The sequence below is a fragment of the Nocardia tenerifensis NBRC 101015 genome, from assembly GCF_000308715.1.
Classification (GTDB): Bacteria; Actinomycetota; Actinomycetes; order Mycobacteriales; family Mycobacteriaceae; genus Nocardia; species Nocardia tenerifensis.
In genome coordinates this window covers 1-53447 of sequence record NZ_BAGH01000606.1, presented here as the reverse complement: position 1 = coordinate 53447, position 53447 = coordinate 1, and the positions used below count along the sequence as shown (strand labels likewise).

Genomic DNA, 53447 nt, shown 5'->3' with positions numbered 1-53447 from the left:
CATCTGTAGCCGTTGCTAGGCAACCTCGGTGCGGGGTGTGTCCCACCGTGCCTTCGATTGCCTGGCTTGCCACCCCGCGACTCGCGTGTGCGCCGACTCCGTGTGGACTACGCGATACCGGTGCAGACGATCTCGTTGCCGGGGCACCAACAGCACACTTGAAGGCCCTCAGGGGTATTCACGATTTGGCAATCCGTGCAGTCATTCCCTGACACCACGGAACTGGTTTGTTTGCTGGCCGCGCTCAGCGCACGAGAGAGCGAACGCTGAGTCGCCGAGAGCACGCTCAGAAGGAACGCCAGCTCCGGCCGTGACTCATCGGGCTGCTTGAACGTGATCGCCACCACCGGATGCGTGTGGTCCGCGCACGTCGTCGTCGCCACGTGCTGTATCGACTCGACCAATTCGACAGGAACGCGCGACCAACGTTCGCACGAAGTGGAGCTGGTGAAGTACAAGCCCGACGGCTCGTCGGCGACTTTCGCCAAACCGAGAATCTTCACCTCTTCAGCCTCCGGAAGCTCGTCGGCCGACAACTTGGAAACGAACTCGTCCGGACTATAAGAACGCATTTGCCTCTCCCTTCGCCGTGGTCCTCGTGGCGATTCCTGGTGTGCATGGACCACCGCAGCTCACACACCACGCCAGTCACCCCCGCCGTGCGGCCTTCTGCCGTCGCGACCACAGAGCCGACCACCCCGCCGGCCGACCTGTTACCCGTTCCACTGGCGTCCGGCGGCTACCACCTTCACCAGTCCCCCAGCCTCCGTTGCGTAACAGACCAATTTTCGCACCGTTGACGCGCACCGGGAAGGGCCAGCCGCTGGGCACACGCCCCCCTTTCCCGAATCACTACAACCACGACCATGCTTCAATCGAAGTACCGAATGGAAGCGATAGCGGGGGCAACGATGAGCAACACGAAGGCAGTGATCTACGAGGCCGTGGAGGCGAACCCGGACACCGACCGACTGGTGACGCGGTGGTCCGGCGGGCAGATCGTGTTCATCGCGGTCCCCGGTCCGGAGGTCGGGCTCCAGGTCGCGGTGGGTCTGGCGGAGGACGGGGTCGAGCTGATCGAGCTGTGTGGCGGATTCGGGCTGCCGTTGCACGCCGCCGCGCTTGCCGCGATCGGCGACCGGACGCCGGTGTGGGCCATCCTCTACGGCATCGAATCCCTCGCCCCGGCTTACGCTTTCAACCAGCGCTATGAGCAAGGCGCGACTCAGCGCGGTGCCTTTATCTACCTGTCACCGGAGGCCGATCCGGCGACCGATCGTGCAACCCGGCAGGACGGTACCTTGACCACGGTGTTCGCCGCGGCCCGAAACGCCACGGAGGCAGCGGACATCGCTGCCGCACTGGCCGATGAGCCGGCAGGCTTGCACTTGGTCGAGCTGTACGGCGGCGTCGGACCCGATTGGGCCGCAGCCGTTCTCGAAAAGGTAGGCGGCCGAGCAGCCGTGGGTCTGCCGAGCTACCCACCCTCGGCCTGAGTAGACGATGTGACTACGGTCAGGTCCTCGATGAGGGCGGGGAGGCGGGCCGCGGTCGCGTTGTTCGGGGTATTGCCGCTTCATCTCGTGGACCTTTCGGTACTGCCGTCGCTCGGCGATGGCAGAGATTGTGTGGAGAGGACGAAGTCCCGGACGGCGTCGGTGAAACGCAAGGTTTCCTCCAGATGCCCCATGTAGCCGCTGTTTTCGAGGATCACTAGTAGCGAACCGGGATGAGGTCGTGCAGTTCCCGCGCCAGTGCCGGGACGGTCACCTTCGGCAGGCCGGCGCGCTCGTCGATGAGGTCGGGGGAGCCGAGCGCATCGAGTCCGGGGATACAACTGGCGCGCAACTCATCTCGCTACGGAGCTCCGATCCGGATCGGCTTCCGAAGCTCCTGTGCGCGGCCGCGATCCACTAAACCTTCGCACGTTCATCTCGATAGGTCTCGAGCAGCCGCAACCACACCTCGCTGATGGTGGGGAACGAGGGCACCGCGTGCCAGAGGCGGTCCAGGGTGATCTCGCCGGTGATGGCGATGGTGGCCGAATGCAGGAGTTCGGCGACGCCTGCTCCGGCGAAGGTGGCCCCGACGATCACCCGGCGTTCGGGATCGATGAGGATGCGCGCCTGCCCGCGATAGTCCGGATCATGCTGGATCGCACCGGCGACCCGGCCGATCTCGTAGTCGACGACATCGACCTTGCGGCCCGCCCGTTCCGCGTCCGCGGTGGTGAGACCGACGGCGGCGATCTCTGGATCGGTGAACACGACCTGCGGGACGGCGTGTAGATCGGCGGTTCCGGTGTGCCGTCCCCAGGGAGATGTATCGAGTTGCCCGCCCGACGCCCGATCGGCGATGACAGCACCCGCGATCCGCGCTTGATACTTGCCCTGATGGGTGAGCAGTGCCCGATGGTTGACATCACCGACGGCGTAGAGCCATTCGCCCTCGACCGCGGTCACCGTGAAGGTGTCATCGGTGGTGAGCCACTCCCCCGCGTCCAAACCGACTGTCTCCAAGCCGATGTCGTCGGTGCGCGGCGCACGACCGGTCGCGAGCAGCAGCTCGTCGACAACGATCCGGGTGCCGTCGTCCAGGCTCAGATGCACACCGTCATCCGGGCCGCCCGCCCGTTCGGCGGTCGCGATGCCCGAGCCGAAGCGCAGTTCGACGCCCGCCACCTGGAGCCGATCGGCCACGAGGTCCGCGGCGAAGGGTTCGATACGGGTGAGCAACCGCGGCTCCCGGGCGATGAGGACCACCTCGGAGCCGAGAGCCCGCCAGGCCGTGGCCATTTCGACCGCGACCACACCGGCGCCCAGAATGGCGAGTCGCTGCGGCGCCTCCCTGGCGCTGGTGGCCTCGCGACTCGTCCACGGCCGCAGCGTGTCCAGGTCCGGCAGCGGTGGCAGCGCAGCCCGAGTGCCGGTGCAGACCGCGACCGCGTGCCGGGCGTGCAGGCGCACGATGCCGCCCTCCGGGGTTTCGACCGTGACCTGCCGGATACCGTCGAGTCGCCCGTGGCCGCGAATGAGTGCGATGCCTGCGGATTCGAGCCATTCGACCTGGCCCTGGTCGTTCCAGTCGGCGACCATGCGGTCGCGGTGTTTCAGGACCTCACGGGCATCGAGCGGTCCGGTCACCGCGCTCGCGACGCTCGGGAACCGCGCCGCCTCGCCGTACAGCAGAGCCGGACGCAGCAGCGCCTTGCTGGGTTCGCAAGCCCAGTAGGAACATTCGCCGCCGACCAGTTCGGATTCGACGATGACGGTGCGCAGTCCGGCGGCGCTGCTGCGGTCGGCGACGTTCTCGCCGACCGGCCCGGCCCCGAGGACGATGACGTCATAGGTCTGGATGTTCTCGTCAGACATGGTGTGCTTTCGGGGTTCTGGGGTCAGCGACCGGGTGCGCGCTGCGTAATTTCTTGCAGGAACCAGCCGTTGCCGTCCGGGTCGTGGAAGGCGGCGAAGGAGCCGTAGCTGCGGCGCTCGGGGTGCACGCCCGCGACGCGGCCGGTGGATCCGGCGTGATGGAAGACACCGCTCGCGTCCCGGAACGGTCCGTCGACGGCGACACCGCGTTCGGTGAGTTCGGCGGCGGCCTTCTCGATATCGGTGACGATGAGGTGCAGGCCGTCCAGCGAGCCGGGCGCGGCGGCGGTGACGCCGGTGCCGAAGATCAGCGAGCACGCGGAGCCGGGCGGGGTCACCTGGATCACGCGGTAGCTGTCGTCCACCGTGAAGTCGGCGTCGAGGCGGAATCCGAGTTGCTCGGCATAGAACGCCTTCGCGCGATCGACGTCCGCGACAGGCAGCACGACGACTTCCAGTTTCATATCCATGATCGGGTTCTCCTGTGGCGGTAGGGATTTCGGTTCAGTGCGCGGCCGCGGCGGCCTGTTCGATCACCTTGGCGACCACATCCGGATGCGAGACCGCGACCGAATGCGAGGCGTCGACCTCGGTGACCTGCGCGTGCGCCCGCTCGGCCATGAAGCGCTGCGCCGCGACCGGGATGTTCAAGTCCTTGGTGGTGACGATGTCCCAGCTCGGCTTCTCGTTCCAGGCCGCGACCGTGGCCTTCTCCTCGAGCGCGGACTGGGCGATCGGCCGCTGCGTCGCGGCGGCGAGGGCGGCGCGATCCGCGGGGACATCGGCCGCGAACTGAGCCGGGAACTTGTCCTGCTGGATGTAGAGGTCGGTGCCTGCGCTGCCGTCGGCATTGGTGAACGGCACCGGATTCAAGGTTCCCGGCAACGTGGAGCCCGGGAACTTGCCGGTCAGCTCGAGCGCGGTCTCGCCCGGCGCGGGCAGGAACGCCGCCACGTAAACGAGCCCCTTGACCTTGTCGTTTCCGGCCGCTGCGGCACTGATGACCGAGCCGCCGTAGGAATGCCCGACCAGGATGACGGGCCCGTCGATGTGGCTGATCACGCTGCGCAACGCGGCGGCGTCACTGCCCGGGCCACGCAGCGGGTTGGCCGCCGCCACCACGGGATACCGGTCCTTGCTCAGCTTCGCGATCACATCGTTCCAGCTGGATCCGTCGGCGAACGCGCCGTGTTCCAGCACGATGGTCGGTCGCGGCGCGTCCTCGTCGGGACCGGCGTGCGTGACGGTGTTCGAGGAGCAGGCGACAGCGAGGCTCAGGCCCGCAACACCGGCTACCAGCACGGCCGCAGCCCGAGTAGCGCGTCGCTTGTTGCGGCCCTTTCCGTTGTAGACCATGGAATTTCGTCCTTCAGCAGTGGATGCGGCTTGTACGAATCCACTGTCGTCGCCAGGGCCGGGTGGCACATCCGTCAGGTGACGCCGACGTCGACGTACGTCATCGCGCCGCCCGATGGCCTACGTCACGGCGACCGTCAGCTGACGGATGCGGGGGTCTCCAGCCCGGCGCGAGGGTGGGGTTCATGAACACCACTGCCGCTCTTCTCGATTCGAATACCGAGCGTTCGTCGCTGATCCGCCTGTACCTGAGCCGCGGCGTGCTGGCGATCGGGTGGGCGATCGCCTTCTCCGCCGCACACGACACCCTCGATGCCGTCGCGGTGACGCTGCTGGTCGTCTATCCGCTGATCGATGCCGTGTCGTCGCTGATCGACTTCCTCGCGGTACCCGAAGGCTCCGAACGCCGATTGACCGTAGTCAACGGCACTCTCAGCGCGGTCATCGCCATCGCGCTCGGGATCGCCGCAACCGCGGGCAGCACGGCCGCGGTGCTGGGAGTCTTCGGCGCCTGGGCCGTCCTGTCCGGCGCCGCCCAGCTGGCCGTCGGCATATACCGGCGGGGCCCGGTATGGGGCAAACAATGGCCGACCCTGATCTCCGGCGGACTGTCGTTCCTGGTCGGCGCTACCTACATCGCCCAGGCCACCGGTGACTCGCCTGCACTGAACGTGCTGGCCATCTATGCCACGGGCGGCGGAGTGTTCTTCCTCGCGCAGGCCGCACTACTGGTCTGGAAGCACCGGACCCGCTGAGAAAGGAGCCGGAAGATGCCCGAGAACGATCCTGAGAACATGCCGGACGGCGCACCCGTCGCTCGGAGAACACTGTTGGGCATGCTCGGCGTCGGCGCGGCGGGGCTGATCACAGCGCCGTACCTGCAAGCCGGCTGGGAAGGCTTGCTGGCCAAGGCTTCCCAGAACGATCCGACCGGCCTCACCGGACTGCTCCCCAATCCAGGCGGGTTCCGTTACTACAGCGTCGTCCGCTCGGTTCCACGCAAAGACGAGACCGAGTACGAGCTGAAAATCGACGGATTGGTGGACCGGCCGCGCACGTACACACTCGCGAACCTGCGCGCATTGCCTCAAGCCCGCGTCGTCCACGATGTGCACTGCACCGACGGCTGGCGCGTCGAAAAGGTGCCCTTCGACGGTGTGAAACTGTCCGACCTGCTGGACGACGCCGGGGTCGGCACCGGCGGAAAGGCGCTGAGATTCACCTGTTTCGACGGCGCGTACACCGAAAGCCTCACGCTCGAGCAGGCCCGGCGCTCCGATGTCCTGGTGGCCCTGCGAATGCAGGACGCGCCGATCACGCACGAACACGGCGGCCCGGTCAGGCTTTACGTCGCGCCGATGTACTTCTACAAGTCTGCCAAATGGCTATCTGGCATATCGATCACCAGCCGGGTCGTTCCCGGCTATTGGGAGGAGCGCGGGTACGACGTGGACGGCTGGCTCGATGACAGACACTGAACGGCGCGACGTGCGGCGGTTCACGAGAGCCGAGCGAATGATCCACCGCACCACCGCGACACTGATGCTGGTGTGCGCGACCACCGCGGCCTTCCTGTATATCGGCCCATTGGCACAACTCGTAGGCCAGAGGCACATCGTGGCGACCTTCCACGAGTGGTCGGGCGTCCTCCTGCTCGTGCCGGTCCCGCTGGGATTGTTCTCGCCCGCCTTCCGCGCCGACCTGCGCAGGCTGAACCGCTCCGCCCCGTACGACCGTCGTTGGCTGAGCGCGGTCCGTCGGGGCCTGACCGCACCGGCGGACCGTCCCGCAGGCAAATTCAACGCGGGGCAGAAACTCTACGCGGGCTGGATCGCCGGCGCCGTGCTCGTGATGGGGTCGACGGGCCTGCTGATGTGGTTCATCCATCTGCTCCCTGCTGTCTCCCGGACCAGCGCGATCTTCGTGCACGACGTCCTCGCGTTGGCCATCGCGGCAGTCCTGGCCGGTCACATTCGAAAGGCGTTCCAGGATCCGGAAGCACGACGCGGTATGCGGACCGGCTATGTCAACCGGGACTGGGCCGGTGAGCAGCATCCCCAATGGCTGACGAAAACGGCCCGGCCTCAATAGGTTTCGGACCACACGGCAAACGCCAGGCCCAGGTGATGAAGTCGGCGCGCGCCACCGTATGCGCGCTGGATATCGGCACTATACGAAAGGTAGTTGATATGTCTCGTACATGGATGATCACCGGTGCCTCGAGGGGCTTCGGCCTGCGCTTGGCCGAAGCGGTTCTGGAGAGCGGCGACCAGGTACTCGCCACGGCTCGACGGCCGGAGCAGCTGGCTGATCTGGTATCCCGCTACGGCACGCGAGTTCGCACGGCGGCGCTGGACGTCACCGACGCGGACGCGGCCCATGCCGCCGTGGACAGCGCGGTTGCCTCGTTCGGGCGACTGGATGTGGTGGTGAACAACGCCGGATACGCCAACAGCGCTCCCATCGAGGAGATGACCGAGGAGGACTTCCGCGAGCAGTTCGAGGCGAACTTCTTCGGAGTCGTCAACGTCACCCGGGCCGCACTGCCGGTGCTCCGCACGCAGCGGTCGGGCGTCTTCGTGCAGTTCTCGTCGCTCGGCGGCCGGGTCGGGGGCACCCCGGGAATGGGCGCGTATCAGAGCGCGAAGTTCGCCGTCGAAGGCTTCTCCGAGGTGCTGGCCAGCGAAGTCGCACCGTTCGGAGTGAAGGTGATCATCGTGGAGCCCGGCGCTTTCCAAACGGACTGGCAAGGCTCATCGATGGAGCTCCACGCGGTGGGGGCCGACTACGAGGACACCGTCGGCACCATGAACCGGTACCGGCAGGAGAACAACGGCACGCAGCCCGGCGACCCGGCCCGCGCCGCCGAGGTGATCATCGACGTTGTCGGCCACGAAGACCCGCCGCGTCGACTGCTGCTCGGTGCCCAGGCTGTGACGGCGGCCCTGAAGGCCGGCATCGACCGCGCGGACGAGACGCGCAAGTGGGCCGAGGCCAGCGCTGCCGCCGATTTTCCCCGGGGCAATAGCTGAGTTCGACGAGGACTTCGCGCTGAATACCGACTTCCCGGGAAGCTCCGAGAACGCCGTGCTGTGCATCGGTGAACCCGGGGACGCCAGGCTGACAGCTCGCCACCTCGAAACGCGAATCGACGATCGAAAGATCTGCCACAGCAACTCGATATCCAACGAGTAGGAGCGGAAATGGAACTGAATCTCGGTGGAAAGCGCGCACTGGTGACCGGCTCGAGCGCCGGCTTGGGTGCGGCGACCGCGAAACTGCTGGCCGCGGAGGGTGCGACCGTGATCGTGCACGGACGCGACGAGGCCCGGTCCGGCCGGGTCGCCGACGCCATCCGTGCGGCGGGTGGCGTGGCGACGGTGGTGCTCGGGGACCTCGACACCGACGCCGGTGCGGACAAGGTCGCGGAAGCCGCGCTCGCCGGCGGTCCGGTCGACATCCTGGTCAACAATGCCGGCTTCTACCGCCACTTGTCGTGGACCGACGCGACCGCCAAGGAATGGGTGTCCACCTACAACACCAACGTCGTCTCGGGCGTGCGCATGATTCAACGTCTCGTGCCGCAGATGCGCGAACGAAATTGGGGCCGAGTGATCACGATCGGCGGCGGACTCGCTACACAGCCGATGAACACCCACCCCCAATACAACGCGACACTGGCAGCCCGACACAATCTCGCGGTCTCACTCGCCCGAGAGCTGAAAGACACGCGAGTCACGTCCAATGTGGTATCGCCGGGCGCGATCCTGGTGGAGGCAACGAAGGAATTGGTGACCGGCATCGGTCCCGCCCGTGGTTGGGGGAACACGTGGGAAGAGATCGAACCCAACGCGGTGAATTCGCTCATCCCCAACGATCGCGGACGCTTCGGCAGGGCTGACGAGATCGCCGCAGCAGTCGCGTATCTATGCAGCGACTACGCCGAATACATCAGCGGCGCAACAATTCGCGTCGACGGTGGTCTTGTCAAGAGCGCCTTCTGAGCGCGACACCACGACAGCCTTCTCCACCGACTTCGCGCAGTTCTCATCGCTCTCGACCGGACCGACATCGCTGGCCACCGTGCGCGCGGTGTCGGTGTCCTAGGGCGTCGGCGGTGCGCACGGCGTCCAGGGTCATCGTGGCGTCGACGGTGAACGGTTCGTTGTGGATGGTCTCGCCGGGTGCGGTGGCGCGGGCGGCGATGGCCGTGAGCGTCTCTGGGTCGGCGTCGCCCAGGTCGAGGTCGGCCAGTGTCGTGGGTAGGCCGACCTCGGTGCAGAAATCGAGCACGGTGTCGATCTCGCTGGTGGGCGCTCCTTCCAGCACGAGTTGGGTGAGCACGCCGAAGGCGACCTTCTCCCCGTGCAGGAACGGGTGGGTGGCCGCGGCGGCGGTCAGACCGTTGTGCACGGCGTGCGCGGCGGCCAGCCCGGAGGATTCGAAACCCAGGCCCGACAGCAGCGTGTTGGCCTCCACGATACGTTCCAGCGCCGGGGTGACGGCCTGTTCGCGTACCGCGGCCAACGCCTGCGGCCCGTCGGAAAGCAGTGTGTCGTAACAGAGTTGGGCCAGCGCGGTCGCACTGCGGGTGGACGCGCCGCCGCGCATGTTACGCACCCGCGCCACGGTGCAGGTGCGCGCCTCGAACCAGGTGGCCAGGGCGTCGCCCATCCCCGCGGCCAGCAACCGCGCGGGCGCGCGCACGATGACCGAGGTGTCCACCAGCACCAGCGCCGGATTGCGCCGCACCAGCTGATAGGACTCGGATTCGCCTGCGTCGCTGTAAATCACCGACAGCGCGCTGCACGGCGCGTCACTCGACGCGGTGGTGGGACAGCTGATCATGGGCAGACCGAGATCGTCGGCGACCGCCCGCGCGGAATCGAGCACCTTGCCCCCGCCCGCCCCCAACACCGCACGGCCGCCGAATTCCTCTGCGGCAGAGCTGATCCGGGCGATCTCGGCCCGGCTGCACTCCCCGCTCGACACATGAACGCGATAGGCGATTTTCGCGTCCGTCAGCGACCGCTCCCACACCTCGGCCAGCAACCGGCGCGCGCTGGAGCCCGCCACGATCAGCACCGGCCCCTCGATCCCGAGCCGGACCAGCTCGGCCCCCAGCGCGGCGGTCGCGTCGCGGCCCTGCACATAATGCCCCGGCGAGGAGAACACACTCAGCATGACAATTCCTATCTTTCAACGGTAAAATTCGCGAAATATGCAGGCGGACAACGCGTCTGCCTGCGCCCGGATCTCCGGAATCGCGGTGGTCTCGAAGCGCGTCCCGCGTAACGGCGCGCCGAGGGTGAGCAGGCGGGCCTGGGCGCACCCGTCCCGGGATCGTAACCGGCCCAGCTCATCCGCGTCCGCCCCGATTCGCAGCGGCTCCCAGCGGGCCAGTCCGGTGCGCACCAGACGAGGCCAGAGCGCGTCGGCCGAGTCAGGCAGCCCGGTCAACCCGGTGCAGTCCACGACCCAGCCCGCCTGTATCCACTCGCGCGCGCCGCCCCGATTCGCCTCGGCCACAATGCCTTCCGGGCGTTCGGTCACCCTGCCGATCGCGCCGGAGCGGATCCGCAGCCTGTCCCGTGCGAGCAGTCGGTCGAGGCGGGCGGCGGATTCCGGCGGCAGGCGATGCCGGTGCACGTCCCAGAACCGGCCGAATCGGCGCAAGAACCGAGCCCGCTCCGGCATGGTCGAGCGATCCCACAGCAGCTGGGTGTGCGGACGCAATTCGTCCACTATCTCGCGCCAACATCCCGGCACAGCACGCACCTCGCTCCGCACGGAACTCACGAGCCCCGACAGGGATCGACTGCCGAGGATCCGCTCGACCGCCGGGCGGTGATCCGAGTGTCCGCACCGGAGACGGTGCCGTCGCGGCAGCAGGCCGTGCCGCGAACTCGCGACCATGGTGACCTCGGGAAAGCGCGCCTCGAGCCGGAAGGCCACGTCCACCATGGTCAGTCCGGTACCCACCAGCAGTACCGGCGCACTGCCGTCGATGCGGTCGAGGTCGCCGGTCCAGGGATCGGTGATCCAGCGCGCGGAGCGGGAGCGGGCCGCGGGCGGGTTTCCCGTCGCGAGCACGACGAGGTCGGCCGCGCGCACCGACCCGTCCGCGAGTTCCACGGTGTAACCGTCGGAGCTGCAGCGGATTTCGGTCACGGCGCCGCGCCGCAGCATGAGGCGAGCGTGCCCCGAGGCCCGGTTCCCGGCTTCGGCGAGGGTGTGGGCGAGATAGTCGCCGTAGCGGGCGCGAGGCAGAAAGTCCGCGCGGCGCAGCCGCGGTGCGCGGGCGCGGGCCCAGCGCAGCAGATGCTCCGGATCGTCGGCGAACGCGCTGACCCGCCCGATCGGCGTGTTCATCAACCAATCCACCTCGCCGTGGTGATACGCGACGCCGCGTCCGGGAGTCCCGGTGCGCTCGACGAGGTCGATATCGATCGCCCGCCCGGACGCCGTCGAGCGGGTGAGCAGCTGGATGCCGACCAAGGTTCCCGCCGCCCCGCCTCCGACAATCACCACGCGTGGTCTCACGATCGCCTACCGCGAATCACAGTCCGCGATAACCCATCGCGGATTCCAGCTGTCCCAATGTCCCTGAGGACAGCCGCGGCCGAGGGTTGGTCGCCGTCGAAACGATAAGGCTGGCAAGCATTTCGGCCTCCTGCTCCTGCCTGCTGGTGTAGCCGGCCCTGCCGAGAATCGCGGCCGCCGCGCCCGGGTCGGCCGGGTCCGCGAGTTCGAACATGCTGTGCCCCAGCAACATGTGCGCGAGCTCGTGCACGATGATGTGCTCGCGATGCAGGTGCACGGTCCGATCCTCGTAGAAGATGAAGTCGGCCCGGTCGGTGGCCACCCACAACCCACAGGGCGCGTCCTCATCGATCGCCCGAATCTCACCGGGCAGCGGATGCAGCACCAGCTTGCGACCGCGCCACTCAGCGATCAGACCGCACAGCTCCTCGGCCGAGAACGGTTGCGGCAGCGGCAGATCGGCCAGCGCGCGTCGACAGCGGCGGAGCAATCGGCGATTGCTTATGGCTCGCTGCCAACCGATGTTCACGATTCCCCCCTCGAGGACAGTTCGAGCCTGTGCGGCTAGATGTTCGGATGTCGATCCGGTTCACCGTCGCCCTGATCCAGGTTCTCGATCTCGCGCAGCCGCGTCATGAGATCGAGGATTGCCTGTCTGCTGCGATCGGACAGTCCGATCGATCGCATGGCGATCGCCCGAACTCCCTCCTCCCGCAACGCGATGGCGAAGTCCAGATCCGCGCTCGAGGCGTCGTCGTCGAGGAAGAACGCGGGCGGTTTACCGAAGAACGTCGCCAGGGCCTTCAACCGCTCCCCGGTCGGATTGGTGTGCTCACCGGTGCGAATCTTGTGCAGTGTCACCGACGAGATCGCCAGGCCCGTGGCCTCTTTGATCTCCTCCGCGATCACCTTCACACCCGGGACGCGCCGACCCGCCCGCGCGTAATGCTCCTCGATCAGGGCGTTCACTTTGCCCGCCAGGGTGTCGCCACCCGCCGACCGGTCCCCGCTCATCGCACCGCTCCTCCTCGACCACGTGTCGCCTCTATGTTTAGCAAACTGAACACCATGAGGGCAAGATGCGGCGTGTTGTTCAATTTACTTGACAGCATGGGTCGGCCCCGCCATAGTGGAACTCGTACCGACCGAACGGCCGAGATCTGGTGACCGGCATTGTTCGCCGCGAGCCATCTATCGCTCGGGTTCGGGAAGTTCGCTCGATCTTGTCCCTGTTCATGCACGAGTCGATCGATCTCCGTGGAGGTGGGCGTGTCCGCTTTTTCTTCGTCGGATCGGAGTGGAGAACGTACGTCACAGGGCGGGCATACCCGCTCCGAGGCGCTTTCCAACAAGACGGAGACACTCGATGAACCGACCAGAGGTCCCCATGCGCGAAATTCCGCTCGTACGGCATGGATCGCCGCCGCGGCGGCGGTCGCCGCCGTCGGCTGGGGTGCGAACCAGTTCGCCCCGCTCCTGCTGCTCTACCGCTCCGAACTGCACGTCTCCGCGGCGACCGTCCAGGCCACCTACGGCCTGTACGCGATCGGCCTGATTCCCGGCCTGCTCGTCGCGGGACCGATTTCCGATCGATTCGGTCGCAAGCGCGTGCTGCTGCCCTGCCTGATCATCTCCCTGCTCGGCTCAACGGTGCTCATGGCCGCCGAGGCCGGTCCCGCCTGGCTGTTCGTCGGACGACTGATCGCCGGGATGGCCAGCGGCACCGCGTTCAGCGCCGGTACCGCCTGGATCAAGGAACTCTCGCAGGACGAACCGGAAGCCGGGGCACGCCGGGCCACCATCGCCATGACCATCGGCTTCGCCGTGGGCCCGCTCGTGGCGGGACTGATCGCCCGCTGGGCGCCGGCGCCGATGCTGACCGCCTACGTCCCGCATCTGGTGATAACCGCCGTGGCGGTCGCCCTGGTCCTGCGCACCCCCACCGATCCGCCCAGCGATCCGACGGCGAAAATCGTTGCGCCCCTGCATCTGTCCGCGCGGAATCGCACGCGCTTCCTCGGAATCGTGCTGCCGCTGGCACCCTGGGTCTTCGGCTCGTCATCGATCGCGCTCGCCTACCTGCCCGAGCAGGTGCGCAGCGGACTCGGCGACAACGCGCTCACCTTCGGAGCGGTGACCACCGCCCTGACCATGGCCGCCGGTATCGCGATCCAGCCCGTCGCCAAGCGGGCCGCGACCACGTCCCGGCTGGCCGCCGTCGCCCTGAGCATCGTCGCGGCAGGCCTCGGGATCGCCGCCGCGGCAACGCATTGGGGCAACAATCCGGTGTTGATATTCCTCAGCACCTTCGTGCTCGGCGCCGGCTACGGCTGCTGTCTGGTGTACGGCCTCGGCGAGGTCAACCGCATCGCCGAACCGACGAATCTGGGCCGCCTCACCGCGGTCTTCCAGTCCGTGGCCTATACCGGCTTCGCCGCGCCGTATCTGCTGGCACTGTGCGAACGGTTCCTTTCCGTTCCGGCGCTGATGATCATCACCGCCGCACTGTGCCTCTGTTCTCTTGCGTGGATCGTCAACGCAAGCAACAAGTTCGACCGATAACCGAATAACAAATTTCACATATGCGGAGAATGATATGCGTGCATTATCCGATGCTATCGACCCGTCGGAGGACACCGGCAACTCGACAGTACTGAAACGAATCCAGGCCACCCACGACGACCTGGAACTGTGGTGGGACTCACCACTCACCGAATACGAGACCTGGGCGAGTGAGTATCTCGCGGAGAGCGCGAACCCGGAGGAGCGATCGCTGCGCGGCCAGATCATCGATGAATTCTTCGATCCCGCCGCGGACAGCTCCAAGAAATTCCTCCTCCGCGGCGTCACCACCAACCCGTCTCTGGTATCGAAATCCGTTCTCGACCATGCGGCCGAATGGCGCAGCCGCATCTCCCGGCTGATGGCGGACAACGACTGCACCGATACCGATCAGCTACTCCGGCTGGTGCAGCGCGAGGTCGTCGCCCGCACCGCGCGAATGCTGCTTCCGCTGTGGCGCAGCAGCGGCGGGCGCTACGGCTGGGTCAGCGCCCAGACCGACCCGCGCTACACCCTCGACGCCGACGCGATGGTCGAGCACGGGGTCTATCTGGCAGACATCTCCCCGAACGTCATGGTCAAGATTCCCGGCAGCATGGCCGGATACGAAGCCATGAGTCAGCTGGTGGCGCAGGGGATTTCGATCAACAACACCCTCTCCTACACCGTGCCGCAGTTCACCCGGCTCGCCGACATCGTGAACAATCAGAAGCGGCCCGCCGGACATCCGTGGCGCGCCGTGATCACCCATATGATCGGCCGGTACGGCGCCTCGGGCACCCTGGACGAGCAGGCGAAAAGACGTGGCCTGCAAATGGAACTCGACGATATCCGCTGGGCCGAGGTGGCAATCGTCAAACATATCCAGAACACGATCCAACCGCTGAGCCCCGACGTCAAGATGCTGCTGTCGAGCCTGCAGGTCGACATCAATCCGGACACCGGCCGCGCGCAGTGTCCGCATATCGCCGAGACCTGCGGCTGCAGCATCGTCTACACGCTCAAACCCGATGTCGTCAGAAGTCTCATCGACACCGACTATCAGAAGATCGACTTCCTCGGACACGGCATGGCCGATCCGATTCCGACCTCGGTCCACAACCGGCTGATGAAACTGCCGTACTTCCGCGCCGCGATCGATCCCGAGGGGCTCGACGAGAAGGAATTCCACAATCATCCCTCCTTCGTCAGCACCTACGAGGAGATTCTGCGCAACCACTCCCGGCTTCAGGACTTCGTCGCACACGCCGTCGAAACCGCCCGAAACGGCAAGACCCAGATCGCAGTGTGAGCGAGGAAAGAAAAGATGGTTGTGCAGATAGACAGCAATGCCCGAGTGTTGATCGTCGGCACCGGTGATCTCTCCTTCAAAGTGATGTGCCAGCTGGTCCAGAAGCATCCGAACGTACGGCTGGTGCTGGCCGGGCGAGATGAGGATCGGACGGTCCGCCTGGCCAATCTGGTTCGCTTCACCGCCGACAACCTCGGCCTCGCGACCGATATCGCGACGCGGACCTTCGATCTTCGCGATATCGACCAGACCGCCGAGGCGATCGCCGCGGTGCGGCCGGATATCGTGTTCATGGGCGCCTCGCTGCAGTCCTGGCGGCGCATCACCGAACTGCCCCCGAAGATCTTCGCCGAACTCGATACCGCGCAGTACGGCCCGTGGTTGCCGATGCATCTGAGTTTGAACTACCTGCTCATGCAGGCCATTCACATCGCCGGCTGGCCGACGGTAACGGTCAACGCCGCGTATCCGGATGCCGTCGGCCCCGTCCTGAAGACCCAGGATCTGGCGCCGTCCATCGGAATCGGCAACGTGGCCAACATCATTCCCGCGCTCACCCGGTCCGTGGCCGAGGAGTTGCGCGAACCGCCCGAGAAGATCGCCGTGCGACTGGTCGCCCAGCATTACTTCAGCCACTACGTTCCGCGGTTCGGCAGCGCGGGCGACAGCACCTACGTCCTGTCGGCCGAATACTCCGACGGGCGACCTGCCCCGAAATTCGACGACGAACGCGTATTCGCCCGGCTCACCGACGAATTCCGGCGCAAGGGCGGCCTGGACGGACAGATGCTCACCGCGTCCTCCGCGGTCCGGGTGCTGTCGGAACTGGTGGAGCGCACCGGACGGCTGGTTCACGCGCCGGCGCCGGACGGCCTGCCGGGCGGTTATCCGGTGCGGATCACCGATGCCGGAATCGCGGTCGATCTGCCCGACGCGACGACGCGGGACGAGGCGGTCGCGATCAACGAAAAGTGCCAGCAGGCAGACGGAATCGAGAGTATCGGCGCGGACGGGACGGTCACCTTCGCCCCGCACACCATGGCGATCATGCGGTCGATGCTCGGCTACGACTGCCAGACCATGGCCCTGGCGGATGTCCACGACACCGCCGCCGAACTCGGCCGGTGCTATCAGGCGTTCGCCGAACGGCACCGCTGACATTCTTATTTCGATCACAATTCCTAGGGGACAACCATGCCCGTTTTCACCTCCAATGAGACCTATCCGATCGGCAGCGACAGCCGCATCGTCGGCGACGACAATCGGGCCTCGGAGGTCTCACCCGCCAAAGACTTCGCGGTGCACGCGGCCGCCGAGGCGGGCGAGGATTCCGCCTACCGCCGGTCGTATGCGACCTATCTGCCGGACTACTTCCCGCTGCTCGGCACGCGCCGCCGATTCATGGTCCGGCACCTGATAAAGATGGCCAAGGTGCACGGCGAGCGCGACCGATTCTATTTGCGCGAGCCGCTGTCGGAGGAGGAGGACAACTCCCCCATCCGAATCGGCCGATCCGGCACGGCCTACCAGAGCACTCCCGAGGCCGGATTCGCCGCGGTCGCGGAGCGCACGGGATTCACGGACGTGTCGGTCTCCATGTCGGTTCCCGGCGAGATCACCCGGCACGTCTCGGAATTCGAGCAATTTCTGGCCTACCGCATGTTCGTGCGCATGTGGACCCGGGAGAACGAGCTGCTGCTCTACGGCGACCCCGACGCGCGGCTGCCCGGCCTGCTGACCGCCGACGGGCTGCGCCAGGCCAAAGCCGACGACCTGCTGAGCGGGATGTTCGGCACCGCGGCGGAGGTCGAGGAGACCGGCGGCTCCTGCGACGGTGTCGTCATGCATACCGAAACCTATTGGCGGGCCACCGAATCCGGTCAGCTGGCGCGCCTGCGCGACGCGGGGGTGACGGTGTCGCGAACTCGAATGATCGCGCGCGATCAGATACTGCTCGGCGACTTCCGTGCCGGGGCGACGATCTACGATCCGAGCGACTCGACGATCACGCTGTCCGAGCCGAATTCCGTCGACCGATCCCGGACGATCACGGTGACCAGCCGGGTCGGTTTCGCCTTGCACGTCCCGCAGCACTTCGTCCTGCTGCAGCAAGCGAGCTGACCATGGTGACCGTGCTCTACATCACGGGGATGATGCGCTGCGGCAGCACCTTTCTCGGGAACGTGCTCAACGAACTGCCGCGGACCACTCATCTGGGTGAACGCTACTTTCTCTACAAGAACGCGCTGTCCGGCGGCGGCACCAACAATCTGTGCGGCTGCGGCGAACCGCTCGTGGACTGTGCCATGTGGAAGTCGCTGCTGCACCGCCGCGGCGGCGATGCCGAGGCCGTCTGGCGCTATCAGCAGGCGCATCACCGCACCCGGCATACGCTCGCGCGCACGCTCGACCCCCGCCCCGCGAATATCGCGACCGACGCCGCGGCCGAGGTCTACGACCATATCGCGGAGGTCGGCGGGTCTCGGCTGATCGTCGACAGTTCGAAGGCGCCGGGCGAGGTGCCCGATCTGGCTCGCCGCGCGGACGTCGATCTTCGTGTGCTGCATCTGGTTCGGGATCCGCGCGCGGCGGTGGCCTCCTATTCGAATGTCAAATCCTATCTGGAACCGATGCCGTGGTGGCGCACCGTCGGGTATTGGACGGCGTTCAACTCCGCGTCCGAACTGTTGCGGGTGTCGGTCCCCCGCGACCGCTTTCTGCAGTTCAAATACGAATGGTTCGTCGCCCACCCGCATCGGGCGCTGCGCACGGTATTGGACTTCGTCGGAATGAGTGATCAATGGCCCGTCGTCCAGGAGCTCGTCTCGACGGACAACACCGTCCGGCTGCACGGAAACCACACGGTGACAGGCAATCCCGACCGGCTGCGGACCGGTGAGGTCGCCATCACCGACACGCGAGGCTGGCGGTCCATGAACCGGCTGACCCGAGTCGCGACGGCGATTTCGGCGCAGCCCGCCATGAGCCGCTACGGATACTGGGAGACGGTATGATCCTGGATCGGACAACCTACGAGATTTCGCATCTGAAGGCGCTCGAAGCGGAATCGGTGCACATCATCCGCGAGGTCGTGGCCACCCTCGAACGCCCGGTGCTGCTGTTCTCCGGCGGCAAGGATTCCGCGGTCATGCTGCACCTGGCCCGCAAGGCGTTCTGGCCCGCGCCGCTGCCGTTTCCGCTCATGCACGTCGATACCGGCCACAACTTCGACGAGGTGATCGAATTCCGCGATCGTGCCGTCCGGGACGCACAGGCGCGCCTGATCGTGGCCAGCGTGCAGGACGACATCGATGCCGGACGCGTGGTGGAGGAGACCGGAATCGGAGCCTCCCGCAACCGATTACAGACCACGACGCTGCTGCGCGGCATCGAGTCGAACCGATTCGACGCGGTCTTCGGCGGCGCGCGCCGCGACGAGGAGAAGGCGCGGGCCAAGGAGCGGGTGTTCAGTCTGCGCGACGAGTTCGGCGGCTGGGATCCGCGCGCGCAGCGGCCCGAGGTGTGGAGTCTGTACAACGGACGCCATGCCAAGGGCGAGCATATTCGGGCATTCCCGCTGAGCAACTGGACCGAACTCGATATCTGGCAGTACATCGAATCCGAATCCATCGCACTGCCGTCCATCTATTTCGCGCATCGCCGCGAGGTGGTGGAGCGAGATGGCATGCTGCTGGCCAAGACTCGCTTCCTCGACGTGGGACCGGACGAACGCACCCAGGTCGAAACCGTGCGATTCCGCACCGTCGGCGACGCCACCTGCACCGGCTGTGTGCGCAGCACCGCGGCGACCACCGCCGACATCATCGCGGAGGTGGCCGCGACCCGCCTGACCGAGCGGGGTGCGACCCGTGCCGACGATCGCATATCCGATTCCGGCATGGAGGATCGGAAGAAGGAAGGTTATTTCTGATGGTCGCTCCGACGAAGAAGACGCGCGGAGAACTGTTGCGGCTGGCGACCGCGGGCAGTGTGGACGACGGAAAGTCCACGCTGATCGGCCGGCTGCTCTATGACTCCAAATCCATTCTCGAGGACCAACTCGAATCGGTGGAATCGGCCAGCCGCGAACGCGGCGACGAGTACACGAATCTGGCGTTGCTGACCGACGGGCTGCGGGCCGAACGCGAACAGGGCATCACCATCGACGTCGCCTACCGCTATTTCGCGACACCGCGCCGCAAATTCATCATCGCGGACACTCCGGGGCATGTGCAGTACACCCGGAACATGGTGACCGGCGCTTCGCGCGCGGATCTCGCGCTGGTGCTGCTCGACGCGCGCAAGGGCGTGGTGGAGCAGACCCGCAGGCATGCGTTCCTGTCCACCATGTTGGGCATCCCGCATCTGGTGCTCTGCGTGAACAAGATGGATCTGGTCGACTGGTCCCAGGAGCGGTTCGAGGAGATTCGCGAAGAATTCGGCTCCTTCGCCTCCAAACTCGATATCCACGACCTGACCTTCCTGCCCATCTCGGCATTGACCGGCGACAATGTGGTCGAGCGGTCGGAGAATATGCCCTGGTTCCACGGCGCGCCCCTGCTCCGGCTGCTCGAGGAGGTGCACATCGCCTCCGATCGCAATCTCGTCGACGCGCGTCTGCCCGTGCAGTATGTGATCCGGCCGCAGCGCAGCGACGGCTCCGACCATCGCGGCTATGCCGGTACGGTCGCCGGCGGCACCTTCCGCCCCGGCGACGAGGTGGTGGCGCTACCCGGCGGATCCACCTCCCGCATCGATCAGATCTGGGGACCCGGCGGCGACAAGCTGACCGAGGCCTTCCCGCCGATGGCCGTCACGATGACGCTCACCGACGAGATCGACCTGACCCGCGGCGAAATGCTTGCGCGGCCGAATAACCGGCCGTTCACCAGCCGCGATCTCGATGCCGCGGTGTGCTGGTTCGACGAGGACAGCGAACTGCGCCCGTCGAATCGGTATGTCATCGCCACCGCCGCGCGCGATTCGCTGGTCGAGGTGACCGGGCTGCACTACCGGCTCGACGTCGAGACGCTGCACCGCGACGAGAACGCGAAGGCCCTGGGGTTGAACGAGATCGGCCGGGTGACCCTGCACAGCCGATCCCCGCTGGTCTTCGACGCCTACCGGCGCAATCGCGAGACCGGCAGTTTCATCCTGATCGACCAGGCGACCAATCGCACGGTAGCGGCCGGGGTGATCACCAGCCCGCTCGAGCAGCCCAATAATGTTGTGTGGCACAACTCGGACGTCGAGCGGCGCGATCGGCCGCGCGCGGGCGCCACGGTGTGGTTGACCGGCCTGTCCGCCTCGGGGAAATCGACGATCGGCGCGGAATTGGAGCGGCGATTGACCGCCGCCGGCCGTTCCGCCTATCTGCTCGACGGCGACAATCTGCGGCACGGTCTCAATTCCGATCTCGGGTTCGGCGAGGCCGACCGCCGCGAGAACATTCGGCGCGTGGCCGAAGTGGCTGCCCTGCTTGCCGATTCGGGTACCGTCGCGATCGTCTCGCTGATCAGTCCGTTCGCCGACGAGCGACGCCAAGCCCGCGACATCCACGAGCAGAAGGGTCTGCCCTTCCACGAAATCTTCGTGGATACGCCGTTGGAAATGTGCGAACAACGCGATCCGAAGGGCCTCTACCGGCAGGCTCGGGCCGGTGAGATCGCCGACTTCACCGGAGTGAGTTCACCTTACGAGCGACCCGAGGCGCCGGATATCACCGTCGTGCCCGAGGACGGCGCCCCGGATCGAGTGGCCGAGGCGATCGCGCGGGACCTGGGGCTGTGATGGCGAATCTGCGGGCGATCGCCTTCGATTGCGACGGGGTCCTCGTCGACAGCGAATCGCTGTCCGCGGTATGCCTGAACGCGATGATGGCCGAGCGGGGCGTGCTGCGCGACGTGCCGTACTTCCTCGATCTGCTGCGCGGACGGCGAGTTGCCGAATGGATACGCGAGATATTCGGCCTGTTCGATCTCGACGAGGATCCCGCGCGATTCGAGGCCGACTACCGGCGCCTGGTCTACCGCAGATACCCGATCGAGTTACAGGCCGAACCCGGCGTTCACGAGCTGCTCGAGGGGATCACCGCGCCGCGAATCGTGGTATCGAACGCCCCGCTGCGCAAGATCGAACTCGGCCTGTCGGTGACGAAGGTCGATCGGTATTTCGAGCGAGAACCGGTCAGCGCCTACGAATTACAGTCCTGGAAACCCGATCCGGAGATCTATCGGCACGCCGCCGCACAACTGGGATACCCGCCGCGCGAATGTATCGCGGTGGAGGACAGCCACGCCGGGCTGCGGGCCGCCACCGCGGCGGGCTTCTACACCGTGGCCTACTGGCGAGGCCGGGAGCCGGACAACGAGGTCCGGCGCTCGGCCGATCGCGTCGTCGACGGGCACGAGCAGCTCGACAGTCTCGTCCGCTCGCTGCTCAGGGATTGAGCACCACGGCGCCGTCGGGGGTGAGCTGATCAATGAAGCCGCGCACCGCGGCGGATCGACGCACCCGGGTGACATCGAGCAGAAAGGCGAGTTCGGATTCGAAGTTCGTGCCGCCCAATTCGGCGGCGTTCAGCGATTGCGGATGCACGCTGCGGCTGAGCTTGGCGCGCTGCGCGGCCTGCATGAGGCAGGCGATGCGCACCGCGTCGCGCAGCCGCGCGGGCACCCCTCGGCTCACCGCGTCCACCCGGACGGCCACCGAGGGCGCGATGTAGTCGTCGAGGACCAGCATGGCGTCCCGAATCTCGATGACCATGCGATACAGCCGCAATTGCACCGCGAACACCGCGGTCAGCATTCCGAGGGCGCGAAAGCGGTTTCGCCGCAACGCGACATGCGGGGCCGCGGCGGTGAGTTCGGCCCACAACGGCCACAGCTGCCACACCGCGCCCACATTCTTGACGTATCGAATCATCGCCGGCACCAACGGCAATCCCGCGCCGACGGCCCGGAGAATTTCCTCGACGCCGATGATCAGTGAGTCGTATCGGAGATACGCCGTGTCACGCTGGAATACGTAGATGAGGAACATCACCCAAACCAGGCAGACCAATGCGGTGCCGGCGCCGAAGGTGAGCAGACTCCAGCGCAGCGGCCACTCCCGCGCGGCCCGCCAGTAGCGCAGACAGACGGTGGCGACGATGACGTTGGCGATCAGGTTGTAGCCGAACAGAGTCGCCCAGAACGCCGAGGGCAGTTCGGGTGCCGGAAGATTGCTCCGCGCATGCGGCGGCGCCGCGAAGTCGAGCAGCAGCAGCGCGACCACGACCGACAGCGCAGCCGCCAACAGCAGCGCGGTCCGTGGTCGACGATTGGTCACCCGCGAAATCAGATGCAGGAGCACGGTCGACGCGCCGATATCGCAGACGTGCCGTCCCATGTCGATCAGACGCGGCGACCCGATATGTTGCGCCAGCCAGGCGACAACCGGTTCCTCGTAGATCGTGGTGGTCACCGCGACAAGCACCACCGCCAGCCACAGATCGCGCTGATGCCGTTCCCGCACGGCTCCCGGGGCCCGCAACACGGCGACGACCCACAAACCGATCAGGCCCGCGAACTCCAACCATTTCATCTCGATGTTCGCGCCTCATCGATGACGGACGGATGGTCCCGATTCACGGCGCCATTCACACCCGCCGAGCGCGGGACCGCAATCGAGATCTCGCATAGACATTCCCTCCCGCGAAGTGACGATACCTTCGAGTCTATGTCCGAAGTCGCCCCCCGCGATGAGGATCGGCCGCCCCGGTCGGTATCGAATACCGTTGACCGACAACATGTTTGTCCCCTCGCCAAACTCGCCGCCGCGAAGGCCGCAAATGAAGAACGGCCTACGTGGAACCGCAACGAGATTCGCCAACTCGTCGAATCTTCCGGCGGTCTGGTGAAGATCCAGCACGCCGCCGACGGCATCGACAAGAACAAGGTCAACCGCCAACTCGGTCTCACCATGACCTACGACCACGAAAACGGGTGGTGTGGCTGAAGTTCAGCCAAACCACCCGTGGGCGTAGTGTACGTGTCCGGAGCCCGATACCGACCAGGTCTCCGTGCCCTGCACATCCGGCCATGATGACCAAACCCGAAGAGAGACAACGTGGCCGGTGCCGACAGCGGCAGGCCGGCGTTGATCAGGACGGTTTGACCGCATACAGATATTTGATCTTGTTGACCAATCGTCCGAGCGGGTCGCGCCCTGCGGTGAGTGGCCGGCCGTACCGTTCGGCCAGTTCCTCGGACGACGCGATAGTCGCGGTCCAGCCCTGCTTTGTGAGCCACTCGGCCGGATCCAAGCGGTCGTCGGTATAGAACAGCTCGGTGAGATCGACCTTGGTGGCCCGGAGCTGCTCCGCCTGCTGCTCGGCAAGCAGCCTGAAATCGGCGCCGATCTCGACGGTGTCGCCGGCCACCCTGCTGCCGGGCGCGGAAAGCTCGTTTATCCGGGCGAACAGCGCATCTTGTGCGGCGCCAGGCAGATACGGCAGCAGACCCTCCGCCGACCACACCGTCGGCACAGCCGGATCGAAGCCTGCGCCGATGAGTGCGGCGGGCCAGTCCTCGCGCAGGTCGACGACAACTTCCCTACGGTCAGCTTTAGGCAGGGCATCCGCGTAGGTGAGTACCTCGCGCTTGAACTCCAGCACCTTGGGCTGGTCGATCTCGTAGACCACCATGCCCGGCGACCAGTCCAGGCGATAGGCGCGGGCATCGAGCCCAGCGGCGAGGATCACCGCCTGCCGCACCCCGTTCGCGGCAGCAGCGAGAAAGTGATTATCGAAGAACTTGCTGCGCAGTCCGATGAATCCGGTACTCAGCGAACTCTGCGCCCACAGTTCTGGATCGTTGATCAGCCGATTCGTGTCCGGATCGCCGGACGCCACGACGAACAACTCGGCGAATTCATCCTGAATCAACGCGTCAGCCTGCTTGGACTCAGCCGCGCGCGAGGCCGCGACGAACAGCGCAGTCCGTCCCACTCTGCTGACTACATCCCAGCTATCGCCTTCAGAACGCATGCTGCTCCCCCTCGCTGACAAGAACAGATCCTACGACCGAGCAGCCTGCTTCGCTCGACACGCGCAACGAACAGCCCCGGCCTGCCGGACGACAGACTGTCCCACATGCCCACCACCGGAATAGATTCAGGACCGTGCCCCTCACCGGGAGGACGCGTTGGACGAGCATCTGATGGCCGCCGAACAGCAGGCGCTCGTCACCGCGGTTGTCGACGGGCTCAACACCGCCACCCGGCCGCCACCACCGTCCGGCACGGTAACGGGAACCCAACAGACGCAACAACTCCCACAACAGCCGTGCGGCGATTCGCACCGGCGACTTCCCCCACACCGAGAAACCAAACACTTTAAAGCGCTGCGGCCAAACGGAATTAGCGAGCGTGTGCTCGTCCAGCAGAGGTCGCGGCCCCTGTCGGCGTCGGTAATTTGCGTCTGTTCCGACTGTTCGACATCACCCTCGTAGATCGCGAATCATGCTTACAACCAACTGCGCGCCGTCGTCGATCTGTGGGGCATTCTCGTCCTTGACATAGATCTCGAGTTCGCCTCGCCACCCGTCGATGACCGCCGACAGTGTCAGATATCGCGAACCATCAGCGGTTTTCGGTGCAAAGATTCCCGCGACGGGGACACCCTGCACCGTGCGGGTCCGGTCACTCGAACCTTCGGTAGAGCCGAGAATATTGTGGCCCGCGTCGAGTCCGAGCGACACACTCCCCACGTATCGAGTCGGTAGAACGTCGGTGTTCGTGGGGCCGGTGTCGGAGTTCTGATAGAGGCATCCAGCTGAATGTTCGATGTCTCCGTCCTTGCGGGTGATCGGGTTGATCGTGACGTCGAACGCAGTGACCTTGTACCACCTGGACAAGAATTCCTTTGGGTAGGCACACAATTCACGCGTGCTGTGCGTGCTGGGCGCAGGCTCGGCGTGGTCGTTGCCCGGCCCACAGGCGGACAGAAGAGCGCTCACGACCACCCCTACCGCGAACGCGGCCCGCCGCGTCATCGTGGATCCCATTTGTCGTTGTCCGGTGACTGGCTGTCGAAGTCAGTGGATGCTGTCTGCTGAACAGCAGCGAAGAATGTCGGGGCCGATCTCGAAGGGCTGAGCCGTTGACGCCCAACGCGGCTCGATGACGATCTCGGTCAACCCTGACAGCTCCGCGCGTACCATCACCGACGGCGTATCGAATTCAGTTGCGGGCCCGCTTGCTTCGTAGACCGACACCCCAGCGGACTCTATCCTCGCGAACTCCGCCGAAGATGATGCACCGAGCAGGGCGACCAGCTTCGCACGGCGAGTCGGCCTCATGCTGAGCCGCTCCCACTCCCCCGAGGCGATCGTCGGGGCTTCTTGCCGCCAGACTGCCGCCCAGTATCCGCTCATCGCCTCAGCCGAGAATTGGCTCGGTTCACGACGCTGATGCAGGGATCGATCGACCTCGATCCTGACCGGTAACCTCAACCTGTCCAGCTCCATGCCGATCAGCACAGGCGCCGTTGCTGCGTTGGGTGCCAATCACATTCCTTCCGCACAGTCCGATGTTCGTCAGCTGGTTTGGACGCACACCGCTCCAACTCGGTTCCTCCATGTGCTCTAGATCATGCCCGAGCGGCTCAATCCTCGTAAGTCGCTTGGCATCTCCGGATCGCCTGCGTCGCCGGCGTTCCACGATCACCACGGGTTACCCATCGAACAAGTTGCGTTACAGAGTGTTTCGTTCGGACGCCGCAATACGCACTGTCGAAGTTGGCCAGGCGCACACGGGTGAGAGATGGCCCGTGGTGGTGCGGGCCATCTCTCACGTTCGGGTGAGGCGGTATCGCTACACCGTCTCTGGGATGGGCTGGGGTGTGGTGGTTCGCATGGTGACGGCGGTGATGCCCGCACCGGCGAAGGCGATGACTGCTGCGCCGAGGAAGGCGGCGGCGTAGCCGTCAGTGAGGTCGGGGAGGTTGTCGAGTTCGTCGGCGCCGAAGGCGGTGGCGAGCGCCGTCATGGCCGCAAGGCCGACGGCGGAACCGATCTGGTAGCTCACGTTGACGAGTCCGGAGGCCAGGCCGCCCTCTTCCGGGCGCGCCGCGGAGATCGCGGTGCCGAGGGAGGGGATGAAGGCCAGGGACATGCCGCCGGCGGCGACCAGGGAGGCGGGCAGGACGTCGACCCAGAAGTTGCCGGTAGGACGGATCAGCGACATGATCGCGAGACCGATCCCGAGGACGACGAGGCCGGTGACGATCATCGGTTTGGCGCCGAAGCGCTGCATCGCCCGCGGCGCCAACACCACCATGCCGACCATGATCAGTGTGGTCATGGGCAGCAGCGCCGCGCCGGAAGGAAAGGCGCTGTAGCCGAGAACCTGCTGCAGGTACAGATTCAAGAAGAACCACATGGGCACCCACGCGGCGCCGAGCAGCAGCTGAGCGACGTTGGCGGCGGCCAGGTTCGGGGCGCGCAGGATGCCGAGCCGCACCAGCGGTTCCCGCCGACGGGACTGGAGCACGACGAACCCGGCGAGCAGCGCGGCGGCGACGGCGAGCACCACCAAGGTCTGCGCTGAACCCCAGCCGACCTCGGGAGCGCGCACGATTCCGTACACGGCGGCGGCGAGTCCGGCCGTGACCGCGCCCGCGCCGAGCAGGTCGATCGAGCCGGAACGCCTTGGCGCACTGGGCATCAACGCCGGAATGGCGACCAACGCGAGTATCGCGATCGGGATGTTGATGTAGAAAACCCATGGCCAACTGAGGTATTCGGTGATGACGCCGCCGAGGAACACGCCGGCCGTGCCACCGGCGGGCGCCGCGGCGCCATAGATCGCCAGCGCCTTGGTCAGCTCCTGCGGGGTCGACCCGAACAGCATCATCAGCAGCGTCAAGGCCGAGGGCGCGATGAGCGCGGCCCCGCCACCTTGAACGGCGCGTCCAGCAAGTTCGCTGCCGACATTGCCTGCGGCGCCCGCGATCACCGAGCCGACGAGCAGCACCAGCCACCCGGCGCCGAATACCCGGCGAGCGCCCAGAAGATCGGACAACCGCCCGCCGAGCAACAGCAGCCCACCGAAGGCGACGACGTAGGCGTTGAACACCCAACTCAGGTTCTCCGGCGAGAACCCGAGCTCTGCCTGCATCTTCGGCAACGCGACGCCGATGATCGAGGTGTCCATGATGACCATGAACTGTGCGGCGGCAATCACCGCCAACGCCAACCACTTTCGAGTGGTCGATGGAGTTTGACCAGACATTTTCACACGTCCTTCCGACGCTCGACCGACGAGCGATACCCTACCCCCCTAGGGTAATCTGATGTCAAGAGTCGAAGCTCGACGAAGGCCGTGGGTGAGGCTGCGGCTGAAGCCTTGACACGTAGCCGCGTGATTACAACCGCGTACCGAGCAGACCGGATGTAGGTGAACAAGGTGGCGGTCGTGCCGCCAGGCGAGGGCGCGGTAGGCCACCCCGCCCTCGCGCGGCGCGCTCCGATACTTCAGCGCGGTGCCCGTCGGGGTGATCCGCAGCCGCTGGGCCAGTCCCAGCAGCTGGGAGCTGCGCGCGTCGTCGTCGCGCAGGCCGGCCAGCTCGCTCATCGGCCCCGAACCTAGCAACCGGACCGGCATGTCCGGCGCCCCGACGAGCATCCAGGCTTGCGCCCCTCGACAGCGGTCACCATCGCGGCCTGGCTGCGCGGACACGGGTTCCCCGCCACCGAACCGCCGATTGAGCACGCACTCGACATCGGCGAGGTAATCGTCACCTTCTGGCGCTACTACCCAGCACTACCGCGGCAAGCCCCCGTATCCCCCGCTGCCCGAGCGGGCCGCGTGCCCGCTGAGTTTCAGCCTGCACAAACGTGATTCGCTCAATCGTGGCGCCGACGAACTCGACCGGGTGATCGCGGCTCGCGCGCAGGCCGCCGGGTTCGCCTTCGCCGACCCACGCGCACGCTTCGCCGGGCACGGGATCTGCGGGCGTGACCCGTGGACCAATCAACCGAACATCGCCGAGCCGGCGGAGTCCTTTCATCCCGACGGTAACGGGTACTTGCCCACGCTGAACTCGGCTACCGGACGATCGAATCAGCTCGCGGTGGGGTACTTTCGGCGCATCGGCGCAGCTGCACGAGTCGGCCACTTCACCCACCGACCGGATCAGCCTGCGGGCAACCCGACCCGCTCTTGCTCGAGCGCCTCGCGCCGCCGCGAAAAGGCCTGCGCGACCGCCGATAACGACGAGTCCGGCAAGTACCCGCCGAACAACACCGTGAGCCGCTGAGCGAAGGTCCGCTCCGCCGCCTCGGCGAGCCGCGCACCGTCATCGGTGACCGCCAACAGCGACGACCGGCGCGTAACCGTCCCGTGTGAATCGCTACGGACACGTCGGAGTTCAGATATCGCGATAGTTCGCTGCCGCGTCGTCGATGGTGCGCAAGATCTGATCGACGGGGACCGGCTGATGGCGGGCGGTGTAGTCGGCGGACGGGCGCGGAAGCAGGACCAGCCGATCGACTCCGAGCGCCGCGTATTGCGCGACGGTATCTCGGCGCACGGGACCTGCCGGTGTCACGGTGATCTCCAGCCGGCCCAGCTCTGCTGGTCGCTCGTATTTCCGGCCGGCGGCCGCCAGGTTGTCGAGGTGCACACGGGTTTGGTTCAGATCCAACCCGAAGCCATACCAGCCGTTGGCCAGGGTGACCGCGCGGCGGTCGGCCACGCGACCACCCGAGGCCACGACGATCGGCGGGCACGGCTGTTGCCGTGGTCGCGGATGGGCGTCGATTCCGGAGAAGGTGACATAGCGGCCGTGGTAGGCGGGCTCCGGCATGCTCCACAGGGCCCGCATGGCATTGATGAAGTCGTCGGTGCGGGCGGCCCGCTCCGACCTGGCGACACCGACGGCGTCGAATTCCGCCCGGACGTAGCCCGCACCGACACCGACGATCAGCCGGCCCTGTGCCACCTGATCGAGGCTCGCCAATTCCTTTGCGAGTACGACCGGGTTCCGCAGCGGCAGGACGATGATGCCGCTCGCGACTTTCACCGTAGTCGTATGCGCCGCAACCAGAGTCAGACCGACGACGGTGTCCAGCATCGGGAGCGTCGGCGACAACGCGAATCCCTCGGGAGCCGGGTCCGGCAATACCAGATGCTCTCCACTCCACAGAGATTCGAGCCCGGCCGCCTCGGCATGCCGGGCCACGCGGACAGCGGTGGCAGGATCGGCGCACGCGCCGTAATTGATCGCGAACAGTCCCAGCTTCATGACCATCACCGCCTACTCGTTCCGAAATAAAGCACGCATTGGAATCTAAGACCGGGCCAGCGATGCGACTAGCGATAGTCTCGCACAGCTGATATGAGTATCTCGCATGTCTGACTTCACAGTGCCCGGTCTGCGAGTGGTCCGCGAGGCGGTGCGTACCGGCTCCTTCTCGGCGGCGGCCGAAAGATTGGGCTACACGCAGTCGGCGATTTCGCGCCAGGTCTCGTTGATGGAACAGGTCACCGGCCGACAGCTGTTCGACCGGCACGCTCGTGGCGTACGGCCGACCGAAGCGGGCCGCATCGTGGCGCGGCATGCCGAATCGGTGCTCGAAGCCTTGGACCGCGCCCAGAGCGAACTACGCGACCTCAGCAAGCATGCCACGGCGCGCATCCGCCTCGGCGCCTTCTCGACCGCCACCGCCGCACTCGTACCACGCGCCATCACCATTGCCGCACAACACAATCCACTGCTCACCGTGCAGCTCCGCGAGGGCACGAGCCCGCACCTGCTGACCGCGCTCGCCCGCCGCCGCATCGATCTGGCCGTACTCTCCGGCGAATTCGACGTCCCCGACGGCGTCGAGCTGACCGCGCTGACCCAGGACACCCTGTATCTGGCTGTGCCCCAAGGGCACCGGCTGGCACACCAGAGCAGCACCTCGATCGCGGCGCTGCGTGCCGAGAAATGGATCGTCGGCAGCGAAGAATCCCACACCTCGCTGCTCGGCGCCTGGACCAATGCCTCCTGGCAACCGATCATCTCCCACGTCGCCCGGGACTGGGTCACCAAATGGGGCTTGGTCGCCGCAGGCCTCGGCATCACCCTCGTCCCCGGCCTGGCCATCCCCGCACTGCCCGCCACCATCGCGATCGTCGCCATAGACGACCCCGCCGCCACCCGCCGAACAGTACTGGCCCACACCCCCAACCCAGCCACCCACATCATCCGCGAGGCCCTCCTCGATGCCAGCGCACAACTGAATGTCGAACTGCGAGAACGCCTCAAGGCCTGACCGGCCTCCGGCCGACGCTGCGGGTGCGTCGTCAGCAGTACAGGCGCACCCTGCTCGGTGGTGACGAACAGCGGCATCGTGCCGTCAACTCGTCGAATGCTTCGGCGGCCTGGTGAAGAACCTGCGCGCCGCCGACGGCACCGACAAGAACAACGTCTACCGCCAACTCGGTCTCACCATGACCTGTGACCACGAAAAACGGGTGGTGGTGACTGAAGTTCAGCCACCACCACCCGTGGGCGTAATGGTCGTGTCCGGAGGGGGACACACGCGCTAAACACACAAATCGACCTGCGGAAATGATGGTTGGGGACCCAAGTCGGAGGGTGACTCACTTAGACAAGGTCTTTTGTCCGAGCGAGATGTACTCGCTTCGTTTCGCCTCCACCTTGCCCCAAAGCCTCTGTGCGCGTGCCTGTCTGGCATCAGTGTCCTCAGCCGCGCGGTCGACATACCACTGGTCGGTGTGGCTGGATAAGACCTTGAGCGCCTCATAGAAGGCGACAAGTTTGACCTCCAGCTCAGGCGGCCCGGCGATTTGCGCGCTGCCCCGTGCGTCCGACATTGCTACCCACGCTTCAAGATATGCCACGTTAGTAGATATGATTACCTCACCAGGGCTTCGGTCCAGCAACCTTTCCCAAAGCGATCGGAGGCTTTCTTGGAAGCGGTCGGCACGAGCCAGGAAGTCGATGTGGGCCATGTACCTCCGGTCGACGACCGCCTGTGATCGCGTTTGCTCGGCGAGCTTGCGCTGGTTGCGCGCAGTCAGCCAATTGACAGCGAATGTCGCGCCACCACCAACAGTCGCGCCTGCGAGAGTGAATAACCCGGTCGCAATCTCAAATGCCATGGGACATAGGTTAACTGGTAGTCATGAGCTGCAGTTTGTTGCACGCCTCGCCGCTGGGCAATAGATGCGATCTGTGGCGGACTGGCGGTGCTGTGATCGCCCACCGCAAAATCACCTGATGCGCCGGCTTCACAGCCCGAGCTGTTCGCGCACACGCTCCAACGCGAGAAAGCAGCGGATCGCCACGAAGTGGACTTCACATGGTTGTCACTGATCTCGGCAACCGATCAATCAGCCAACATCCGCTCTATCAGCGTGGCGCGGAGGCCAGAACGCAGCACCCATGCTTCGTCGAAGATCGTTTGAAGCCGGGGGCTGTTGCCAGTACAGCGATATTGTCCCCTGCATGCGGGGATGCGTGTGGAACTGGCCGGCCACCAGCCGGTCGGTGGGATTAAAATTCGCTCGCGGTGAGCCAGCGCGAGCCTGAGAATGAGGCGATGTATCCCCGCCGAGTGTCCTAGCGCGAATTCGCCAGGTCGGTCCGCAGCTGCCATCGTGACCGGGTGCTGGAGTTGGTGGCGGCGGCGAGTGCGGCATTGGCCGATCAGTCGGTCACTGGCCTCCGACCGCGGGTTAGCGGCGCGGTGCAGCAATTCACCTTGGCGGCGGTCGCCCGGACCGCGCTCGCCGAGGCGATGACTTACCGCGATGATCTGCCGGTCCCCACGAAGGCGCTGGAGCGGATGTGCGATTTGGCCATCCAGGTCGATCAGCCCGATATCCCGGAAAAAGGCGTCCTCGACGGAACGGTGATGCGGCGACTGCTCGGGCGAATCACTTACCAGCAGTTCGTGTTCGGCCACGCGGAACTTGGGGACGTCACGCGCACGCTCGCACTCTTCGACGACCACGACCCCACTCTGACCGACATGCCGACCGCGACGCAGTGGGAAGGCGCCCTCGGTGTTTTGCTGTCGGTGTACCTGAACATCGCCTTCACCAGCTTCGTCGGACTCAGCAAACACGGCGGCCAGCTTTCGCACGCCTCCATCGCCGCAGCCGCAGCGGTCGGTGCCTTCGGTGCAGGCGTCGATGCCGCCACCGCTACCAGCGTCATCGAGAACCACTTCGCCACAGACCAAGGCGAACTCGAGGCGTCGGCCAAAGCTGGCGAGGCCGACGCCAGCGGTCACGAGATGTGGGTGTCCAACCCGTTGCTGGCTAGGCCGATGATCCGCCGCCCTGACGGCTACCTGGCGCCGGTGGTGCCGTATGTGCTGCACAAAGTGACTCCCCTGGGCATGTACTTCACCGGTGTGCAGGCATTCGGCAACGGGTTTCCTCAGCTGGTCGGAGACTCCTTCGAAAAACTCGTCGGCCGTCACCTGCGACTGCTCGCGACGCTGGGTGCCCAGACCCATCCAGAGGTGACATACGGACGCGAGAACAAGCGCACCTGCGACTGGATGGTGGTCCTGCCGACCATGGTGCTGTTGGTGGAATGCAAAGGCATGCGATCGGTTGAATCCGCCCGTCTAGGGCAGGAGGACGGGCTGCGAATCCTGGCCTCTCGAGTGCAGAGGGCACGCGAACAGATCGCTACGACCGCAACGCTGGTCAGCGAGCGCATCCCTGAACTCGCCCGCATCCCGCACGACCGACCGATCCGCGGACTGGTTGTCACATTGGAACCCATCCACAACGTCGACACCTATATCTACGAGGATCTGCTCGCGCCCACCGCGATCCAGACCGCCACCGTCAGCGCCCATAGCCTCGAGGAGATCCTTCCGACCCTGGCGGGTCTGGCCGACGGGCAGGAGCGCTTGCTTGCCGCATTGACCGCGACGCCGCCGACCCCGGCTGGGTTGGAGCGTGCAGTGAAAGGGGTTGATCGCGTTCGCAATCCGATCTCGCTGAAGCTGTGGGACGACTGGGAAGCCTCCGTTCCGGCCATCATCGCCGCGCGACATGCCGCACAATAGAGTCGGCTGAGGCAGGGGCTCTGGTCAACCCTGTGGGTCCGAGCCAGAACGGCGCCGGGCTATAGCGCGGTTTCACCATGGCCGGGCGACTTGCAGTCTTCTCGACCGACCACCGACAGGGGAACGATGAACATCGATGGCCAGGCCGAGTTCGAAGGCACCGGAAACACCTACCTGCGTGTGCGGGACTGCCTTCGGGTGATGGGCAAGCAGTTGTTCGTCGATAGATATTGGTACGACGAGGTCCTGGCCGGTGACCTCGAGAACCCGATCGCTGTTTTCGACGCCCTGATCGAGCACGGCTACCTCGAGGCAGAAGGAACCATAAACTTCCCCGTGTGGAATCGCGAAACCCGCCAGAACGAACAGGTTGTCCGACCGCGATACACCATGACGAGCAAAGCCTATGCGGTGGCGAATGCCAGCGCGGCGAGCCCGGTGCACCGCGCGACTGCGGAGAAGGCCCTGGCGGGTTTCCTGGAAAGAGTCGAGCAAGCCGCGGCCGATCCGCTGAACTTGTGGGTTGTGGATCGCGTGGTGCTGTTCGGTTCGATGCTGGATCCAACCCGCCAGCGTGTGAGCGATGTCGATTTGGCTGTAAGACTGATCGAGAACGAGGCGGTCTTCGAATCCGCAGGTGGTCACCAGTTGGCGGGTTCGGTGTTCCTCGCCGAGATGAACGGCGGCCGGCATCCATCTGGGTACCGAGGGGAATACGGAGTCCGGAGATTTCTCAAGGGCCGGTCCCGGGTGTTGAGCCTGGCCAACCTGTCCGCGGATGGCGCGATGGCCGGACTATCCCCCGATACCCCGCATCGGGTTCTTTATGAACGTCCGCCCATAAATTAGCAACCTGCGGTATCGACCTGACCTCCACGGCGAAACGTTCTCTGCGCGCGCTGATCGACCAATCATTAAATGGACGCAATATCCGCAGATGGGCGAGAGACAGATGACACTGAACAGCCAACGCTGGCTAGCATGCCGCCAGCACGCTCAAACAAATCCATATAGACCGATCGGTCACCGACGTCGTTTTCTCCTACATCGGAAGGAGGTACTGCGATGCCGAGCACCTTGGTGCAACTATTAGGACTTCGCTACGTTGAGCCCAATATGATGAACGAAGTCGCATGCTGACATGGAGTTCACGACGTCAGGAAATGGTTCGAGGCATTTGACTTCTATAAAATGTCACCGCCACGCCATATCGGGCAACAGCGGGGCAATCCAGCGCTGCGCACGGTCCGAAGATCGCGAATGGGTCATCTGTGCCGGACAACGGAGGACTTGAACCTCCGGACCGCGTCCTCACCCGTCTGATCGCAAATCTCATACTTGGCGAGAGCGGAAGTTGAAGCCACCCTCAACTCGGCTTTGATCAGAAAGAGAATTAGCCGGGCGACCCAGGAGGCCATTGCCTATAGATGGCGCGTCCGATCCTAACGCCGACGAACCCGTTACCAGATGCGCCCCGACGCCAACCGACCCTGGCTGGGCCGACTGGTGCGGTGGCCCGGCATCGACGCCGTTTGGGTGCTGCGATCGGCGCGGGCATGCGACGGCGATATCAGGATACTTGCAGCCTGGTAGCGACGCGTTTCATAACCTCCTGCAGCGAGGCGATCATCGGGGCTGTGCGTGCTTTTGTTCGGGCGGTCAGTTCCGGTCCAGCCAGCGCTGGGGTACCAACATCGAAAAGGGGCGTGGGGGCGTATTCGGCTTGCAGGATAGTTTCGCGTGCCGCTTCGTCGCCGTAGATCGCTTGAATCAACCGGACCGCAATCTCAAAACCTCCGGTCGCCGGGCCTGCGGTGATGCGATTGCGGTCCTCTACCACGTTGCCGGGGGAATGGATGGCGCCGACGTAGGGAAGCAGGTGCGCGGCTTGGAAGTTCGCGGTGGCCCGGTAGCCCTTGAACAGGCCTGCCGCCCCCAGTAGCAGAGGACCGGTGCACGAGCCTGCGATCCAACGGGCGCGGGCACCGCGGTCGGCCAGGAATTCGAGAGTCTGAGCATCTTCGAAATTGGTACTGGCGGTCGCGCCTGCGTAGAGAACATCCAAGTCGCGAGGACAATCTTCATAACTGGTCGTCGGTCGTGTCGGAAAGGTGGGTACGCCTATTACCTCGTCGGTGTTTTTCCAAACGAGGTGGGGATTCACGCCAGGGATCATGCCGAATGCTGTGTATGCACTGACGATGTCCACCGGCCAGTAACCGGGAGCGACCAGGATGGCGATCTCGAGTTTGCGTCCATCGAATGGGCTGGGAAGCGGCGTTCCCTCGCTCACGTGTGCGGTCGTAGGGTTCTCGGGCTTGTGCAGCAATTCGTAGCCGCTCCATCCGAGTGCGGCGGCTCCGGCCGCTCCGATGGCGCCGCCCAGAACCGCGCGCCGCTTGAGGGGGGTGTCGCCGGAGCTTCCACTGTCGTGATCAACCGTCATGCGTTCATTCAGTCACCAGTGCACCAGAAGTGCCATGGGCTGTACTGCCACGATTCAACGGATTCGCGCCGAACGGCCATCACATGTAACTAGTGAATCGCTTTTGCGTCTCCGAGTGCACTTTCCGGGTACTGCCCACCCCACCGCGTCGGCCACGGCGCGCTCCGCGGTCACTGGCTTCGACTCGATCGACCAGCGTGAACTGTGCTCTGCGGCTCACGGCGCGTGCAGCCTGTGCCGTCTTCGGAACGCGCCCTGCAAGTGCGCCGATCGCATCAATCGAGCAACACGCTTGCCGGCCCGACCGGATTCCCATGCCGATACGCAGCTCGGCATGGACTCTCGGCGCGGCGTAGGTGCCGCGTGAGGCGATGTGGATCGCGGTGATGCGGCCTTGCGTAATACCTCGTTCTCCGTTTCGAGCCGTGCTTTGCGGCGCAGTTCGACCATCTCGCTGCGTTCAGCGCCCGTCAGGCCCTCGCGGACGCTGGCGACGATGTCGGCGCGTTCGACCGAGTTCCACAGACAGGATTCGGAGATGCCCAGGCTCGACGCGACCTGGGCGAGCGGGCGGTCACCGGCACGGGCCAACTCGATCGCACGTTCGCGAAACTCACGGAAATGTGCTGGAGGCCATGCGGACTCCTTCCGCAGGCGAATATCCCGCCTCCCGATCGATGTCCGGAAGAGCGGGCCAACCTCACCGAAAGCCCAAAGCCCCACCGCCCCCGGTTCGTACCTGACGCCGCATCAGAGGCAGACACCATCCGCGCGCGGCTCATCGACTTACTCCAAACGCACTTCGCGCCAGTCCCTTGTCGCCGACGCATGCCGCTGGGACTTGGCCATCGCCAAACAAGGAAGTCGCAGCGCTTCGGCATCGCTCCGGGCGTACAGCCCCTCGACATACACGGAGGAAAGGTGTTGGATATCACAGAAACAGGGGAGCTTCGTATCACAATTTGTGACCGTCACACGCAAGCCGAGCAGTCACGCTGCTCGGGATGGGGGTGCTCGTATGAAGATCGACATCTCGTGCCCCTGCTGCGGCGACGAGCACAGCGTTCAACGTGTGCCCGCAGCACACTTCGAAGGTCTGTCCACAAGCTATGGCACCAACCTCACCACCGGCGTGGGAATCCGAATGGGCTGAGTTCGAAGAACACTTCACCAAATGAAAAGTCGAACTCGGTACCTGCGCCCGCCCTTACGGCACACCATGCCGACATTTCTCTGGCAGATCTGAGGCCGGACCCGGCCCAACGAGCCAGGCTCGAAGAGATCCGCGTCAATATCGAAGCCCGCATCATCGAGGCCAGACGCGAGGGCTGGCTCGGCGAAGTCGAGGGCCTGCAGGTCAGCTACAGCGGCGTCAACGACAAACTGGCCCAGATCGACGCCACGCTCCAGCGAACCACAGCAGGGACCGAACTCGGCATCCCCGGATTCGATGCCATTTTCGGAAGGACTGCTGCCCCATAGGAATTAGTACTCCAGCCGCCGCAGCGTCGGTCAATGGCGATTGATGGTTACGGACTACCCTGCCGTTGATGAGCGCAGACGACTGGTTGACCGATACCCGAATCTCCTACGACACTGTCGCGCTGAGCTATGCCGACCAGGTGCGCGATGCCTTGGCTGGGCACCCATACCTCCGTGCAGCTCTGGCATTGTTCGCGGACAGCGTGCGGGCCGCTGGCGGCGGGCTCGTAGCCGATGTCGGGTGCGGTCCCGGACACGTTACCGCCTACTTACACGAGCTGGGTGTTGATGCTTTCGGTGTCGATCTTTCCCCTGGGATGATCGAGGCAGCTCGGCGTGACCACCCTGGACTGCGGTTCGGGGTGGGTGGTTCTATGACGGAGCTGGACTTCCCGGCGGCCTCGATGGCCGGCATGCTGGTTTGGCAGTCGTTGATCCACGTCCCCGACGACGAGGTCCCGGCCGTGCTGAGGCACTTTCATCAAGTACTGCGTCCCGGCGGACCACTGCAATTACTGTTCCACGTCGGCACCGAGTCGCAGTTGAAGACCCAAGGCTATGGCGGTCACCCGATGAATGTCCATGTCCACCGTCGGCAGCCGGACCTCATGACGACCTGGCTGCGTGATGCCGGATTCAAGGTCGAGGCTCACATGCTGCTCGCCCCAGAAGAGAAAGCTTCGCAAGCAATACTTTTCGCACGTCACCAGCCCTACCAGTAGTTCAGAGAAGCCTGCCTGCGCTGTAGCCAACTCCACGTCAACCCGACAATGCTGCCCCGGCTCGACCAACTCGAAGCTCGCAAACGCCGGGCCGCCGCCCAAGGCTGGCTGGGCGAGATCGAAGGCATCGATCGCACCCTTTCCTGTCTCCGCGACAAACGAACGAACGCGCAACGACTCCAAACCACGGCAAGAGCGGTGAGCCTCGGGTTCCCTGCCACCAGACCTGAGCCAGCGAGGTAGAACCCGACTACGCGTCTTTCTGCTCGGTACGTAGCGGCTGCGGACATCCCCGCAACTGCGGATGAGGCCCAGAGGATGGGCCCCTCCGTACCACCTGCGAATCGCGCGGAAAGCAATATAGTGCGTTCACAGAATCGCTGAGTCCTTGCGTCTCAGGATTTAGACGGCGACGGTACGGACTCGTTGCAGAGACTCATCGAAAAGCCAGCGCAGCGCGAGCATGGCTGCGACCACACCGAGCAAATGTGATCGCTGACGACTGCTCGCATGCTGCGCCAGAATCCGTGGAGAGCACAGTTCGGGTACTGGCCAGGCGCAGCCTGCGCGAACCCGGCATCACCGTTGTCTTGCTCAGCCGCCGTATACCGTGCGCTAGCTACTTCGGATAAGCGTCTCCGAGTAGGCTGGCAGCTCGATCGTATCCGCTGCCACAGTGCGAATCTCGGAGATGGTGTCACCGGGTACGAAGGCCGGGGCGGCGGTTGGGGCGGCGGTGTAGGTTGTGGCCTGCCGTGCGCCGATCAGGCTGGGTGGCAAGGCGATCCGCAGCGGACGGTCGGCTGCGTTGATCAGAACTGCCACGGTATCTCCTGCGGCGGACGTTAGTTCGGCGCCGGTGAACGCCTCCGCCAACCCGGTGTAGGCCGGGACGAGCAGAGCCGCGGGACTTTCGATACCCGGGTCCAGCCGCAGCGCGCGGACGGTGGTCGAGTCGTCCAGGCTGCGGTAGAGCGGTGTCAGCGCCCAGTTCAACGCGGTCCGGCCGAAGAGTTCGGATCCGCCTGAGCCATCGGAGATCAAGGCGTGCAGTGGTTGATTGGTGGTCCCGCCGCCGCCCGTGGTCGCGGTGGGCGCACCGTTGAGGGCGCAGTGCATGACGGCCATGCCGACGCGCGGGTCCAGCAGTGCCCGCAGGGTGAAGGAGGCGACGCTGAGCGCGACGGCCCAGGTTTGCTGCGGTGCCGGGAAGTTTCGCAGCAGCGGCAGGTCTTCCCTGCCCATCTGGTTGTATTCGGTGAACCAGATTTCCATCCCGGTGGGCACCTTCGGTAGCAGGCGCTGGGCGAGTTGCGTCCACTGCACGACACCGCCGGACGCGGTGGACGAGACGTCGGCCGTGACCGGATCCACGATCCAATACGGATGGATCACCACCGCGTCGGCGCCGCGAATCGTCCCGTACAGCTGGTCATTCCATGCGCGGAACCGGTCCCCCAGGGCCGTGCCGAGCACGGAGGAATCATCGGCGGCGGCGACGCCGATGCGGGCGTGGGGGAACTCCCGGCGGATCGCCGTGATCCACTCGTTCATGGTCCGCGCGTAGTCGGCTCCGGTCGGATAGACCTCGGAATACCGTGCCATCGGCATCCATAGCTCGTTGCCGAGTTCGACGTAGCGCACCGGCATCCCGAGCTGCTGTGCGTGGCGCAACATGTCGAGCTGGTCGTCCAGGGTCGAGTTGGCCACATTGAGGTCGAAGATCGGTGTCGCGCCGGTATGGCCGACCAGTTCGGCCCAGTCGCTCAGTAGCAACGGCGTTCGACCGTCGTTGCGTCCGGCGAACCCGCCGCCCTCGTGCTCGTCGAAAAGTCCGGTGCGCCAATCCAGCCACTGCGAGGTGGTGCCGCCCTGTACGCGCAGCAGTCCGGTACCGGTGGCGGCGAGCGCGTCGCGGAAGCCTCGTGCATGCCACTGCGCCGCATTCTGTGCGGAAATGATGCGCGCCCCGTTGACGCCGAAGAACTCGCGACCGGCGGTGCGGCTCATCTCCTGCGCGACAAGCCGATACGGGCTCGAGGCGGGACCGGCCGAGGTCGTCGGCGCGGTACGTCCCATGGTGTACACCGCCGCCGCGCCTATTACGCTCGCGCCGAATGCGCGCCTGCTGATGGCGCGGTGCGGGAGTTTGGATTCGTTCACCCGTGGTCTCATTTCCGGTCGTTGTTGGACACGCAGCGGATGCGTGGATGCTGTTGTGGATCAAGGGCATTGAGCGCGAGGTCGACCGTTCTCGGGTCCGTCGAGCCGGCGATGTGTCCGGTGCGGTCCTCGGGGCAGCCGTCCTGGACGAGGATGTTGGTGACGTTCGGGGCGTTGATGAACGCGGAGGTGTATGGCGTCACGATCTGGTCCTCACGCGTGGCGATCATCGTGTAACGCACGCCATCGGCGGTCATCCCGTCCTTGTCGAGCTCCTGCAGGAACGGCGAGCCCGCCATCATGTCCGTCAGGGCCGGCCGGTCGGGAATCACCAGCGGCAGCACCGCCGCCGACCCGGTCGTATCGACCCCCGCCACGACCGTGCGCACGCCGTGCTGTGGACCGAAGATCGACACGACCTGACGAGCCGAACCAGCCGCCCCCGCAGCGAGTTTCAGGCTCACCGCGCGAGCGATCAGGCCCCCTTGCGACTTGCCCACCAGGTCGAGCGAGTCGACACCATTGACGGCCAGGATCCGTTCGGCGGCCCGGGTGAAGTAGTCGACCGACACCGAAACCGGTTGCATCGAGTCGTATTCCATGCCGTAGACGCAACGACCGTCAGCGAGCAGTGCGTCACGCACCGGGCCGAGACTCTGTTCAACATCGGCATTCGTGCCATGGACCAGCAGGACCGGCACATCGCGGTGCGCCGCACACGCGGCGATATCGGCGATCGCGGTGGGAGACGGCGCCGCGTGCGCCGCACCCGCCCAGACCACGGAGACGGCGGCCAGCACTGCGACCCCGGTCGCTGTGGTACGCAATGATCCTCCCGAGATAGTGGACCGGACATATATGCTCAAAGCATGATCATCGAGTCGGCGCCGCTTGTAAATATGTGCATGGGCACTCATGGAGATCTCTTAGATTCGGCTACCCCGTGACCCGCCGCCCAGAGCGCGGTATCAGCGCAGGGCTCCAGCCGAGGTCCCCCGCACTAGATTTGCCGGGTGGACACATGCGAGGCACGATGCTGGACAACCTGATTCTCGGCTTGCTGGGCTTGGGTCCGCTCTCTGGCTACGACCTGGGCAAGTGGATGGACGGGCCGGGACGATTCACCGGCTACCGCGTCACCTTGCCGCAGGTGTATCGCACGCTGAGCAAACTTGTCGAGCGCGACCTGGTGCGCTACGAGATCGAACCCCGTGAGGGCAAACCCGATGCCAAGGTCTACCGGCTCACCGAGACCGGCACCCAGGCATTGCTGGACTGGGCACACTCCCCTTTCGAGCCCGCGCCGCGCCCGATGGACCCGGATTTCATGCTGCGTTTCCTGCTCACCGGAGTCCTGGGCCGTGACTACGCCATCAGCGTGCTGCGCACCGAACTGGACTATCGGCGCGCCCAAGTCCGGAACCCCACCCGGGTCGATGAATGGGTAAGCGCTCTGGATCCCCTCGACCTGATCGATCCGCGCTGGGCAGCTACGGTCCTGCGCGCCGCCCATGACCAGGGCCGGGCCTCGACCGCTTCCTACATCGGCTGGCTCGAAGTCACCCTCGCCGACTTCGAGAACCGGCCTGACTCATAGGAATCCCGCGCGCTGGGGAACTCTCATTGTCCACGCAGCATTCGTACGGCTTCGCGATCGATCCGCGGTCGCAATTCGGAATCGGGAACATCGGCGAGTCCGGTCGCTCCGCGTAGGAAGGAGCCGAACAATCGCCACCCGAGCTCAAGCGCCGCGACGTTGGCAACTGCTATGGCGGCGGCGCGATCGTCAGGGTGATGGTGGCGTGACTGGTCGAGCAGGCGCTCCATGATCGGGAATCGGTCCTGCAGGGATCCGACATCGAAGCCGTCGAGGATGCAGCGGGCCAGCACCTGCCAATGACGTTGCCAGCGTGGGTCGTTCGCGGTCAGCGGATCGTTCGCGTCCAAAGCCGCGGTCTCGGCTCCGAGATGGTTCAGCACCGCGGCCACCAAGCTGTCCTTCGCGCCGAAGTGCCGGAAGACGAGGCCGTGATTGACCCCGGCTCGCTCGGCGATGTCCCGGATCGACGTGGCGGCCGGGCCCCGTTCCGCGAACAGCTGCGCGGCACTGTCGAGCACGGCGGAGACCACTTCCTCTCGTCCGATGGGAACGGCTTCGGCCGGGGGTTTCGTTGCGCGCTTCGTAGTCACGTGACTACACTAGCCCACATCATGCTGTAGTCAGTTAACTACAGAGCTTCCCACTCATTCGCGAGGATCCTCATGACCCCGACCACCGTGCCCGCCGCGCAAGACCCCACCGCCACACTCGACGCCCGCCCGGTTCGGCTTCCCGGCTATCCGCTCATTACGGGTCCTTTCACCCACCTCGCCGTCGAACGTGACCGATTGGCCGCTCTGCGTTGGCAGCATTTCGACGCCGTCCAGGTCGGGTCCACCTTGGGTGCGGAGATCTCCGGTATCGACCTGGCTGCCGATCTCGCCGATGAGGTCATCGCCGAACTCCGGCAAGCTCTGCACGACTACAAGGTGCTGTTTTTCCGTGACCAGCCGATGCCCCCCGCCCAGCATGTCGCCTTCGCCCGGCGATTCGGTGAGCTCGAGGTACACCCGTTCGTGCCCTCCAACACCGAACATCCCGAACTGGTCCGGTTTCAGAAAAGCGCACAGGTCAGCGGTTTCGAGAACACTTGGCACCACGACGTCACCTGGCGTGAACAGCCCTCGATGGGTGCGATCCTGCACGCGCTGTCGGTGCCCGATCTCGGTGGCGACACCCTGTTCTCCGACATGTACGCCGCTTACGACGCCCTCGACGCAGAGACCAAAGACCTGATCGCCGATCTCGATGCGGTGCACGATTTCACCCGCGCCTTCGGCCACGCGCTGCCCGAGGAACAGCGGGCAATTATGCGCGCCAAGCATCCGGCGGTACGTCATCCGATCGTGTGCACGCATCCCGTCACCGGTCGGCGCCACCTCTATGTGAACCGCATTTTCGTCGACCATGTGGCCGGCATGGACCCCGATGCCGGAGCCGAATTGATCGATCGGCTGTGTCGCCAAGCCGATTACCCCGAGCACCAGACCCGGCTGTGCTGGGAACCGCACACGGTGGCTTTCTGGGACAACCGGGCGGTGCAGCACTACGCGGCCAGTGATTACTGGCCGGCGGTCCGCGTCATGGAACGCGCGTCCATCGCCGGCACGCGCCCGCATCGCTGACGCTATGACCGACGAAGACCAGCATGTGCCACCGACCAGTTCCGCCTCATCGGCCGCGGCGGAGGTGTTCGCGAAATTCAAGCAGCTCGACGGATTCAAGCGCAGCGCCGACGCAGTGGGCCCGGTCCTGGCCTTCCTCATCGGATACCAGGTAGCGGGTGCGCACGGCGGTGTCGCCGCGGCCATCGGCACCGCGGCTGCCCTGGCCGTCACCCGCCTGATCCGGGGCGACTCGGTGCGCGTGGTGTCGGCGTCCCTGATAGCCGTCGTCCTCTACTCGCTGTTCGTGCAATACAGCGGTGAGGGCCGAGACTTCTTTCTGCTCAACATCATCGGCTGCGGGATTCTCATGGTGCTGTTCGGCGTCAGCCTCGCCGGGCGGATGCCCGCCACACTGTGGATCTGCCGGAAGACGCGCATCGAGCCGGTCGGCGAGATCGCACCGGACCGGTTGCGCCTGCACCGGCGGATCACCGCCGTCTGGCTCGTGAACTGGGTTCTGCATCTGATGGTGCTGGCACCGCTGTACGCCCTGAATTTGGTTGCCGCCCTGGGCATTGCCGCGATGCTGCTCGGCAAGCCGTCGGTCGTCGTGCTGGTGGCCGTCACCTGGTGGCAGGTGCAACGGTCCCGCCCGACCCATCGCGACGACGCCGAACCCGCCGCTGCGGATTGAACCGAGCCCTCGCTGCCCACCCTCTCGCCATCGACGAAACAGGAGCAAGATCGCATGCCCGAAACTCACTCCGTTCCCGCTCACACCGCCGCCGCCGGGACCGCGGCCTTCCTGGGATTCGCCCTGGAGCAAGTCACCCATCTGTATTCGCGCGGACACGGACCGGCCGGCGCGGCCGAGGTCATCGAGGCGGCGCCGCGCACGTACTACATTCGGCCCGGGATCGTGAACGTCGGCCTGTTCGAAACCGACGAGGGCCTGGTCCTGGTGGACACCGGACTGCCCGGCGATGGGCCGTCACTGCTGAGAGCGATTCGCTCGATCTCCGACAAGCCGCTGCACACGGTCGTGTACACGCATGGACACGTCGATCACGCCTTCGGCCTATGGGCCTTCCTGGAAGCCGGTGAGACACCGCGAATCATCGCCCACGAAAACCTCATCGGGCACTTCGAGCGCTACATGAAAACCCCAGGCCTGAACACGATCATCAACAATCAGCTATCCGGTGGCACGGAAGGCAAATCCTGGCCCACCGAACGCGGCGATTTCGTCTGGCCCACCGAGACCTTCCGAGCCACGCTGGAGCTGACCATCGGCGGTGAGCGTTTCGAAATCCGGCACGGTAAAGGCGAAACCGACGACTGCGCCTGGGTGTGGGCCCCCGAACGCGGCGTCATCGCGGCCGGTGATCTGGTCACCGGTTATCTGCCGAACGCGGGCAATCCTCGCAAGGTGCAGCGTTACGCCGAGGAGTGGGCCGAGGCCGCCGAAGCGATGGCTGCCCTGCGCCCCGAGATCATCCTCCCCGGCCACGGTGTTCTCGTCCGAGGCGCGGACGCTATCCACGATGAGCTCACCACCATGGCCGCCTACCTGCGCCACATCGTCGATCACGCACTCGCCGGACTGAACGCTGGTCTGCTGCACGACGAGATCGTGGAAACCTTGCGTATCCCAGCGGAACTGGCTACCCATCCCCGGCTGCCCGCGATCTACGATCGCCCGGAATTCATCTGCCGCAACGTCATTCGCCGCTACAGCGGATGGTGGGACGGACACCTGGCCGATCTGCTGCCCGCACCCAAACGTGACCGTGCCCGCCAATACGCCGAGCTGGCGGGCGGATCCGGCGCGCTGGTCACTCGCGCGCGGGAACTCGCCGCTACCGATATCCGGCTCGCCTGCCATCTCGCCGAGACCGCGTTCCTGGCCGCACCCGAGGATCCCGCAGCCCGGCAATGCTATGTGGAGATCTTCACCCGCCGCGGCGAGACCGAACCCGCCCTGATGGCCAAAGCCATCTTCGGCGAAGCATTCAAACGGGCTCGCGCGGCCGAAGAACATCACCGCGGCCAGAGTTAGAACCTGGAGGGCTCGGCCGCGCATTCACCTGCCTCAGGTGCGAGTTGCCGAGCCCATCAGTATGGCGGCGATCTGCGCGAAGAGTCCGACCAGCGGGGTTTGCGGTGCCGACGGTGAGAGGATATGCGCGCCGTAGTGGACGATCACCAAATCATTTCCCGGGGAAATGAGCAAGCGTTGGCCGTGAATTCCGCTGGCCATATAAGAGCCGTGGCCGTCGTTGAGCAGCCACCAGAGGTCGCGGTAGCTCAACGACGCCGGTGCGTCGGCACCATCTCGGGGCAGCCGGACCCGGGCCGTAAGGCCCTCCGGCACGCGCGCGATCGCATCGACCACGCGGGCGGGAACGATCTGCCGGTCACCGACGGCACCGCCGCACCGCAGCATCTCCCCGAGCCGGGCGACGTCGGGCGCGGTGGCGGCGAAACCGCCGCACGCCATCTCCGTGCCCGCGGGATCGAGCATGTAGCACCCGTCCTCGGCGGCGCCGATTTTCGACCAGAGCAGTGTGCTGAACAGTTCGGCGGTCGAGATTCCGGTGATGCGGCGCAGCACCTCCGCGAGTCCTTCGACATTGCCGTTCTCGTAACGGAATGCGCGGCCGTAAGGGCCGGCGGCGCGGGCGGTGGCAAGGTGGTCGAGGATGGTGGTGGGACCGCGGTAGCCTTGCGGCCGTAGCGATGGCGTCACCACGGCCCAGTAGCGGTGGGCTTCCAGCACTCGATCGTAGGGGCGGTCGCCGAAGCGGACGTCGGTGCTCATGTGCAGGAGCTGGTCGACCGTCGCGTCGCCGTATCCGGTTCCGGCGAATTCGGGAACGTAGTGCGCGACTTGCGTTTTGCGGCTGAGCAGGCCTTCGTCTTCGAGCAGTGCTGCCAGCAAGCCGAGGTAGGACTTGGCCGCGGAGGCGTTCAGGTGCGGTTCGTGTGCCCGGTAGCCGTGCAGGTATGTCTCATAGACTTTGCGGCCGCGGTGCATGACCAGCAGTGCGTCGGTCTCGGATTCGGCCAGCGCCGTCGCCAGCGCGACGGTGCGGCCATGGGTCCAGGCGACGGAGATCTCCGACAGGTCGACCAGACCAGTGCTCAGCGGCCGAGGGTTTTCCGCGCCGCGCCATACCGCTCGGGTGGGCCCGGTTTCGCGCACCGATGTCGCGTTGTGGCGAACGTGGGCGGGATCGAGAAACCCACGCCCCCAAATGATGTCGTCGTTGCGCAGCGTTGCTGTCACGGTGCCGGGGTTCCTTCCGGAGGCCGCTTGTGGGCTCGTCGGTCGTCGGGGAATTCAGGGTTGGGCGAGGAGCAGTTCGCGGGCGATGCCGTTGCGCTGGATTTCCGAGGACCCGGTGAGGATGCGGAACATGCGCAGGCGTTGGAACAGCGATTCGATTTCGCTGCCGCGCACCACACCGGCTTTGCCGTGTATCTGGACCGCGTGGTCAGCGATGTCGAACGCCTTTTCCGCGACGAACAGCTTGCACAGGAATGCCTCGACCCGCGGCCTGCTCCCGGCGTCGAGTGCGGCGAGTGCGTCGTAGGTCATCGACCGGGCGGCGTAGTAGTCGGCTGCCATATCCGCCAGGCGATGCTGGATCGATTGCAGCATCCCCAGCGGGGCACCGTTGACCATCCGGGTTTTGGCGTAGTCCACCGACAAGGTCAGTGCGCGGCGGGCGCCGCCGAGCGCGGTGGGGCAGTGCAGCAGCCGGTTGACCGTGACGCGGCCCAATCCGATGCGCAGGCCTTGGCCGATGTCGCCGAGCAGTTGTTCGGGGCCGACGTAGCAGTCGTGGAGCAGGATGTCGGCTTCGATGTGCTCTCCCGACATCGGCAGATCCCCTTCTGCCACTGTGCATCCGGGGGCGTCGAGGTCTACCAGGAACGCGGAGTAGGTGTCGGTGCCGGCCATGCGGGCGATAAGGACCGAGAAGTCCGCGAAGGGTCCCGCACTGGAGAAGACCTTGTGGCCGTTGAGCCGCCAGCCGTCGCCGTCCGGGGTGGCGGTGGTGCGGATGCCGCGCACGTCGGAACCTGCGTCTTGTTCGGTCAGCGAGAAGCAGCACGCGCGTTCGCCGCGCAGCACCGGCAGCAGATACTTCTCCAGCTGGTAGGCGGTGGCGTGCTCGAAGATCGAGCCGACCCGTAGCGGTCCGCCCATGTCGCCGAGCACCGAGGTTGCCAGGATGCGCCCGGAGGCGCCGATCTCTTCTTTCAGGGCGGCCAGTTCGGTGAAACTCAGGCCCTGGCCACCATATTCGGCGGGCAGGTGGATGCCGTAGAAGCCGAGCTCGCGGCTGCGTTGCCACACCGGCTCCAAAGTCTGGCGGGTGTAGCGCGATTCGCGGGTCAGCCCGAGTCCGGCCTCGTAGTCGGCGAGCTCGGTGTCGAGGTAGGTGCGCAGCCGTTCGACCAGATCTTGTAGCTGCGGGTTGTCGGAATAGCTCGGAGTAAGGGTGAAAGTCATTGCGAGGTCTCTGCTTTCAGTTGACGCCGCGTGCGGTGGTGGTCCAGTAGGGTGCGCGCACGGCGCGGCGGTCGAGTTTGCCGTTGCGGTTGACCGGCAGGGTGGGGACGAAGTCCACTGACTGCGGCTTCTTCATCCGCGCCAGCTTGGCGGCGCAGTGCTCAATCAGCTCTGCCTCGGTCGGGTCGGTGCCCGCGCGGGCCACGACCACTGCCTTGACCGCTTCACCCCACTGCTCGTCGGGCACGCCGACCACACAGGCTTCGGCGACCGCGGGATGCTCGTAGAGGACGGCTTCGACCTCGCTGCAGTAGATGTTGAAGCCGCCGGAGATGATCATGTCCTTCTTGCGGTCGACGATGAACAGATAGCCGTCGTGCCGGAAGTAGCCGACATCGCCGGTGTGCACCCACCCGTCCCGGAACGTCTCCGCCGACAGCTCCGGTTCGTGCCAGTACTCGCGCACACAATCCGGCCCGCGGGCCACGATTTCGCCGATTTCGCCTGCGGGCAACGGGATTCCGGCGTCGTCGACGACGCGGACCTCGGTGTCGAAGACCGGGCGGCCGCAGGAGCTGAGCAATTCCGGGTCGGATTCGATGCCGTGCACGATGTCCTCGGAAGTCAATACCGTGATGCCGCTGGTGGTCTCGCCGAGGCCGTAGCCCTGCATCACGACCGGCCCGAAAACATCCACCGCGTCTCGCAGCCGTTGCGGCGACACGGGTGCGCCGCCGACACCGAGACAGGTGAGGCTGGACAAATCCACCTCGGTGATCGCCGGGTGCTGCATCAGCATGTTCAACATCGTCGGCACAACGAAAGTGGCGGTGACGCGCTCGGTTTCGATGGTGCGCAGAAATGTGCCGGTCTCGAAGGCAGGCAGGATCACCACCGCCCCGCCGCGCGACAGGACCGCCAGCAAGACCATCCCCGAGGCGTGGGTAATCGGACCAGGAGCCAGGTAGCGCTCGTTCAGGTGCGGCGCCGAGCCCGGACTCATCAACCGTTTGCGCATATTGGCCAGCCGGTTTCCGGTGGTCTGCACCGCAGCTTTGAGCGAACCGGTCGAGCCCGAGGTGTAGTTCAGGACCGCCGGATGATCTTCGTCGACGTCGACAGAAATCGGCTTGGCGCTGCCTTGCTCGAGCAGTTTCCCGTAGGTCCCGGCGTCGGCGTAATCGAAAACCGCGCAGTCGATTCCCGCTTCGGCGACGGCGGTGAAAGCGGCTGCGGCATGGGCGGTATCGACGAACAACACGCGCACGTCCGCGTCACGCAGCACGTGCGCCAGCTCCCCGCCGGCCAGCCGGGCGTTGATCGGCACCCGCACGAAACCGCCCTTCGACAGCGCCATTTCGGTCACTACGAGTTCTCCGCAGTTGGCGGCGAAGGTGGCGACAGCCTGTCCGGGCGTGATGCCGGTGCGCAGCAGGGCCGAAGCCAATCGGTTCGCTTCGTCCTCCAGCCTGCGGTAATTCCATCGCGCCGGGCCGCAGACCAGCGCCTCGCGCTCGGGCCAGAAAGTGGCGCTTCGGGTCAAATAACCGCCCAGGTTCATCAACAGACTCCAAATATGACGCAGTGACTGATATTGAACAGCATGTCTATTTACTGTCGCGGTGTCAACGCCCCGCTATGCTGACCCTTCAAGTCACGCCGAGAGAGAGGCCCGAATCGTGCCGCCCGAAGACCGTCGCGTCCGGCGCAGCCGCCGCGCGCTGCGCGAGGCCCTGGTTTCCCTGACGCTCGAGCGCGGTTACTCCAGCGTCACGGTCGAAGACATCACCGCCCGCGCCGACCTGGGCCGAGCCACGTTCTACAGCCACTACACCGACAAAGACGATCTGCTGCAGCAGATCGTCACCGATCTGATCGAGGACCTGAACCAGCGCCTGGAACCCCTGGCCGACCCCGGCGAGGTCGGCTTCACCGGCAAACCCGTACTGGAGGTGTTCCGGCACGCGGCCGAGGAGCGCGACGCCTACCGGGTGATCCTGCGCGGCGAAGGCGACGGCCGGGCGCTGCGGCGCTACATCGAGGACCGCACCGCCGTAGCCGCGGCCACCTTCGCCGCGCGGGCGAAGAATCTCGGCGTCACGCCAAAGATGGACATCTACGTGCTGGCCCGCGCCTGGGTCGGCGAGCAGACCGCGATCATGCAGTGGTGGCTCGAGACCGATCCGCCGCCGGTTCCACTCGAGGATGTCGCCGCGATGCTGCGCACCCTGTCGCTACACGGCCGATACCGGGCTATGGGTTTCGAGGACGAACCACCAGCCTGACCCGGCGAGCCCGAACCCACCCGAGCGGTGACCACCATGGTCACCGCTTTTTTTACGCAATACAGTGCGACCAATGATAGACATCGTGTTCGCTATTGAACTTTGCGACCAGTCATGGTGTTATTGCCGTCACCGCCGCTCGCCTGTGTGACCCGTCACAGCCGAGGACAGGCGGTCATCCACCGCGGAGCGCGTGGAACCGCACGACGATCCCGCAGGTTCGCCGAACCGCTACGCCATGACCTGAATCGAAGGACACGATGAGCAACACCACCGCTACCCTTACCGCCGGCACACTGATCGCCGCGCTGACCATCGCCGCCGGCGCGGCGGCGGCCGCGCCCGCAGAACACCAGGTGGTGAACTACACGACCCACGCCAGCGAACACGCGACGGTCATTACCACCGACTCCGGTTCGATGGCCGTTGAGGATGGCACCTTCAAAATCAAATCCAACGCGGGAACAGTGCTCGCGGGTACCGAATTGTCCTTCCGCGTCGACGATTTCGTGTTTCCGATCGTCGCCGATATCCAGGGCCGAACCGCGACACTCACCCCACGGTTCGATCGGGAGAATGCCCGCTACCAGCCCGTCGCGCTCCCGTTCGAGAACCAGGCTCCGTGGAAGTCGGAGTACGAGCGCGAACAGGCGGCCTGGAGCCGCATGACCTCCACCATCCAGACCGGCGGCACCATCGGCACGATCGTGGGAGGCATCGGCGGCGCGGCCGTCGGGTGCATCCTCGGCGGCATCGCCGGAGCAACGGTCGCCGCCGCGGCCATCATCGGCCTGTTCGGCGCCTTCCTGCCCGCCGCGGCCATCGGCTGCCTCGGTGGCGTGATGGCCGTCGGCGCCCTGGGCACCCTCGCCGGCGCCCTCCTCGTCGCTGCCCCCGTCGCGGTCATGGCGGCCGTGCAGTACTTCACCACCATCACATCCCCGGCACCCAAAGCAGTGAAGTAACACCGCGTCCCCTCCTCGAAGCGCGGGTGGACCCCCCATCCGGTCCACCCGTCGCACCCACCGGACGCCATCTCACGTCATCGCTCGAGAGGAATTCCATGAGCACCGAGACCACCGGTCTGGCCGCGCCCCCACACCGGGCGCGCCGCGCCCGAACATTGAGCCTGCTGACCGCGTCCACCGCGATGGACAACACCGAATCGAGCCTGACGACCGTGCTCTTCCCGCTCCTGCGGGAAGCGCTGGGACTCTCCTCGGCAGCGCTGGGAACCGTGGTCGCGGTATCCAAAGCCGTCGGTGTGTTCGCCGCGTTCCTCTGGGCATTGCTCGCCCAGCGCTACCCCCGCAAAACAGTGCTCGCGGTATGTTCGGGGTTCTGGGGCGTCTGGGTCATCTTCGCCGGATTCTCCACCAGTTTCCTGCAATTCGTCATCCTCTACGGCATCGCCGCGGCCGGTTTCGCGGGCGCGGGACCGATCGCGCTGTCCATCCTCGGCGACATCTACGACGACGACCGGCGCGGGCGCGCCACCGGGATCCTCTACGGCGGTGTCGCCATCATCGCGGGCGGCAGCGCTCCCCTGTTCGGTCTGCTGTCCGGATCCGCGGACGGATGGCGCTACGGCTACCTCATCTCCGGCGGGGTCTGCGTGCTCATCGGCATCCTGATCATGCTGTTTCTCGACGACCCCCACCACGACGCGCTCACCCTCGCGCCCACACCCTCCCAACCACTGGAAATCATCGAGGGCAAGGCTCGGGCCATCCAGCGGGAGCTGCGGGAAATACTGAGGATCAAATCGTTTCGCCTGATTCTGTTACAGCGGGCGCTCTCCGGCCAGAACGTGATCATGAGCTTCGGAGTCGTATTCCTCGTCGAGGAACGCGGATTCAGCACCGCCGTAGCATCTGTCGTCGCGCTCCCGTTCGCGGTGGGCTACCTTTCCGGAACCATCGTCGGCGGTCGCGCCAACGACGCCATCCATCGCCTACTTCCCAGCAGCGGCCGAGTCGTGATGCTGCAGGCGAGCCAAATCCTCTTCGCCGCAGTCGCATTGCTCACCACGCAGCTGATGTGGGGCTCGATCGCGATCTATGCGGCCCTGTTCGGTCTGCTCGGTTTCCTGCAGGGCCAAGTGCCGGTGGTCAATCGACCCCTCATCATGGCCGTGGTGGCGCCGCGGCTGCGGCCGCTGGCCTTCGCGGTCTCGGTGTCCATGGTCGAAGGCCTCGCTTACGCCGGATACGCCCTGCTCACCGGGTTCCTCGGCGACGCCATCGGGCTACAGGGCGCACTTTTGCTCGTCACCGTCGTCCTGACCGTCGTCAACGGCTTGGGGTCAGCCGCGCTGTATCGACCGTACGCCCGCGACAGCGTCGCCATACCCGAACCGAGCCCGAAAGACCTTGGATGAAAACACTATTCACACCGCTATCACCCCCTACCGCCCCGGCCGACCTGAAACCCGCGACCCCCATGGTGGACTACCGATTCACCCTCGCCGCGGAACGCACCTTCCTCGCCTGGATCCGCACCGCGCTGGCGCTGCTGGCCGGCGGCGTAGCGACCCATGAACTGGCGCACACCTTCGCCACCCCGATGCTGCGCACTCTGATCGCGACGAGCGTTGTGGGGCTCTCAGCGGTGGTGGCCGTGGGCGCCTACCGACGCTGGCGCGTCGTCGACAACGCGATCCGCCACGACCGTCCCCTGCCCGATTCTCGATTGATGATGGTTTTGGCCGCGCTGGTCGCCGCCGTCGGAATTGTGGCCGGGGTCGCGGTGGCAACCGGATGAGCGCCACCCCGCGAGACCCGGGACTCCAAGCCGAACGCACGGCGCTGGCATGGCGACGGACCGCCGCCACCGCGATGTGCACCGCACTGCTATTGGCACATCACGCCACCCAACGCAACAGCATTCCCACAGCCATCGCCCCGATCGTGACGGCCACCTGCTTGGTCGTCCTCGCAGCCCTCGGCCACCAGCGCGGACGGCGACTCATGACCGACCACCACAGCAGCGCGCACACGGCGACACTACTCACCTCGCTCGCCGTGGCCGCCACATCCGGCACGATCGCGATCGGACTCTTCCTCAGATGAGGACCATCCAACGCCACAGTCAGGGTATTGACACCCTAGTGCTTCGAAACCGCTGGCGGCGAGGGGCAAACCGCGCATCTGATGGCTGACTTCACCGTGACCGGCCGTGGGAGTGGGCAATAGACGGCGGCGCGGTCGCACCCGCGATGCTGTCGACGGAAATGCGGCATTGAGGGTTCATCGTCGTAGAAGCGACACGCCAACACATCACACCGGAGGCCCCTGCGAGGCAAGGTACTCAGCTCGAACACTGCCGCGACCGGAACCCTCCGCGCCCCACACTTGATAAGGCCGGCACACCGATCGATCAGATCCGCCCGGAATTGGCGCTGCTCGGTCTGAC

General features: G+C 65.6%; 56 protein-coding genes. 30 read left to right on the top strand and 26 right to left on the bottom strand.

Annotated elements, in window-relative coordinates; all coding sequences use genetic code 11:
* Positions 1–107 precede the first annotated feature (107 nt).
* Positions 108–572, bottom strand: a complete 465-nt coding sequence (locus tag ON39_RS42755; RefSeq protein WP_051187828.1) for a hypothetical protein — start codon at positions 570–572, stop codon at positions 108–110.
* Between the two features lie 339 nt (positions 573–911).
* On the opposite strand from ON39_RS42755, the gene ON39_RS46580 reads away from it, so the two are divergent.
* Positions 912–1496, top strand: a complete 585-nt coding sequence (locus ON39_RS46580; protein ID WP_051187827.1) for a DUF6506 family protein — start codon at positions 912–914, stop codon at positions 1494–1496.
* Between the two features lie 217 nt (positions 1497–1713).
* Here ON39_RS46580 and ON39_RS51065 read toward each other — a convergent pair whose 3' ends face one another.
* The 4 genes from ON39_RS51065 to ON39_RS42735 all read right to left on the bottom strand — a co-directional run bounded on the left by ON39_RS51065 (position 1714) and on the right by ON39_RS42735 (position 4727).
* A complete protein-coding gene (locus tag ON39_RS51065) occupies positions 1714–1848 on the bottom strand; it encodes a hypothetical protein (protein WP_255219346.1) in 135 nt (44 codons plus the stop codon).
* Between the two features lie 65 nt (positions 1849–1913).
* Entirely contained in the window at positions 1914–3371 is a 1458-nt protein-coding gene (locus ON39_RS42745; protein WP_040742775.1) for a dihydrolipoyl dehydrogenase family protein, read from the bottom strand.
* A 23-nt stretch (positions 3372–3394) separates the two neighbouring features.
* Positions 3395–3841, bottom strand: coding sequence for a VOC family protein (locus ON39_RS42740; RefSeq protein WP_040742774.1), 447 nt, complete (start codon positions 3839–3841; stop codon positions 3395–3397).
* Positions 3842–3875: 34 nt separating this feature from the next.
* Positions 3876–4727, bottom strand: a complete 852-nt coding sequence (locus ON39_RS42735; protein WP_051187826.1) for an alpha/beta fold hydrolase — start codon at positions 4725–4727, stop codon at positions 3876–3878.
* Between the two features lie 185 nt (positions 4728–4912).
* On the opposite strand from ON39_RS42735, the gene ON39_RS42730 reads away from it, so the two are divergent.
* From ON39_RS42730 to ON39_RS42710, 5 genes are all read left to right on the top strand, one after another.
* On the top strand, positions 4913–5482 hold the full coding sequence (locus tag ON39_RS42730; protein WP_040742791.1) for a hypothetical protein: 570 nt from the start codon (positions 4913–4915) through the stop codon (positions 5480–5482).
* 81 nt (positions 5483–5563) lie between these two features.
* Positions 5564–6205, top strand: a complete 642-nt coding sequence (locus ON39_RS42725) for a molybdopterin-dependent oxidoreductase (protein ID WP_246003206.1) — start codon at positions 5564–5566, stop codon at positions 6203–6205.
* On the top strand, positions 6192–6818 hold the full coding sequence (locus ON39_RS42720; protein ID WP_083895051.1) for a cytochrome b/b6 domain-containing protein: 627 nt from the start codon (positions 6192–6194) through the stop codon (positions 6816–6818). The genes ON39_RS42725 and ON39_RS42720 overlap by 14 nt, the downstream gene beginning before the upstream one ends.
* Before the next feature lie 98 nt (positions 6819–6916).
* On the top strand, positions 6917–7759 hold the full coding sequence (locus ON39_RS42715; RefSeq protein WP_040742772.1) for an oxidoreductase: 843 nt from the start codon (positions 6917–6919) through the stop codon (positions 7757–7759).
* Between the two features lie 171 nt (positions 7760–7930).
* Entirely contained in the window at positions 7931–8731 is an 801-nt protein-coding gene (locus tag ON39_RS42710) for an SDR family NAD(P)-dependent oxidoreductase (protein WP_040742771.1), read from the top strand.
* Between the two features lie 43 nt (positions 8732–8774).
* Here ON39_RS42710 and ON39_RS42705 read toward each other — a convergent pair whose 3' ends face one another.
* The 4 genes from ON39_RS42705 to ON39_RS42690 are packed head-to-tail and all read right to left on the bottom strand — an operon-like array spanning position 8775 to position 12284.
* Entirely contained in the window at positions 8775–9911 is a 1137-nt protein-coding gene (locus ON39_RS42705; protein ID WP_040742770.1) for a glycerol dehydrogenase, read from the bottom strand.
* A gap of 15 nt (positions 9912–9926) precedes the next feature.
* Positions 9927–11258 carry an FAD/NAD(P)-binding protein gene (locus ON39_RS42700; RefSeq protein WP_051187825.1) on the bottom strand — a complete coding sequence of 444 codons (1332 nt, stop codon included), beginning with the start codon at positions 11256–11258 and terminating at the stop codon, positions 9927–9929.
* A gap of 28 nt (positions 11259–11286) precedes the next feature.
* A complete protein-coding gene (locus tag ON39_RS42695) occupies positions 11287–11799 on the bottom strand; it encodes a hypothetical protein (RefSeq protein WP_146251374.1) in 513 nt (170 codons plus the stop codon).
* 35 nt (positions 11800–11834) lie between these two features.
* A complete protein-coding gene (locus ON39_RS42690) occupies positions 11835–12284 on the bottom strand; it encodes a hypothetical protein (protein WP_040742769.1) in 450 nt (149 codons plus the stop codon).
* Positions 12285–12539: 255 nt separating this feature from the next.
* Between ON39_RS42690 and ON39_RS42685 the strand changes: the two genes are divergently transcribed.
* The 8 genes from ON39_RS42685 to ON39_RS42650 are packed head-to-tail and all read left to right on the top strand — an operon-like array spanning position 12540 to position 21572.
* Entirely contained in the window at positions 12540–13832 is a 1293-nt protein-coding gene (locus tag ON39_RS42685; protein ID WP_211336501.1) for an MFS transporter, read from the top strand.
* A gap of 34 nt (positions 13833–13866) precedes the next feature.
* Complete coding sequence (locus ON39_RS42680; RefSeq protein ID WP_040742768.1) at positions 13867–15123, top strand: transaldolase family protein; 1257 nt, start codon at positions 13867–13869, stop codon at positions 15121–15123.
* A 15-nt stretch (positions 15124–15138) separates the two neighbouring features.
* Entirely contained in the window at positions 15139–16281 is a 1143-nt protein-coding gene (locus ON39_RS42675; RefSeq protein ID WP_040742767.1) for a Rossmann-fold NAD(P)-binding domain-containing protein, read from the top strand.
* Between the two features lie 36 nt (positions 16282–16317).
* Positions 16318–17244, top strand: a complete 927-nt coding sequence (locus tag ON39_RS42670) for a family 3 encapsulin nanocompartment shell protein (protein ID WP_051187823.1) — start codon at positions 16318–16320, stop codon at positions 17242–17244.
* Positions 17245–17246: 2 nt separating this feature from the next.
* Complete coding sequence (locus ON39_RS42665) at positions 17247–18137, top strand: sulfotransferase (protein WP_040742766.1); 891 nt, start codon at positions 17247–17249, stop codon at positions 18135–18137.
* Positions 18134–19054, top strand: coding sequence for a sulfate adenylyltransferase subunit CysD (gene cysD, locus ON39_RS42660; protein ID WP_040742765.1), 921 nt, complete (start codon positions 18134–18136; stop codon positions 19052–19054). Before ON39_RS42665 ends, cysD begins: the two co-directional genes overlap by 4 nt.
* Positions 19054–20913: an adenylyl-sulfate kinase gene (cysC, locus tag ON39_RS42655; RefSeq protein WP_040742763.1), complete on the top strand. Its 1860-nt coding sequence runs from the start codon at positions 19054–19056 to the stop codon at positions 20911–20913. The genes cysD and cysC overlap by 1 nt, the downstream gene beginning before the upstream one ends.
* Positions 20913–21572, top strand: coding sequence for an HAD family hydrolase (locus ON39_RS42650; RefSeq protein WP_051187822.1), 660 nt, complete (start codon positions 20913–20915; stop codon positions 21570–21572). Before cysC ends, ON39_RS42650 begins: the two co-directional genes overlap by 1 nt.
* Here the strand turns inward: ON39_RS42650 and ON39_RS42645 are convergent.
* Positions 21562–22707: an MAB_1171c family putative transporter gene (locus ON39_RS42645; RefSeq protein WP_040742762.1), complete on the bottom strand. Its 1146-nt coding sequence runs from the start codon at positions 22705–22707 to the stop codon at positions 21562–21564. The two genes, ON39_RS42650 and ON39_RS42645, sit on opposite strands and share 11 nt — an antisense overlap.
* Before the next feature lie 135 nt (positions 22708–22842).
* Here ON39_RS42645 and ON39_RS49425 point away from each other — a divergent pair, with 135 nt between their 5' ends.
* Positions 22843–23121 carry a hypothetical protein gene (locus ON39_RS49425; RefSeq protein WP_146251375.1) on the top strand — a complete coding sequence of 93 codons (279 nt, stop codon included), beginning with the start codon at positions 22843–22845 and terminating at the stop codon, positions 23119–23121.
* A gap of 145 nt (positions 23122–23266) precedes the next feature.
* Here ON39_RS49425 and ON39_RS42640 read toward each other — a convergent pair whose 3' ends face one another.
* The 7 genes from ON39_RS42640 to ON39_RS42610 all read right to left on the bottom strand — a co-directional run bounded on the left by ON39_RS42640 (position 23267) and on the right by ON39_RS42610 (position 29410).
* On the bottom strand, positions 23267–24151 hold the full coding sequence (locus ON39_RS42640; RefSeq protein ID WP_040742761.1) for a class I SAM-dependent methyltransferase: 885 nt from the start codon (positions 24149–24151) through the stop codon (positions 23267–23269).
* 451 nt (positions 24152–24602) lie between these two features.
* Positions 24603–25121: a hypothetical protein gene (locus ON39_RS42635; protein ID WP_146251376.1), complete on the bottom strand. Its 519-nt coding sequence runs from the start codon at positions 25119–25121 to the stop codon at positions 24603–24605.
* A 78-nt stretch (positions 25122–25199) separates the two neighbouring features.
* On the bottom strand, positions 25200–25670 hold the full coding sequence (locus ON39_RS42630) for a hypothetical protein (protein WP_146251377.1): 471 nt from the start codon (positions 25668–25670) through the stop codon (positions 25200–25202).
* Positions 25671–25977: 307 nt separating this feature from the next.
* Positions 25978–27396: an MFS transporter gene (locus ON39_RS42625; protein WP_040742758.1), complete on the bottom strand. Its 1419-nt coding sequence runs from the start codon at positions 27394–27396 to the stop codon at positions 25978–25980.
* Between the two features lie 48 nt (positions 27397–27444).
* The gene (locus ON39_RS42620; RefSeq protein WP_040742757.1) at positions 27445–27789 is read right to left on the bottom strand and encodes a hypothetical protein; all 345 of its coding nucleotides are present in this window, start codon (positions 27787–27789) and stop codon (positions 27445–27447) included.
* A gap of 510 nt (positions 27790–28299) precedes the next feature.
* The gene (locus ON39_RS49420) at positions 28300–28479 is read right to left on the bottom strand and encodes a hypothetical protein (RefSeq protein WP_146251379.1); all 180 of its coding nucleotides are present in this window, start codon (positions 28477–28479) and stop codon (positions 28300–28302) included.
* 55 nt (positions 28480–28534) lie between these two features.
* Positions 28535–29410: a TIGR03619 family F420-dependent LLM class oxidoreductase gene (locus ON39_RS42610; RefSeq protein WP_157195635.1), complete on the bottom strand. Its 876-nt coding sequence runs from the start codon at positions 29408–29410 to the stop codon at positions 28535–28537.
* A 106-nt stretch (positions 29411–29516) separates the two neighbouring features.
* Between ON39_RS42610 and ON39_RS42605 the strand changes: the two genes are divergently transcribed.
* A complete protein-coding gene (locus ON39_RS42605; RefSeq protein ID WP_051187820.1) occupies positions 29517–30425 on the top strand; it encodes a LysR family transcriptional regulator in 909 nt (302 codons plus the stop codon).
* A gap of 112 nt (positions 30426–30537) precedes the next feature.
* Positions 30538–30702 carry a hypothetical protein gene (locus ON39_RS49415; protein ID WP_157195634.1) on the top strand — a complete coding sequence of 55 codons (165 nt, stop codon included), beginning with the start codon at positions 30538–30540 and terminating at the stop codon, positions 30700–30702.
* 54 nt (positions 30703–30756) lie between these two features.
* Here ON39_RS49415 and ON39_RS42600 read toward each other — a convergent pair whose 3' ends face one another.
* The gene (locus ON39_RS42600) at positions 30757–31278 is read right to left on the bottom strand and encodes a hypothetical protein (RefSeq protein WP_040742754.1); all 522 of its coding nucleotides are present in this window, start codon (positions 31276–31278) and stop codon (positions 30757–30759) included.
* Positions 31279–31784: 506 nt separating this feature from the next.
* Here ON39_RS42600 and ON39_RS42595 point away from each other — a divergent pair.
* Both ON39_RS42595 and ON39_RS46575 read left to right on the top strand, forming a co-directional pair.
* A complete protein-coding gene (locus tag ON39_RS42595; protein ID WP_040742753.1) occupies positions 31785–33206 on the top strand; it encodes a hypothetical protein in 1422 nt (473 codons plus the stop codon).
* Between the two features lie 126 nt (positions 33207–33332).
* Complete coding sequence (locus ON39_RS46575; RefSeq protein ID WP_051187819.1) at positions 33333–34055, top strand: hypothetical protein; 723 nt, start codon at positions 33333–33335, stop codon at positions 34053–34055.
* A 721-nt stretch (positions 34056–34776) separates the two neighbouring features.
* Here the strand turns inward: ON39_RS46575 and ON39_RS42585 are convergent.
* Together ON39_RS42585 and ON39_RS51620 are read right to left on the bottom strand one after the other, a co-directional pair.
* Positions 34777–35652 (bottom strand): DJ-1/PfpI family protein, encoded by an 876-nt coding sequence (locus ON39_RS42585; RefSeq protein WP_083895049.1) that lies wholly within the window; start codon positions 35650–35652, stop codon positions 34777–34779.
* A gap of 216 nt (positions 35653–35868) precedes the next feature.
* Positions 35869–36243, bottom strand: a complete 375-nt coding sequence (locus ON39_RS51620; RefSeq protein ID WP_146251380.1) for a hypothetical protein — start codon at positions 36241–36243, stop codon at positions 35869–35871.
* Between the two features lie 330 nt (positions 36244–36573).
* Between ON39_RS51620 and ON39_RS50310 the strand changes: the two genes are divergently transcribed.
* Both ON39_RS50310 and ON39_RS42580 read left to right on the top strand, forming a co-directional pair.
* On the top strand, positions 36574–37134 hold the full coding sequence (locus ON39_RS50310) for a hypothetical protein (RefSeq protein WP_211336502.1): 561 nt from the start codon (positions 36574–36576) through the stop codon (positions 37132–37134).
* A 68-nt stretch (positions 37135–37202) separates the two neighbouring features.
* Positions 37203–37856 (top strand): class I SAM-dependent methyltransferase, encoded by a 654-nt coding sequence (locus ON39_RS42580; protein ID WP_040742751.1) that lies wholly within the window; start codon positions 37203–37205, stop codon positions 37854–37856.
* 615 nt (positions 37857–38471) lie between these two features.
* On the opposite strand, the gene ON39_RS42575 is transcribed toward ON39_RS42580, so the two are convergent.
* The gene (locus tag ON39_RS42575; RefSeq protein ID WP_040742750.1) at positions 38472–40019 is read right to left on the bottom strand and encodes a hypothetical protein; all 1548 of its coding nucleotides are present in this window, start codon (positions 40017–40019) and stop codon (positions 38472–38474) included.
* Between the two features lie 8 nt (positions 40020–40027).
* The gene (locus ON39_RS42570; protein WP_040742749.1) at positions 40028–40819 is read right to left on the bottom strand and encodes an esterase/lipase family protein; all 792 of its coding nucleotides are present in this window, start codon (positions 40817–40819) and stop codon (positions 40028–40030) included.
* A 233-nt stretch (positions 40820–41052) separates the two neighbouring features.
* Here ON39_RS42570 and ON39_RS46570 point away from each other — a divergent pair, with 233 nt between their 5' ends.
* Positions 41053–41616: a PadR family transcriptional regulator gene (locus ON39_RS46570; RefSeq protein ID WP_157195633.1), complete on the top strand. Its 564-nt coding sequence runs from the start codon at positions 41053–41055 to the stop codon at positions 41614–41616.
* Positions 41617–41639: 23 nt separating this feature from the next.
* On the opposite strand, the gene ON39_RS42560 is transcribed toward ON39_RS46570, so the two are convergent.
* Positions 41640–42209 (bottom strand): TetR/AcrR family transcriptional regulator, encoded by a 570-nt coding sequence (locus tag ON39_RS42560; protein ID WP_083895047.1) that lies wholly within the window; start codon positions 42207–42209, stop codon positions 41640–41642.
* Positions 42210–42281: 72 nt separating this feature from the next.
* Here ON39_RS42560 and ON39_RS42555 point away from each other — a divergent pair, with 72 nt between their 5' ends.
* From ON39_RS42555 to ON39_RS42545, 3 genes are read left to right on the top strand one after another with little or no spacing between them, the layout of a single operon-like run.
* Entirely contained in the window at positions 42282–43244 is a 963-nt protein-coding gene (locus ON39_RS42555; RefSeq protein ID WP_083895046.1) for a TauD/TfdA dioxygenase family protein, read from the top strand.
* 4 nt (positions 43245–43248) lie between these two features.
* A complete protein-coding gene (locus ON39_RS46565; RefSeq protein ID WP_051187817.1) occupies positions 43249–43920 on the top strand; it encodes a DUF3159 domain-containing protein in 672 nt (223 codons plus the stop codon).
* 54 nt (positions 43921–43974) lie between these two features.
* The gene (locus tag ON39_RS42545; RefSeq protein ID WP_051187816.1) at positions 43975–45285 is read left to right on the top strand and encodes an alkyl sulfatase dimerization domain-containing protein; all 1311 of its coding nucleotides are present in this window, start codon (positions 43975–43977) and stop codon (positions 45283–45285) included.
* 33 nt (positions 45286–45318) lie between these two features.
* Here the strand turns inward: ON39_RS42545 and ON39_RS42540 are convergent, their stop codons facing one another.
* Genes ON39_RS42540 through ON39_RS42530 form a run of 3 tightly spaced genes read right to left on the bottom strand, consistent with a single transcriptional unit; the run spans position 45319 to position 49309 of the window.
* Complete coding sequence (locus ON39_RS42540; protein WP_040742747.1) at positions 45319–46515, bottom strand: serine hydrolase domain-containing protein; 1197 nt, start codon at positions 46513–46515, stop codon at positions 45319–45321.
* Between the two features lie 54 nt (positions 46516–46569).
* Complete coding sequence (locus ON39_RS42535) at positions 46570–47748, bottom strand: acyl-CoA dehydrogenase family protein (protein ID WP_040742746.1); 1179 nt, start codon at positions 47746–47748, stop codon at positions 46570–46572.
* A gap of 16 nt (positions 47749–47764) precedes the next feature.
* Positions 47765–49309, bottom strand: a complete 1545-nt coding sequence (locus tag ON39_RS42530) for an AMP-binding protein (RefSeq protein ID WP_040742745.1) — start codon at positions 49307–49309, stop codon at positions 47765–47767.
* Between the two features lie 118 nt (positions 49310–49427).
* Here ON39_RS42530 and ON39_RS42525 point away from each other — a divergent pair, with 118 nt between their 5' ends.
* From ON39_RS42525 to ON39_RS42505, 5 genes are all read left to right on the top strand, one after another.
* On the top strand, positions 49428–50033 hold the full coding sequence (locus ON39_RS42525) for a TetR/AcrR family transcriptional regulator (protein ID WP_040742744.1): 606 nt from the start codon (positions 49428–49430) through the stop codon (positions 50031–50033).
* 260 nt (positions 50034–50293) lie between these two features.
* On the top strand, positions 50294–50998 hold the full coding sequence (locus tag ON39_RS42520; protein ID WP_040742743.1) for a DUF8020 domain-containing protein: 705 nt from the start codon (positions 50294–50296) through the stop codon (positions 50996–50998).
* A gap of 98 nt (positions 50999–51096) precedes the next feature.
* Positions 51097–52413, top strand: coding sequence for an MFS transporter (locus ON39_RS47960; RefSeq protein WP_040742742.1), 1317 nt, complete (start codon positions 51097–51099; stop codon positions 52411–52413).
* Entirely contained in the window at positions 52410–52796 is a 387-nt protein-coding gene (locus ON39_RS42510) for a YidH family protein (protein WP_083895045.1), read from the top strand. Before ON39_RS47960 ends, ON39_RS42510 begins: the two co-directional genes overlap by 4 nt.
* On the top strand, positions 52793–53104 hold the full coding sequence (locus tag ON39_RS42505; RefSeq protein ID WP_040742741.1) for a DUF202 domain-containing protein: 312 nt from the start codon (positions 52793–52795) through the stop codon (positions 53102–53104). Before ON39_RS42510 ends, ON39_RS42505 begins: the two co-directional genes overlap by 4 nt.
* The last annotated feature ends 343 nt before the right edge of the window (positions 53105–53447 follow it).

Bases quoted from the DNA above. Each gene is read 5' to 3' on its own strand.
- ON39_RS42755 (WP_051187828.1), bottom strand. From the start codon at position 572: ATGCGTTCTTATAGTCCGGACGAGTTCGTTTCCAAGTTGTCGGCCGAC.
- ON39_RS46580 (WP_051187827.1), top strand. From the start codon at position 912: ATGAGCAACACGAAGGCAGTGATCTACGAGGCCGTGGAGGCGAACCCG.
- ON39_RS42745 (WP_040742775.1), bottom strand. From the start codon at position 3,371: ATGTCTGACGAGAACATCCAGACCTATGACGTCATCGTCCTCGGGGCC.
- ON39_RS42740 (WP_040742774.1), bottom strand. From the start codon at position 3,841: ATGGATATGAAACTGGAAGTCGTCGTGCTGCCTGTCGCGGACGTCGAT.
- ON39_RS42735 (WP_051187826.1), bottom strand. From the start codon at position 4,727: ATGGTCTACAACGGAAAGGGCCGCAACAAGCGACGCGCTACTCGGGCT.
- ON39_RS42730 (WP_040742791.1), top strand. From the start codon at position 4,913: ATGAACACCACTGCCGCTCTTCTCGATTCGAATACCGAGCGTTCGTCG.
- ON39_RS42725 (WP_246003206.1), top strand. From the start codon at position 5,564: ATGCTCGGCGTCGGCGCGGCGGGGCTGATCACAGCGCCGTACCTGCAA.
- ON39_RS42720 (WP_083895051.1), top strand. From the start codon at position 6,192: ATGACAGACACTGAACGGCGCGACGTGCGGCGGTTCACGAGAGCCGAG.
- ON39_RS42715 (WP_040742772.1), top strand. From the start codon at position 6,917: ATGTCTCGTACATGGATGATCACCGGTGCCTCGAGGGGCTTCGGCCTG.
- ON39_RS42710 (WP_040742771.1), top strand. From the start codon at position 7,931: ATGGAACTGAATCTCGGTGGAAAGCGCGCACTGGTGACCGGCTCGAGC.
- ON39_RS42705 (WP_040742770.1), bottom strand. From the start codon at position 9,911: ATGCTGAGTGTGTTCTCCTCGCCGGGGCATTATGTGCAGGGCCGCGAC.
- ON39_RS42690 (WP_040742769.1), bottom strand. From the start codon at position 12,284: ATGAGCGGGGACCGGTCGGCGGGTGGCGACACCCTGGCGGGCAAAGTG.
- ON39_RS42680 (WP_040742768.1), top strand. From the start codon at position 13,867: ATGCGTGCATTATCCGATGCTATCGACCCGTCGGAGGACACCGGCAAC.
- ON39_RS42675 (WP_040742767.1), top strand. From the start codon at position 15,139: ATGGTTGTGCAGATAGACAGCAATGCCCGAGTGTTGATCGTCGGCACC.
- ON39_RS42670 (WP_051187823.1), top strand. From the start codon at position 16,318: ATGCCCGTTTTCACCTCCAATGAGACCTATCCGATCGGCAGCGACAGC.
- ON39_RS42665 (WP_040742766.1), top strand. From the start codon at position 17,247: ATGGTGACCGTGCTCTACATCACGGGGATGATGCGCTGCGGCAGCACC.
- cysD (WP_040742765.1), top strand. From the start codon at position 18,134: ATGATCCTGGATCGGACAACCTACGAGATTTCGCATCTGAAGGCGCTC.
- cysC (WP_040742763.1), top strand. From the start codon at position 19,054: ATGGTCGCTCCGACGAAGAAGACGCGCGGAGAACTGTTGCGGCTGGCG.
- ON39_RS42650 (WP_051187822.1), top strand. From the start codon at position 20,913: ATGGCGAATCTGCGGGCGATCGCCTTCGATTGCGACGGGGTCCTCGTC.
- ON39_RS42645 (WP_040742762.1), bottom strand. From the start codon at position 22,707: ATGAAATGGTTGGAGTTCGCGGGCCTGATCGGTTTGTGGGTCGTCGCC.
- ON39_RS49425 (WP_146251375.1), top strand. From the start codon at position 22,843: ATGTCCGAAGTCGCCCCCCGCGATGAGGATCGGCCGCCCCGGTCGGTA.
- ON39_RS42640 (WP_040742761.1), bottom strand. From the start codon at position 24,151: ATGCGTTCTGAAGGCGATAGCTGGGATGTAGTCAGCAGAGTGGGACGG.
- ON39_RS42625 (WP_040742758.1), bottom strand. From the start codon at position 27,396: ATGTCTGGTCAAACTCCATCGACCACTCGAAAGTGGTTGGCGTTGGCG.
- ON39_RS42620 (WP_040742757.1), bottom strand. From the start codon at position 27,789: ATGCTCGTCGGGGCGCCGGACATGCCGGTCCGGTTGCTAGGTTCGGGG.
- ON39_RS42610 (WP_157195635.1), bottom strand. From the start codon at position 29,410: ATGAAGCTGGGACTGTTCGCGATCAATTACGGCGCGTGCGCCGATCCT.
- ON39_RS42605 (WP_051187820.1), top strand. From the start codon at position 29,517: ATGTCTGACTTCACAGTGCCCGGTCTGCGAGTGGTCCGCGAGGCGGTG.
- ON39_RS42600 (WP_040742754.1), bottom strand. From the start codon at position 31,278: ATGGCATTTGAGATTGCGACCGGGTTATTCACTCTCGCAGGCGCGACT.
- ON39_RS46575 (WP_051187819.1), top strand. From the start codon at position 33,333: ATGAACATCGATGGCCAGGCCGAGTTCGAAGGCACCGGAAACACCTAC.
- ON39_RS42585 (WP_083895049.1), bottom strand. From the start codon at position 35,652: ATGACGGTTGATCACGACAGTGGAAGCTCCGGCGACACCCCCCTCAAG.
- ON39_RS42580 (WP_040742751.1), top strand. From the start codon at position 37,203: ATGAGCGCAGACGACTGGTTGACCGATACCCGAATCTCCTACGACACT.
- ON39_RS46570 (WP_157195633.1), top strand. From the start codon at position 41,053: ATGCTGGACAACCTGATTCTCGGCTTGCTGGGCTTGGGTCCGCTCTCT.
- ON39_RS42555 (WP_083895046.1), top strand. From the start codon at position 42,282: ATGACCCCGACCACCGTGCCCGCCGCGCAAGACCCCACCGCCACACTC.
- ON39_RS46565 (WP_051187817.1), top strand. From the start codon at position 43,249: ATGACCGACGAAGACCAGCATGTGCCACCGACCAGTTCCGCCTCATCG.
- ON39_RS42545 (WP_051187816.1), top strand. From the start codon at position 43,975: ATGCCCGAAACTCACTCCGTTCCCGCTCACACCGCCGCCGCCGGGACC.
- ON39_RS42535 (WP_040742746.1), bottom strand. From the start codon at position 47,748: ATGACTTTCACCCTTACTCCGAGCTATTCCGACAACCCGCAGCTACAA.
- ON39_RS42530 (WP_040742745.1), bottom strand. From the start codon at position 49,309: ATGAACCTGGGCGGTTATTTGACCCGAAGCGCCACTTTCTGGCCCGAG.
- ON39_RS42520 (WP_040742743.1), top strand. From the start codon at position 50,294: ATGAGCAACACCACCGCTACCCTTACCGCCGGCACACTGATCGCCGCG.
- ON39_RS47960 (WP_040742742.1), top strand. From the start codon at position 51,097: ATGAGCACCGAGACCACCGGTCTGGCCGCGCCCCCACACCGGGCGCGC.
- ON39_RS42510 (WP_083895045.1), top strand. From the start codon at position 52,410: ATGAAAACACTATTCACACCGCTATCACCCCCTACCGCCCCGGCCGAC.
- ON39_RS42505 (WP_040742741.1), top strand. From the start codon at position 52,793: ATGAGCGCCACCCCGCGAGACCCGGGACTCCAAGCCGAACGCACGGCG.